General features: G+C 37.2%; 57 protein-coding genes and 1 other annotated feature (1 of these 58 running past the window's edge). Of the genes, 39 read left to right on the top strand and 18 right to left on the bottom strand.

The features are described from left to right. The 5 genes from K9B36_RS03970 to K9B36_RS03950 form a co-directional block, all read left to right on the top strand. Nucleotides 1-287 carry the final stretch of a peptide-binding protein gene (locus K9B36_RS03970; protein WP_223700695.1) on the top strand. The gene continues 1,396 nt to the left of window position 1, outside the view, so the window shows 287 of its 1,683 coding nt (coding positions 1,397-1,683); its start codon lies beyond the left edge, outside the window; the stop codon is at nt 285-287. A gap of 160 nt (nt 288-447) precedes the next feature. Then, nucleotides 448-1,398 (top strand): ABC transporter permease, encoded by a 951-nt coding sequence (locus K9B36_RS03965; RefSeq protein WP_223700694.1) that lies wholly within the window; start codon nt 448-450, stop codon nt 1,396-1,398. A gap of 14 nt (nt 1,399-1,412) precedes the next feature. Next, entirely contained in the window at nt 1,413-2,330 is a 918-nt protein-coding gene (gene opp4C / locus K9B36_RS03960; RefSeq protein ID WP_223700693.1) for an oligopeptide ABC transporter permease, read from the top strand. A gap of 209 nt (nt 2,331-2,539) precedes the next feature. After that, the gene (locus tag K9B36_RS03955) at nt 2,540-2,767 is read left to right on the top strand and encodes a hypothetical protein (protein ID WP_223700692.1); all 228 of its coding nucleotides are present in this window, start codon (nt 2,540-2,542) and stop codon (nt 2,765-2,767) included. 96 nt (nt 2,768-2,863) lie between these two features. After that, entirely contained in the window at nt 2,864-3,613 is a 750-nt protein-coding gene (locus tag K9B36_RS03950; protein ID WP_223700691.1) for a YjbA family protein, read from the top strand. Between the two features lie 69 nt (nt 3,614-3,682). On the opposite strand, the gene trpS is transcribed toward K9B36_RS03950, so the two are convergent. Beyond that, complete coding sequence (trpS, locus tag K9B36_RS03945) at nt 3,683-4,675, bottom strand: tryptophan--tRNA ligase (protein WP_223700690.1); 993 nt, start codon at nt 4,673-4,675, stop codon at nt 3,683-3,685. A 71-nt stretch (nt 4,676-4,746) separates the two neighbouring features. After that, nucleotides 4,747-4,985: a binding site (T-box leader), on the bottom strand. 40 nt (nt 4,986-5,025) lie between these two features. Beyond that, nucleotides 5,026-5,403 carry a DUF3899 domain-containing protein gene (locus K9B36_RS03940; RefSeq protein WP_223700689.1) on the bottom strand — a complete coding sequence of 126 codons (378 nt, stop codon included), beginning with the start codon at nt 5,401-5,403 and terminating at the stop codon, nt 5,026-5,028. A 330-nt stretch (nt 5,404-5,733) separates the two neighbouring features. On the opposite strand from K9B36_RS03940, the gene K9B36_RS03935 reads away from it, so the two are divergent. The 6 genes from K9B36_RS03935 to K9B36_RS03910 all read left to right on the top strand — a co-directional run bounded on the left by K9B36_RS03935 (nt 5,734) and on the right by K9B36_RS03910 (nt 13,019). Then, complete coding sequence (locus tag K9B36_RS03935) at nt 5,734-7,425, top strand: peptide ABC transporter substrate-binding protein (RefSeq protein WP_223700688.1); 1,692 nt, start codon at nt 5,734-5,736, stop codon at nt 7,423-7,425. Nucleotides 7,426-7,583: 158 nt separating this feature from the next. Beyond that, nucleotides 7,584-8,513 carry an oligopeptide ABC transporter permease gene (gene opp3b, locus K9B36_RS03930; protein ID WP_223700687.1) on the top strand — a complete coding sequence of 310 codons (930 nt, stop codon included), beginning with the start codon at nt 7,584-7,586 and terminating at the stop codon, nt 8,511-8,513. Continuing rightward, nucleotides 8,513-9,520, top strand: coding sequence for an oligopeptide ABC transporter permease (gene opp3C / locus K9B36_RS03925; RefSeq protein ID WP_223700686.1), 1,008 nt, complete (start codon nt 8,513-8,515; stop codon nt 9,518-9,520). Before opp3b ends, opp3C begins: the two co-directional genes overlap by 1 nt. Nucleotides 9,521-9,543: 23 nt before the next feature. Further along, nucleotides 9,544-10,611: an ABC transporter ATP-binding protein gene (locus tag K9B36_RS03920; RefSeq protein WP_223700685.1), complete on the top strand. Its 1,068-nt coding sequence runs from the start codon at nt 9,544-9,546 to the stop codon at nt 10,609-10,611. Between the two features lies 1 nt (nt 10,612). Then, entirely contained in the window at nt 10,613-11,560 is a 948-nt protein-coding gene (locus K9B36_RS03915) for an ABC transporter ATP-binding protein (protein ID WP_223700684.1), read from the top strand. A gap of 253 nt (nt 11,561-11,813) precedes the next feature. Further along, nucleotides 11,814-13,019: a putative glycoside hydrolase gene (locus K9B36_RS03910; RefSeq protein WP_223700683.1), complete on the top strand. Its 1,206-nt coding sequence runs from the start codon at nt 11,814-11,816 to the stop codon at nt 13,017-13,019. Nucleotides 13,020-13,247: 228 nt separating this feature from the next. Here K9B36_RS03910 and K9B36_RS03905 read toward each other — a convergent pair whose 3' ends face one another. Then, nucleotides 13,248-13,433 carry a hypothetical protein gene (locus tag K9B36_RS03905; protein WP_223700682.1) on the bottom strand — a complete coding sequence of 62 codons (186 nt, stop codon included), beginning with the start codon at nt 13,431-13,433 and terminating at the stop codon, nt 13,248-13,250. A gap of 153 nt (nt 13,434-13,586) precedes the next feature. Between K9B36_RS03905 and K9B36_RS03900 the strand changes: the two genes are divergently transcribed. Next, the gene (locus K9B36_RS03900; protein ID WP_223700681.1) at nt 13,587-14,165 is read left to right on the top strand and encodes a GNAT family N-acetyltransferase; all 579 of its coding nucleotides are present in this window, start codon (nt 13,587-13,589) and stop codon (nt 14,163-14,165) included. Nucleotides 14,166-14,213: 48 nt separating this feature from the next. Here the strand turns inward: K9B36_RS03900 and K9B36_RS03895 are convergent, their stop codons facing one another. From K9B36_RS03895 to K9B36_RS03885, 3 genes are read right to left on the bottom strand one after another with little or no spacing between them, the layout of a single operon-like run. After that, nucleotides 14,214-14,927 carry a GDSL-type esterase/lipase family protein gene (locus tag K9B36_RS03895; protein ID WP_223700680.1) on the bottom strand — a complete coding sequence of 238 codons (714 nt, stop codon included), beginning with the start codon at nt 14,925-14,927 and terminating at the stop codon, nt 14,214-14,216. Between the two features lie 30 nt (nt 14,928-14,957). Then, nucleotides 14,958-18,026, bottom strand: a complete 3,069-nt coding sequence (locus tag K9B36_RS03890) for an efflux RND transporter permease subunit (protein WP_223700679.1) — start codon at nt 18,024-18,026, stop codon at nt 14,958-14,960. A gap of 8 nt (nt 18,027-18,034) precedes the next feature. Continuing rightward, nucleotides 18,035-19,252 carry an efflux RND transporter periplasmic adaptor subunit gene (locus tag K9B36_RS03885; protein WP_223700678.1) on the bottom strand — a complete coding sequence of 406 codons (1,218 nt, stop codon included), beginning with the start codon at nt 19,250-19,252 and terminating at the stop codon, nt 18,035-18,037. 411 nt (nt 19,253-19,663) lie between these two features. Here K9B36_RS03885 and spxA point away from each other — a divergent pair, with 411 nt between their 5' ends. Then, entirely contained in the window at nt 19,664-20,062 is a 399-nt protein-coding gene (spxA, locus tag K9B36_RS03880; protein ID WP_223700677.1) for a transcriptional regulator SpxA, read from the top strand. Nucleotides 20,063-20,292: 230 nt separating this feature from the next. Here spxA and K9B36_RS03875 read toward each other — a convergent pair whose 3' ends face one another. After that, the gene (locus K9B36_RS03875; protein WP_317889853.1) at nt 20,293-20,952 is read right to left on the bottom strand and encodes a TerC family protein; all 660 of its coding nucleotides are present in this window, start codon (nt 20,950-20,952) and stop codon (nt 20,293-20,295) included. A gap of 401 nt (nt 20,953-21,353) precedes the next feature. Between K9B36_RS03875 and mecA the strand changes: the two genes are divergently transcribed. From mecA to pepF, 4 genes are all read left to right on the top strand, one after another. Continuing rightward, nucleotides 21,354-22,043 (top strand): adaptor protein MecA, encoded by a 690-nt coding sequence (mecA, locus tag K9B36_RS03870; RefSeq protein ID WP_223700991.1) that lies wholly within the window; start codon nt 21,354-21,356, stop codon nt 22,041-22,043. A gap of 69 nt (nt 22,044-22,112) precedes the next feature. Further along, complete coding sequence (gene cls, locus K9B36_RS03865; protein WP_223700676.1) at nt 22,113-23,624, top strand: cardiolipin synthase; 1,512 nt, start codon at nt 22,113-22,115, stop codon at nt 23,622-23,624. Nucleotides 23,625-24,018: 394 nt separating this feature from the next. Beyond that, complete coding sequence (locus K9B36_RS03860) at nt 24,019-25,191, top strand: competence protein CoiA (RefSeq protein ID WP_223700675.1); 1,173 nt, start codon at nt 24,019-24,021, stop codon at nt 25,189-25,191. Nucleotides 25,192-25,289: 98 nt separating this feature from the next. Beyond that, nucleotides 25,290-27,104: an oligoendopeptidase F gene (pepF, locus tag K9B36_RS03855; RefSeq protein WP_223700674.1), complete on the top strand. Its 1,815-nt coding sequence runs from the start codon at nt 25,290-25,292 to the stop codon at nt 27,102-27,104. 870 nt (nt 27,105-27,974) lie between these two features. Here pepF and K9B36_RS03850 read toward each other — a convergent pair. The 4 genes from K9B36_RS03850 to K9B36_RS03835 form a co-directional block, all read right to left on the bottom strand. After that, the gene (locus K9B36_RS03850) at nt 27,975-28,844 is read right to left on the bottom strand and encodes a ClpXP adapter SpxH family protein (RefSeq protein WP_223700673.1); all 870 of its coding nucleotides are present in this window, start codon (nt 28,842-28,844) and stop codon (nt 27,975-27,977) included. Beyond that, nucleotides 28,834-29,250: a globin domain-containing protein gene (locus tag K9B36_RS03845; RefSeq protein WP_223700672.1), complete on the bottom strand. Its 417-nt coding sequence runs from the start codon at nt 29,248-29,250 to the stop codon at nt 28,834-28,836. The genes K9B36_RS03850 and K9B36_RS03845 overlap by 11 nt, the downstream gene beginning before the upstream one ends. A 326-nt stretch (nt 29,251-29,576) precedes the next feature. Next, the gene (locus K9B36_RS03840) at nt 29,577-30,218 is read right to left on the bottom strand and encodes a lytic transglycosylase domain-containing protein (RefSeq protein WP_223700671.1); all 642 of its coding nucleotides are present in this window, start codon (nt 30,216-30,218) and stop codon (nt 29,577-29,579) included. Further along, nucleotides 30,218-30,826, bottom strand: a complete 609-nt coding sequence (locus K9B36_RS03835) for a CYTH domain-containing protein (protein ID WP_223700670.1) — start codon at nt 30,824-30,826, stop codon at nt 30,218-30,220. The genes K9B36_RS03840 and K9B36_RS03835 overlap by 1 nt, the downstream gene beginning before the upstream one ends. A 184-nt stretch (nt 30,827-31,010) precedes the next feature. On the opposite strand from K9B36_RS03835, the gene K9B36_RS03830 reads away from it, so the two are divergent. The 4 genes from K9B36_RS03830 (at nt 31,011) to K9B36_RS03815 (ending at nt 33,857) form a co-directional block, all read left to right on the top strand. Further along, nucleotides 31,011-31,379, top strand: coding sequence for a UPF0738 family protein (locus K9B36_RS03830; protein ID WP_223700669.1), 369 nt, complete (start codon nt 31,011-31,013; stop codon nt 31,377-31,379). 15 nt (nt 31,380-31,394) lie between these two features. Then, nucleotides 31,395-32,030: a GTP pyrophosphokinase gene (locus K9B36_RS03825; protein WP_223700668.1), complete on the top strand. Its 636-nt coding sequence runs from the start codon at nt 31,395-31,397 to the stop codon at nt 32,028-32,030. A gap of 112 nt (nt 32,031-32,142) precedes the next feature. Further along, the gene (locus K9B36_RS03820) at nt 32,143-32,940 is read left to right on the top strand and encodes an NAD kinase (protein WP_223700667.1); all 798 of its coding nucleotides are present in this window, start codon (nt 32,143-32,145) and stop codon (nt 32,938-32,940) included. Nucleotides 32,941-32,957: 17 nt separating this feature from the next. Further along, nucleotides 32,958-33,857: an RluA family pseudouridine synthase gene (locus tag K9B36_RS03815; RefSeq protein ID WP_399201258.1), complete on the top strand. Its 900-nt coding sequence runs from the start codon at nt 32,958-32,960 to the stop codon at nt 33,855-33,857. 79 nt (nt 33,858-33,936) lie between these two features. Here the strand turns inward: K9B36_RS03815 and prpE are convergent, their stop codons facing one another. Further along, nucleotides 33,937-34,677 (bottom strand): bis(5'-nucleosyl)-tetraphosphatase PrpE, encoded by a 741-nt coding sequence (gene prpE / locus K9B36_RS03810; protein WP_223700666.1) that lies wholly within the window; start codon nt 34,675-34,677, stop codon nt 33,937-33,939. 510 nt (nt 34,678-35,187) lie between these two features. On the opposite strand from prpE, the gene K9B36_RS03805 reads away from it, so the two are divergent. From K9B36_RS03805 to K9B36_RS03795, 3 genes are all read left to right on the top strand, one after another. Further along, complete coding sequence (locus tag K9B36_RS03805; RefSeq protein ID WP_223700665.1) at nt 35,188-37,251, top strand: cation:proton antiporter domain-containing protein; 2,064 nt, start codon at nt 35,188-35,190, stop codon at nt 37,249-37,251. 462 nt (nt 37,252-37,713) lie between these two features. Then, complete coding sequence (fabI, locus tag K9B36_RS03800; RefSeq protein ID WP_223700664.1) at nt 37,714-38,484, top strand: enoyl-ACP reductase FabI; 771 nt, start codon at nt 37,714-37,716, stop codon at nt 38,482-38,484. 309 nt (nt 38,485-38,793) lie between these two features. After that, nucleotides 38,794-40,203: an N-acetylmuramoyl-L-alanine amidase gene (locus K9B36_RS03795; protein ID WP_223700663.1), complete on the top strand. Its 1,410-nt coding sequence runs from the start codon at nt 38,794-38,796 to the stop codon at nt 40,201-40,203. A gap of 44 nt (nt 40,204-40,247) precedes the next feature. Here the strand turns inward: K9B36_RS03795 and K9B36_RS03790 are convergent, their stop codons facing one another. After that, on the bottom strand, nt 40,248-41,324 hold the full coding sequence (locus K9B36_RS03790) for a CotS family spore coat protein (RefSeq protein WP_223700662.1): 1,077 nt from the start codon (nt 41,322-41,324) through the stop codon (nt 40,248-40,250). A gap of 314 nt (nt 41,325-41,638) precedes the next feature. Here K9B36_RS03790 and K9B36_RS03785 point away from each other — a divergent pair, with 314 nt between their 5' ends. The 4 genes from K9B36_RS03785 (at nt 41,639) to K9B36_RS03770 (ending at nt 44,632) form a co-directional block, all read left to right on the top strand. After that, nucleotides 41,639-42,778 carry a glycosyltransferase family 4 protein gene (locus tag K9B36_RS03785; RefSeq protein WP_223700661.1) on the top strand — a complete coding sequence of 380 codons (1,140 nt, stop codon included), beginning with the start codon at nt 41,639-41,641 and terminating at the stop codon, nt 42,776-42,778. Between the two features lie 19 nt (nt 42,779-42,797). Next, nucleotides 42,798-43,859 (top strand): CotS family spore coat protein, encoded by a 1,062-nt coding sequence (locus tag K9B36_RS03780; protein ID WP_223700660.1) that lies wholly within the window; start codon nt 42,798-42,800, stop codon nt 43,857-43,859. Beyond that, the gene (locus K9B36_RS03775; protein ID WP_223700659.1) at nt 43,860-44,297 is read left to right on the top strand and encodes a hypothetical protein; all 438 of its coding nucleotides are present in this window, start codon (nt 43,860-43,862) and stop codon (nt 44,295-44,297) included. Between the two features lie 92 nt (nt 44,298-44,389). Beyond that, the gene (locus K9B36_RS03770) at nt 44,390-44,632 is read left to right on the top strand and encodes a hypothetical protein (protein ID WP_223700658.1); all 243 of its coding nucleotides are present in this window, start codon (nt 44,390-44,392) and stop codon (nt 44,630-44,632) included. A 27-nt stretch (nt 44,633-44,659) separates the two neighbouring features. Here the strand turns inward: K9B36_RS03770 and K9B36_RS03765 are convergent, their stop codons facing one another. Both K9B36_RS03765 and K9B36_RS03760 read right to left on the bottom strand, forming a co-directional pair. Further along, nucleotides 44,660-45,859 (bottom strand): glycosyltransferase family 4 protein, encoded by a 1,200-nt coding sequence (locus tag K9B36_RS03765; protein WP_223700657.1) that lies wholly within the window; start codon nt 45,857-45,859, stop codon nt 44,660-44,662. After that, the gene (locus tag K9B36_RS03760) at nt 45,856-46,812 is read right to left on the bottom strand and encodes an NAD-dependent epimerase/dehydratase family protein (protein WP_223700656.1); all 957 of its coding nucleotides are present in this window, start codon (nt 46,810-46,812) and stop codon (nt 45,856-45,858) included. Before K9B36_RS03760 ends, K9B36_RS03765 begins: the two co-directional genes overlap by 4 nt. A 281-nt stretch (nt 46,813-47,093) precedes the next feature. Here K9B36_RS03760 and K9B36_RS03755 point away from each other — a divergent pair, with 281 nt between their 5' ends. Continuing rightward, nucleotides 47,094-47,489, top strand: a complete 396-nt coding sequence (locus tag K9B36_RS03755; protein WP_223700655.1) for a CotO family spore coat protein — start codon at nt 47,094-47,096, stop codon at nt 47,487-47,489. A 546-nt stretch (nt 47,490-48,035) separates the two neighbouring features. Here the strand turns inward: K9B36_RS03755 and K9B36_RS03750 are convergent. From K9B36_RS03750 to K9B36_RS03740, 3 genes are all read right to left on the bottom strand, one after another. Beyond that, nucleotides 48,036-48,365: a hypothetical protein gene (locus K9B36_RS03750; protein WP_223700654.1), complete on the bottom strand. Its 330-nt coding sequence runs from the start codon at nt 48,363-48,365 to the stop codon at nt 48,036-48,038. A gap of 771 nt (nt 48,366-49,136) precedes the next feature. After that, nucleotides 49,137-49,907, bottom strand: coding sequence for a hypothetical protein (locus K9B36_RS03745; protein WP_223700653.1), 771 nt, complete (start codon nt 49,905-49,907; stop codon nt 49,137-49,139). 147 nt (nt 49,908-50,054) lie between these two features. Then, on the bottom strand, nt 50,055-50,792 hold the full coding sequence (locus K9B36_RS03740; protein ID WP_223700652.1) for a BMQ_0737 family morphogenetic spore coat protein: 738 nt from the start codon (nt 50,790-50,792) through the stop codon (nt 50,055-50,057). A gap of 181 nt (nt 50,793-50,973) precedes the next feature. Between K9B36_RS03740 and K9B36_RS03735 the strand changes: the two genes are divergently transcribed. The 10 genes from K9B36_RS03735 (at nt 50,974) to K9B36_RS03690 (ending at nt 57,608) form a co-directional block, all read left to right on the top strand. After that, on the top strand, nt 50,974-52,410 hold the full coding sequence (locus tag K9B36_RS03735; protein WP_223700651.1) for a hypothetical protein: 1,437 nt from the start codon (nt 50,974-50,976) through the stop codon (nt 52,408-52,410). A 268-nt stretch (nt 52,411-52,678) separates the two neighbouring features. Next, nucleotides 52,679-53,083: a DUF1360 domain-containing protein gene (locus K9B36_RS03730; RefSeq protein ID WP_223700650.1), complete on the top strand. Its 405-nt coding sequence runs from the start codon at nt 52,679-52,681 to the stop codon at nt 53,081-53,083. 98 nt (nt 53,084-53,181) lie between these two features. Further along, entirely contained in the window at nt 53,182-53,634 is a 453-nt protein-coding gene (locus K9B36_RS03725) for a YhcN/YlaJ family sporulation lipoprotein (RefSeq protein WP_223700649.1), read from the top strand. Nucleotides 53,635-53,650: 16 nt separating this feature from the next. Then, a complete protein-coding gene (spoVAC, locus tag K9B36_RS03720) occupies nt 53,651-54,127 on the top strand; it encodes a stage V sporulation protein AC (RefSeq protein WP_223700648.1) in 477 nt (158 codons plus the stop codon). After that, nucleotides 54,127-55,140, top strand: coding sequence for a stage V sporulation protein AD (gene spoVAD, locus K9B36_RS03715; RefSeq protein ID WP_223700647.1), 1,014 nt, complete (start codon nt 54,127-54,129; stop codon nt 55,138-55,140). The genes spoVAC and spoVAD overlap by 1 nt, the downstream gene beginning before the upstream one ends. Beyond that, on the top strand, nt 55,140-55,496 hold the full coding sequence (gene spoVAE, locus K9B36_RS03710; protein WP_223700646.1) for a stage V sporulation protein AE: 357 nt from the start codon (nt 55,140-55,142) through the stop codon (nt 55,494-55,496). The genes spoVAD and spoVAE overlap by 1 nt, the downstream gene beginning before the upstream one ends. A gap of 6 nt (nt 55,497-55,502) precedes the next feature. Beyond that, nucleotides 55,503-55,706, top strand: a complete 204-nt coding sequence (locus tag K9B36_RS03705) for a DUF1657 domain-containing protein (protein WP_223700645.1) — start codon at nt 55,503-55,505, stop codon at nt 55,704-55,706. Nucleotides 55,707-55,719: 13 nt separating this feature from the next. After that, nucleotides 55,720-56,580 (top strand): DUF421 domain-containing protein, encoded by an 861-nt coding sequence (locus K9B36_RS03700; protein WP_223700644.1) that lies wholly within the window; start codon nt 55,720-55,722, stop codon nt 56,578-56,580. A gap of 50 nt (nt 56,581-56,630) precedes the next feature. After that, nucleotides 56,631-56,849: a hypothetical protein gene (locus K9B36_RS03695; RefSeq protein WP_223700643.1), complete on the top strand. Its 219-nt coding sequence runs from the start codon at nt 56,631-56,633 to the stop codon at nt 56,847-56,849. Between the two features lie 621 nt (nt 56,850-57,470). After that, nucleotides 57,471-57,608 carry a YjcZ family sporulation protein gene (locus K9B36_RS03690; RefSeq protein WP_223700642.1) on the top strand — a complete coding sequence of 46 codons (138 nt, stop codon included), beginning with the start codon at nt 57,471-57,473 and terminating at the stop codon, nt 57,606-57,608. Nucleotides 57,609-57,671: the final 63 nt, after the last annotated feature.

The following is a 57,671-nucleotide window of genomic DNA, read 5'->3' as shown; positions in this document are numbered from 1 at the left end:
GTGGTATTTTCCACTCTAAAGAAATTGAAGAAGGTTTAAACTTCATTGGCTATTCTAACGAAAGAGCTGATGAGCTTATGGACTTAAACATGAGCACAATGGACCAAGAAGAGCGTAAAGGATATATTGTTGAAGTTAACAACATTATCGCTGAAGAGCAACCTTACACATTCTTGTACTATCCAAACGTACACCGTGCTATGCCTGCTAACTTAGAAGGATACACGTTCCATGCTAAATCTGACTTCTACAAAATCAACGAATGGTGGTTATCTGACGCAGAATAATATCTGTTGTTAGAGGATAGGAGGGGAGGGAGCAATCCCTTTCCTCTTTTCATGAAAATTGACAGTAATATTGGATGGTAAAGATTTACGCCCCAGTATTTATATAAAACATTCACGTTTAGACTCCGCTTAAAGTAAAGACAGAAAAGGAGAATCAGCTATGATCTCATATATCATCCGCCGTTCTTTAATGGCTATTCCCTTACTCATAGGAATTACGATACTATCCTTTGCTATTATTCAAATGGCACCAGGTGGACCGTCTTCTCTTATGATGGATCCTAATATCAGTCAAGAAGATTTAAAGAAATTTGAAGAGCGTTATGGTTTAAATGATCCAGTTCATGAACAATACATTAAATGGGTAGGAAACATGGTTCAGGGGGATTTTGGTACGTCTTTAATCCGCCGTGGTGTTCCCGTTAGCGAAATGATTATGAACCGCTTGCCCAATACGCTATTGCTAATGTTTGTCTCCACTATTCTGGCAGTTGTTATTGCAATACCATTTGGAGTAGTATCTGCAAGAAAACGTTATACATTAACAGATTATTCAGTAACAGTCACTTCTTTCCTTGGACTTGCTACACCGAACTTCTGGATTGGTCTGATCTTAATTATGGTTTTTGCTGTTCAACTAGGTTGGCTTCCAACAGGTGGCGTAGCTACATTAAATGCTGACTTTAGTATAATTGATCGAATACAGCATCTTATCTTGCCTGCATTTGTATTAGCTACTGCAGACATGGCTGGGTTAACCCGTTATACCCGATCAAGTATGATTGAAGTAATTGGACAAGATTATATGCGTACAGCTCGTGCTAAAGGAATCAAAGAGAAAAAGGTTGTATACAAGCATGGTTTGCGAAATGGTTTAATACCTGTAATAACAATCTTTGGTTTAATGCTTCCTTCCTTTATTGGAGGAGCAGCAATAACAGAGAAACTTTTTGCTTGGCCAGGAATTGGTTTGTTATTTGTTGATTCCGCCTTCCAACGTGATTATCCAGTCATTATGGCACTAACAGTAATTTCAGCGGTCTTAGTAGTTGTTGGTAATTTAATTGCTGACATTCTCTATGCAGTTTTTGACCCGAGAATCGAATACTAGAAGGGGGAACATCGATGCAAACTCAAACATCGCCTCAACCAAATAATAATAATTTATCGTTAGACCCCAATATTAAGAATAAACCGGATACTTTAACAAAAATTATGGTTCGAAAGTTTTTAAGAAATAAACTTGCAGTAATAGGAACCGTTATTTTAAGTATCATAGTTTTCGGAGCACTTTTTGCTCCATGGTTAACGCCTCATTCCTACAGTGATCAAAACCTGTTGAATAAATTACAGTCACCTGGTGGAGAACACTTGCTTGGTACGGACCGTTATGGTCGAGATGTTTTCTCTCGTCTTTTACACGGGGCACGTATTTCCTTATTAGTAGGATTTGCTTCTGTAATAGGATCCATTACAATCGGTACAATAGTTGGAGCAGTATCGGGATATTTTGGAGGAATTATTGATTCCATTTTAATGAGAATCGTGGATGTTATTATTTCTATCCCTTCATTATTCCTTCTTATTACACTTGTAACTATTTTTAGCCCAAGTGTAGATAAATTAATCTTAATTTTTGCATTAACTGGATGGACAGGTACAGCACGTCTGGTCCGTGGTGAATTTTTATCACTAAGAACGCGTGAATTTGTATTAGCTTCCAAGACAATTGGAACAAGAAGTTATAAGATAATATTTGCTCATATCTTGCCTAATGCACTTGGACCTATTATTGTTGCAGCAACATTGGGAGTTGGGACAGTTATTCTTGCTGAGTCTGCTTTAAGTTATTTAGGACTTGGAATTCAACCACCAACACCAAGTTGGGGTAACATGCTGCAAGATGCACAGAACTTTACTATCATGTTAAAACACTGGTGGTATCCATTGTTCCCAGGTTTAGCAATCTTATTTACAGTATTAAGCTTTAATTTTATAGGTGATGGTTTACGCGATGCACTTGATCCAAAAATGACCGAATAAAGAAAAGTCAAGATAATATCTTGACTTTTTTTTTTTTTGCCTTTTTAAAAATACTTTCTAATAGAAGGTGAGCAAAATTATGAATTAAATCGCCCAATTATCCATTACATTGTCATCATCTACTTTTTCTTTCATAAAGTAATAGTACAAGAATGGACAAGGAGTTCGGTGAATATGAAAAACGACATTCTCTTAATGAGTGATGGCTGATGATAAGGAGCTTTTTTTTCTTAACTGGATTTGGAATTGCTGTAGCCGGAGGGATTAGTACTATAGCTTATTTAAATATATTAGCAACTGGCACAAATTTACTGGAATTTATGCTCTTTATAATTTCCAGGCCTGAATGTTATCTTCTACCTTTAGGTATTATTATAGTTGCTATAAGTCTTTATTTACCTAAAACGGATAAACCTATATTTAGAAAAAAAGAGTAAATTGATAAAAATATCTGGGCAAAATGGAATAATATTGAACTTCACTGCCAATACTGTTGGATAAATAAAGAGTAGATGTGAAGTGAGGGGTTTGATATGTTATATCTTCATGACGTATGGGTAAATTGGTTTGAAGGAGAAGAAAACGGGTATAATATTTGCCATTTTCACGAGTGGAGAAAAGACGATAGTGTGGAATTACTAGACCAAGTTCCATTGCTGAAAGTAGAATCTGTTCTGTTCAACTACATTGAAAACGACCTCCAAGAGCTACCTCAATCTTTACTAGAAGAGATTTTTCAAAAAGGATACATTCGCAAAAACCATGAACGAATTCAGTTGGACTATTGTTTTGTTGTTTCTGACGGACAAGGTATATTAGCTGTTGATACTATTGGCTATAATATTCCAATCAGAAAAAGCAGACTTATTCCTAGGCAAGAACAATTGGTATATGACATGATCGAGAATTGTGATTGTTCGGTTTTTTCATTTTCACCATCCTTAAAGACAGAAAAGGACTATCATATATTATCTCCTTCTCCAGAGATAATGAATGGTTTAACGAGAAAAGAACGACAACTGAAGCAGTTGCTGTTCATGGCTCTTGACCAATTAAAGTCGACTTGTAATGTTGCAGAGGTTCGTTATTGGTATACAGAGTGGAATCCACTTCATTACAGGGAGATTCAAGAAATGTCTTTTGAAGAAGTATGGTCTCAATTATTTGAAGAAACAAGACATGGCTGGTCCTTAAAGCATCAGTATTTTTGTGAACATCTAGTAAAAGGCCAACCATTTTTTGAAAAACTTTGGGAGCTTGAACAGCATCCGAAGGTAAATTGAGAATTGTTTTCCTAGGGAATAAAAAAGAGGGGATTGAGCTAAAAAGCCAAATCCCCTCTTTTTTTGGTGCTATCTGTTTCTTTTTCTTCCTAAGCCCATTGCGTTTTCTATTTTCGCTAATGTTTTTCTGGCTACTTTATTGGCCTTTTCAGCACCTTCATCCAAAATTTGATCTAATCTTTCTGAATCGATTAGTTCGTAATATTTTGTTTGAATTGGTTCCAATGTATTTACTACTACATTGGCCAAGTCTCCCTTAAATTCTCCATACCCCTTGCCCTCATAATTAGCTTCAAGTTCAGCAATTGATATATTTCCTAGAATAGAATAAATGGATAAGAGATTAGAAACTCCTGGTTTATTTTCTTTATCAAACTTTACAATACCCTCTGAATCAGTAACAGCACTTTTTATTTTCTTTTCCAGTTGCTTAGGGGTATCCAATAAAGAAATAAATGATTTTTGATTTGGGTCCGATTTGCTCATCTTTTTGGTTGGCTCGGCCAAAGACATTATCCGAGCTCCAACCTCCGCAATTTTCACTTCAGGAACAGTGAGTATTTCACGGTACTTTTTATTAAATCTTTCAGCAAGATCTCTAGTTAATTCCAAATGTTGTTTTTGATCCTCTCCAACTGGTACTATATCCGTATTATACAGGAGAATATCAGCTGCCATAAGTGGTGGATAGGTTAATAGTCCAGCTGCAACGGAATCTTTTCCAGAGGATTTATCTTTAAATTGCGTCATCCTCTCCAGTTCTCCGATATATGCAATGCATTGCATCATCCAACCAAGCTGAGCGTGTGCAGGAACTTCTGATTGTATAAAAAGTGTTGCCTTTTCTGGATCTAAACCAATAGCAATATAAAGCGCAGCAAGTTTACGTATATTTTTCCTCAACTCGGTAGGGTCTTGCTGTACGGTAATTGCATGCTGATCGACAATGCAAAAATAACTATTGTAATCTTCTTGTAAATCAACAAACTGCCTCATTGCACCGATATAGTTCCCTAAAGTTACATTTCCGCTAGGTTGTATACCTGAAAAGATTGTTTTCATTAAAGTTCACTCCTCAATAAATGGTAAAAATTTGAAAATTAGAGGCACAAAAAAGCCCATTCACCCCTAAAAAAAGGGACGAATGGACCGTGGTACCACCCTTATTATTTCATGCAATAGTATGCAGAAATCACTACACCTTATAACGTAAGGAAACGTCTTCGCCTACTGCTTAATTAACAAGAATATAATTAAGCTTTTCAGCTTGATGCTCAAAAGTCCATTCCTAAACATTAGTTGTTTGTTTACACCAGCCACAAACTCTCTAATAACTAACCCGTTTAGTACTAATCTTTATCATCGCTATATTTTTAAAATTTCATTTATTATACCGTAAATTTAGTTAACTATCAACTATTATAATAGACCAATAAGGAAAAAAGCATACATAAAAACAGTAAAGAAGAACCTATTATCATTGGTGAGACATGTATTGGATCTAATAATTCTGAAGGGTCACGCATTTCATTTCTTATATCTTGTTCCAATTCTTTATCAGCTTGTCGTGAAGCGAAAACTTTTCTGAAACCATAGGTTATGCCATCAAAAAAACCGTTTTGTGTTACAAGTATTAACAAAGAGAAGGACAGTAAAGTTCCAGAAACGAAAAAGGATGTATTAATGAATACAAGCAATGAGAAATTATTATAATAAATAACTCCTACAATTATAGATAGAAATAAAAGAATAACAAAATAAATTAGACTATGTTTCGTTAGTTTTTTCATAAATCCTCCTGCGAAAATTTGAGTACTAAATTGTATTGTAAAGAAATGAATAAAAAATAACAAATTTATAAAGAATATAACAAGAAATAGAAAATACATTTTGTAAAATCCAAGAAACATTTGTAAAGTATTTGTAATATTAACCACTTTAATGTTACGAATATTATAGGTCTAAAGTACTATTTTTGTAATGCTAATCCCTGAATTATCAGTATTTTGTAAAATTGTTGTTAAATAAGTGTATACACAATGTTTAGAAAACTTGTATAATGAATATTGTCACCTAACAACACAGACAAATTTCGACAGAATTTTTAGGAGGTCAAGGAAATGAAAAAGTCAAAATTTTTAATGCTTTTAGCGCTTTCACTTGTACTTAGTGCATTTTTAGCTGCATGTGGCGGTGGAAACAATGCGCAAAACAACAATGGTCAAGGAGACGAACTTCCTGCAGGTGAGGGAGAAGCAACCGGACCACAAATACTTAATGTATTAGATTCTGCTGAAATTCCTACGATGGATACTGTTAAAGGAACAGATGCAGTTGCATTTAATGTAATGAACAACGTTTTTGAAGGTCTTTACAGACTTGGAGAAAATGATGAAGTTGTAGAAGGTGTTGCAACTGGACATGAAGTTAGTGAAGATGGGATGACTTATACTTTCACACTTCGTGAAGATGCTGTTTGGTCAAATGGAGATCCTGTAACAGCAGAGAACTTCGTTTATGGATGGCACCGTGCTGTTGATCCTGAAGTAGGATCAGAATATGGACCGTATATGATGAATGGTAAAATTCTTAATGCTACTCAAGTATCTGCTGGAGAACTACCTTTAGAAGAACTTGGTGTCAAAGCATTGGACGAACATACTCTTGAAATAACATTAGAGCAACCTGTTGCTTATTTCGAATCTTTAATGACATTCCCTACATTCTTCCCACAACATCAAGGTTTTGTGGAAGAACAGGGTGATCAATATGCTTTAGAATCCGATACGCTTATCTATAATGGACCATTTGTTTTAGACAACTGGGAGCATGAAGTAGGCTGGAAAATGAAAAAGAATCCAGATTACTGGGATGCAGAAACAGTACAATTGGATGAAGTTAACGTAAAAGTAGTAAAAGAAGTATCAACTGGGGTTAACCTTTATACAGCTAATGAAATTGACATTTCACCAGGTTTAACATCTGAGTTCGTTGAATTATACAAAGAAGATCCAAATGTAATCTCTTACTTAGAGCCAACAATTTTCTGGTTCAAAATGAACCAAACGAAGAATGAAGCTCTTGCAAATGTAAACATCCGTAAAGCTTTATCGATGGCTTTCAACAAAGAAAACTTAGCGAACATTGTTCTTAACAATGGTTCTGTACCAGCTAATTATGCTGTACCTGTAGAATTTGTTCAACACCCAGAAACTGGGGAAGACTTCCGTGCAGAACACGGCGCTTTCAATGAATTTGATGTAGAGAAAGCACAAGAATTCTGGGAAACAGGTCTTGAAGAGCTAGGAACTGATGCGGTGACTATTGAGATTCTTGGTGGAGATACAGAAACAGCTAAAAACATGCAAGAATACCTGCAAAATCAGTTCCAAACTAACTTACCTGGTTTAACTATCAATTTAAAAGAAGTACCATTTGCACAAAGACTTGATCTTGATTCAGAGATGGATTATGACATGCAATTAGGTGGTTGGGGTCCAGACTATCTTGATGCAATTTCTTTTGCTAACCTATGGATGACAGACGGCGGAAACAATAAAATGGGTTACTCTAACCCAGAATATGACAAGTTGTTGAATGATGTTATGACAACTTATGCTAATGATCCAGTTCAACGTTTCGAAGCTATGCAAGAAGCTGAGCGCATTCTTCTAGAAGAAGATGCTGCGATTGCTCCAATTTACCAACGTGGTACTACAAGATTATGGCAGCCATACGTACAAAACGTATATCGTCACAATTTCGGTCCAGACTTTAGCTATAAATGGGCATACATTTCTGAGAAAAACTAATTAATTTATTATATTGAAATAAAATAATTACTTTTCAAATTTATAAAAAGAGAGTATATTGATATATATACTCTCTTTTTCCCTTGTGTGGAAATTGTCGAATAATAGAGAAAATTAGAGACAGTTTATCTATTCAGAAATTTTTAGGAGGTGCAAAAATGACTAAGTACTTGTTGCAACGAATTTTATTTATGTTTATCACCTTATTTCTTATCGCTTCATTTACATTCTTCTTAATGAAACTTATGCCAGGTACTCCATTTACAATGCAGGAAAAAATGTCAGAGGCTCAAAGAGCTATTTTATATGCAAAGTACGGCTTAGACGATCCTGTTCCTGTTCAGTATGCAAAATACATGCTAAGTCTTGTGCAAGGAGACCTCGGAATTTCCTTCCAATACGACAATAGAAGTGTAACTGACTTGATTATGCAACGTATTGGTCCATCTGCTCAATTAGGTTTTCAAGCAATGCTAGTAGGTACAATATTTGGGATCTTATTAGGTGTCATTGCTGCACTTAATCAAAATACGTGGCTTGACTATGGGTCCACTATTTTAGCTATATTAGGTAAATCTATTCCTTCATTTGTTTTTGCAGCATTATTGCAATATTATATTGCTGTTAAACTTGGATGGTTCCAGGTAGCCTTCTGGAACGGTTGGGATTACACGGTCCTTCCTACGATTGCCTTATCTATGTTCCCGCTCGCAATTGCAGCGAGATTTATGAGAACAGAAATGATTGAAGTATTAGGATCGGATTACATCACTTTAGCTAGAGCAAAAGGGGCAACCTCTTTTGACATTGCATTTAAACACGCGTTAAGAAATGCATTAATACCAGTTGTGACCGTTTTAGGTCCACTAGCTGTTAGTTTAATGACTGGTACATTAGTAATTGAAAAAATATTTGCAGTTCCGGGACTAGGGGAGCAGTTTATCCGCTCTATTACAACAAATGATTATCCCGTAATTATGGGAACGACCCTATTCTTCGCTGCTTTATTTATTGTAATTGTACTAGTAGTTGATATTCTTTATGGAATTATTGACCCGCGTATACGTGTAGCAGGAGGTAAAAAATAATGAATAACAACTATGAAGAACTTCCTAAGGAACTATTTAAACCAGCCGCACAAGATCCAAATAAAAGTGAAAAAATTTCAAAACCTAGCCTAACGTATTGGCAAACTGGCTGGTTACGTCTGAAGAAAAATAAAGCAGCGATAGTTGGAATATTTATTTTATTAATTATTGCTTTCTTAGCTATCTTTGGACCATTTATGAACAGTCACGGTTTTAATGATCAGGACGTCTTAAGAGCTAATTTACCTGCCAAAGTACCAGGCATTGAGAACTTAGGGATTCTTGATGGAACGAGAAATGGTGTTGATGTTTATGAGCAACGTGAAGTTACAGACTACTTTTGGTTTGGTACAGATGGGTTAGGTCGTGACCTATGGACTCGTATTTGGGAAGGTACAAGGGTATCTTTATATATCGCTTTACTTGCAGCATTCATTGATATGGTCATTGGGGTTGCTTATGGTGGTATTTCTGCCTATTACGGCGGACGAGTTGATAATATTATGCAACGTATTATTGAAGTGTTAGTTGGAATACCTAACCTTGTAATCGTTATCTTAATGGTATTAGTTATGGACCCCGGAATTATAGCGATCACAATCGCTCTTACGATAACAGGCTGGGTCGGAATGGCACGTGTTGTAAGGGGACAAGTTTTAAAACTTAAAGGACAAGAGTTCGTATTAGCTTCTAGAACCTTAGGAGCCTCAGATAGAAAGATTATCACTAAGCATTTATTACCTAACGTTGTTGGTGTTGTTATTATTAACACGATGTTTACAATTCCAAGTGCTATATTCTTTGAAGCATTCTTAAGCTTTATTGGCTTAGGGTTACAAGCACCTATGGCATCTTTAGGAACATTAATTGAAGATGGTTATAAATCATTACAAATATTCCCACATATCATGATCTATCCAGCAATTATCATAAGTGCACTTATGATTGCTTTCAACCTTGTTGCAGATGGTATGCGTGATGCATTAGACCCTAAAATGAAGGACTAGTATAAAGGTAGGTGAAATGAATAATGGAAAAAATTCTTGAAGTAAAGAACTTGCACGTTTCTTTTGATACATTCGGTGGAGAAGTTAAAGCAATCAGAGGGGTTAACTTTGACTTAAAAAAGGGTGAAACCTTAGCGATTGTTGGTGAATCTGGTTCCGGTAAATCAGTTACCACTAAAACGATTATGCGTCTTTTGCCTAAGAACAACTCCAAAATAAAAAATGGAGAGATATTGTTTGAAGGAAAAGACCTTACCAAGCTCTCTGAAAGTGAAATGCAAAAAATTCGAGGAAAAGATATATCGATGATTTTCCAAGATCCTATGACTTCACTTAATCCAACTATGACTGTTGGGAAGCAGATTATGGAAGGAATTATCAAACATCAAAATGCCAGCAAAAGTGCTGCAAAGGCAAAAGCAATTGACCTATTAGATTTAGTAGGAATTCCGATGCCGGAAGAACGTTTTAAGCAATACCCTCATCAATTCTCTGGTGGTATGAGACAGAGGGTAGTCATTGCAATATCGTTGGCATGTAATCCAAAAGTGTTGATTGCTGATGAACCAACAACAGCACTAGACGTTACGATTCAAGCTCAAATCCTTGACCTTATGAAAGACTTACAACAAAAGATTGATACATCCATTATCTTTATTACCCATGATTTAGGTGTTGTGGCAAATGTAGCAGACCGAGTAGCTGTTATGTATGGTGGACAAATTATTGAGATGGGAACAGTAGATGAAATTTTCTACAATCCTCAACATCCGTATACATGGGGATTAATCAGTTCAATGCCTGATTTAGAATTAGGAGATGAAGCGGAATTATATGCTATTCCGGGTACTCCACCAGATTTGACTGATCCACCAATTGGGGATGCATTTGCAGTTCGAAATGAATTTGCAATGCAAATTGATATGGAAATGGAACCACCAATGTTCCAGATTTCTAAAACACATTTTGCGAAAACTTGGCTTTTGCATGAGAATGCTCCACAAGTTGAGCCGCCACTCGCAGTTCAAAGACGGAGACGTCACATGCCTAATAACTTCGATAAGCCTGTTATGATAAAGGACGGTGAATAACATGGCGACAAATGAAAAATTATTAGAAATTCGTAACCTTAAGCAATATTTTAACGAAGGAAAGCCGAATATGGTTCGTGCAGTGGACGGTTTGAACTTTGACATTTACCGTGGAGAAACTTTAGGTTTGGTTGGAGAATCTGGTTGTGGTAAATCGACAACAGGTCGTACGATTATTCGTTTATACGATGCAACCGACGGAGAAGTACTCTACGAAGGTGAAAATGTTCACGGCAAAAAATCAAAAAAAGAATTATTAAAGTTTAACCGTAAAATGCAGATGATTTTCCAAGATCCAAGTGCTTCTTTAAATCCAAGGATGACGGTAGCGGATGTTATTGCTGAAGGTATTGATATTCATGGACTCGCTAAAGATAAAAAGGAACGGATGCAAAAGGTATATGATCTTTTAGAAACAGTTGGTTTAAATAAAGATCATGCTGGCCGTTATCCTCATGAATTTAGTGGTGGCCAGCGTCAACGTATTGGTATTGCTCGAGCGTTGGCAGTAGACCCTGATTTTATCATTGCAGATGAACCGATATCAGCCTTAGACGTATCCATTCAAGCGCAAGTAGTAAATCTAATGAAAAAACTGCAAAAAGAAAAAGGATTAACATATCTGTTTATCGCTCATGATTTGTCCATGGTTAAATATATAAGCGACAGAATAGGTGTAATGTACTTTGGGAAAATAGTTGAGCTTGCGGATAGTAATGAGCTCTATAATAATCCGCTTCATCCGTACACAAAATCACTATTATCAGCTATTCCACAGCCAGATCCAGATTCTGAGCGGACACGGAAGCGTTTTGCCTATGACCCTAAAGCTCATGGTTATGGTGAAAATGAACTGATTGAATTAAGAGAAGTTAGACCTGGTCATTATGTTTTATGTTCCGAAAAAGAGTACGAGCAATATAAAGCAGAAGATAAAGGTAATGTATAGAGACACAAATTATAACCGATCTCAACAATTGAGGTCGGTTATTTTCTATATTCCGTCTAGCATTGTACATAGCAAAATAAATTCCATAATAAGATGAAGCAATATAGGAAAAACGTTAGATTATGAAGCTCCTAATGTCTTGAAAATTATTGGGATAAATTAGTTTGAAGAAATTTGTTGAAAAAGCCAAAAAGACGACGTTTTTCCTTTATAATAAAAGTAACTATAATACAGAGGAAATGGGGAAAAGTTTATGAAAAAATGGTTCGTAAGTTTTGCTGCGACAGTTACGTTAAGCTTTATGTGCTTTTCACCTGTTCAAGCAGAAGAAGAGAAACTTCAGGTAGCAAAGCATAGTGCTAAAAAAACAGAAGTAGAGACAAAAGAGCTGCCAATATCTGTTGCAAGATTTGCATTCGATTCGGGCTATGAGTTTGTTTATCCTGATGCGGTAAGAGGCATTTATGTCACATCACACTCTGCTGGTGGGGAAAGATTTGAAAGATTATTGAATTTGCTTGATACAACGGAGCTTAATTCAATGGTTATTGATATAAAAGACGATCATGGCTATTTAACGTATATTCCTGAGGAAGGCTCTCCATTTATGGATATTGCAAAACCATACATAGGTGATCCAGAGGCAATGATGAAAACGTTAGAAGAAAAAGAGGTTTACCCAATCGGGAGAATTGTTGTTTTTAAAGATTCTGTATTAGCAGAAAAAAGACCAGATCTTTCATTTACAGAAAACGGCCAAGTGTGGAAGAATGGAAGAGGAGAAGCATTTGTTAATCCTTTCCTAAAAGAAGTATGGGATTATAATGTAAATATTGCAATTGAAGCGGCAAAAATGGGCTTTCAAGAAATTCAATTTGATTACGTTCGTTACCCAGAAGGATTTGAAAAACGTGACACTACGCTTCAATACAGCTTCGGAGAGTATGAAAGTGACGATCCTGATAATGTAAAAAAACGTGTGGACTCGGTAACCGACTTTGTTGCTTACGCAAAGGAAAAGCTCGAACCTTATAATGTACAGGTTTCGGTAGACATATTTGGATATACGGCTACTTTACCTGAAGCACCGGGGATCGGACAAAATTTCACCCGAATTTCAGAGCATGTTGATGTGATTTCATCTATGATCTATCCAAGTCACTGGACTTCTTATTTTGGAGTCGCAAAGCCTGACCTAGAGCCATATAAAATTATTGCAGAATACGCTAAATTCGAAAATGCGAAGCTGGATGAACTTGAAGATCGACCTGTATCCAGACCATGGATTCAAGATTTTACCGCTAGCTGGCTAGGTTCCGGGAACTATATCCAGTATGGGAAGAAAGAGATAGAAGACCAAGTTCGTGCGTTAAATGAAAATGGAATTGATGAATTTCTTTTATGGAATGCTGGGAATAACTATACAGAAGGCGTGGACTTTACACCGCTTAATGATTAAACTAATTAAAAAGCAAAAGCTGCCTGACTTGTGTCAGGCAGCTTTTGCTTTTTAAAAGAGAAGGTAAACCTTCGGAGCGAAGTAAGTACATGAAAAGCAGGGAAGCCGAAAAATGATGTAGCAACAAGTATAAAGTAAGTACTCTTGCTGCTGCACCATAAGTAAATCCAACTCCATATAAACGACTAGACTAAACAAGGACCGGGCGGTTTTTGTCCGCCGGTTTTCTTATTTAACTTTACCTCCGACACTTTTCCATCCTGTTTGGACGCTTGCTGATTTATCGAAGCTTTCTGATCTTTTTTTACCTGCGAAGAGTTTTTCTCCAATTCCATTGGCTAGTACTCCCATAACTGCTGTTATTCCTATGATTAAAATAGAGACGAGTGTAAAATCTACAAAGTATTCTACCAACAATGACAACCCCTTGTCTTAAGCATATTAGTTCTATTTCTATTGTAAATTAGGAATGCGATAAAAGAAAGAGGGTATATTATCGATGAGATCTGTGTATATTTGTTATACTAGTAATAAGTGTAGAAATAGAAAGGGGAATAAGATAAAAAAATGAATTGGTATGAGAAATTAAAACAGTATTTTCCAGTAGAAGAAATGAAATCTAAGGAGCACATGGATATTCTTTTAAAAGAAAAAGGGAATATGTATCATAAGGATGAAGGGGAACATCATGTACTAATGTATGCTGAGTTTGATAACCTTATTTTCATTGACTATTTATTCGTTTCTAAGGATGCCAGAGGGCAAGGCTTAGGTCATAAACTTCTTGATAAATTAAAAGAAAAAAAGAAGCCTATTATTTTGGAAGTGGAACCTGTAGACTATGAGGATACAGATACTGAAAAAAGATTAAAATTCTATAAAAGAGAAGGCTTTGACCATGCGGCTTCCATCGGTTACACTAGAAGATCTTTGGCAACCAATGAAATAAATCAGATGGAAATATTGTACTGGTCACCAGATCAACAGGATGAAGAAGCAATATATGAAGGCATGAAGAAAACTTATGAGCAAATTCATACATATAAGGATAAAGAGCTATATGGCGAGTCCTATGACTCTGTTGAAAAAGTTCTAAGCTATGACGAAGAAGATAACGATAATAAAAACATTTTGTCCGAGCTTTAAAATAGACATTGAAAAAGGTGCACCCACTGTGGGAGCACCTTTTTCCTATTACTCATATGCATCTTTCATTAGCGTAACAATCTCTGTATAGCCCAAATCATTGGGGTGGATATCTTCCTCTAGAATATGCGTTAATTTGTCCTCTTTACCGATAAAAGCCTCATAAGGGCTAACAACGAGGGTAGAGGATGATGCCAACTCCTCTAGAATCTCATTATACTTCGGTGCATATTCACTCCCGTGCTGATGTAGTTCATGCCCTGAAGGATAGGGATTATAAAGACCAATCAAAAAGATTTTTGCTTCGGGATTAAGGTGACGTAATGTATCATAAAGTTCCCCGATGGTGTTCTTCAATATCCTCATACTTAAATTAAGTTCTTCTTCCTCTACTGTTGAATTGGCACGAATCGTTTGCAGAAAATCATTTCCACCTATTGAAACAGAAATGATATTTGCTGTTTTTAAACGGTTTCTTAAAGCTTCATCTGCTTGTAATAAAGCAAATAGTCCTGTTGATGTTAATCCAGGTATCCCGTAGTTCTCTACTTTGACAGTAGAGGTTAGTCTTAAATATTTTGTAAACTGTGGAACGAATCCGTGTAATCTTAAATAATTTTCTTCAGAAGAGCCAAGTCCCGCAGTAAGGGAATCTCCTAATGCAATGTAAGTAATATGCTTAGGAGATTCTGCTGTTACGGGGGGATAACTTATTAAGCTAACAAAAAGTACTAGCACTGCTATCCGAATCATTTTCTGCATAGTTTCATCCTCTCCAAAAGGTAAGTAAAATTATGCTTCTGCTTTTTCTAATTTTTTAATTTTTCTTTTTTCTTTAAATCTGTCAAATAATAAATATAATACTGGGATGAAAATTAAGGTAATTAATGTTGCAAAGCTTAATCCAAACACAATAACAATAGCCATTGGCTGCTGTAATTCCATTCCTTCTCCAAAACCTAAAGTTAGTGGTATTAATCCAAGAATCGTCGTCAGGGCTGTCATCAATATCGGACGGATACGTGTTGGGCCAGCTACTAATATTGCTTCTAAAGTCGATTTGCCATCCCTTTTTAAAAGATTCACATAATCCACAAAGACAATGGCGTTATTGACGACAATACCGGTCAATATTAGCATACCTACCAAGGAGCCAACTCCCAGTGGTTGGTTGGTAACTAATAGTCCAACTATAATACCTACCACTGTCAGTGGTACAGCGAACATGATAATAAATGGATAAAAATATGATTCGAATTGTCCAGCCATCACCATATATACCAGAACGATTGCTAATGCAAGCGCACCTCCGAGTTTAAAGAATGCATCATTCATTTGTTCATCCTGCCCACCAATAGTTATTTTATATTGGTTTGTAGGAATATACATGTTTTCTCTTAAGGTTTTTTCAATGTCCTCTACTACACTTCCAAGGTCTCTGTTAACGATATCTGCATTAACGGTAATTTCTCTGAGCCGGTCAGTCCTTGTTATCTGACTTGGCCCCTGCGCACGACTTACAGTTGCTACTGTTTGAAGTGGAATGGTTTCTCCACTTGGAGTATTAATGAGAAGGCTTTCGAGATTCTCAATAGAACTTGTATAAGTGTCTTCGATGGTTAATCTTATATCAAGCTCTTCACCTTCTCGAGCCATTGTAGAAGCTATGAGTCCTTTAGTTGCGCTTGATACCGCTGATGCTATTTGAGCGCTTCCGATACCAAACTGACTTGCCTTCACTCGGTCAATATCTACCATTATCTCAGGATTTCCTTCAGTATAGCTTGAGGTTGGCTCTCGGATTCCTTCCACCTCTGATAGTAAGTCTATCGTTTGATCAGCCATACTTTGCAAAGTTGTTAAATCAGGGCCGGTGATACTTAAACTAACTGGATTTTGAGAAAAGCCTGAATCACCAGAAGAAATTCTTATTTCTGCCCCCGGAATGTCTGCTAATCTTTTTCTGACTTCATCACCTATTTCAATATCCGATTTATTTCGCTCATTTAACGGGACAAGTAATAAGCTATAATTCGCTCTATTCGTTTGGGTACCTGCTGATACAGAGAAATTATCTGTACCTCCCACCGTAACGAAAGATAAATCAATTTCAGGAATATCTTTTAGTTTTTGGTCAATGTCCTCCATGATTCCATAAGTTGCATCTAAAGAGCTTCCTTCTGGAAGTTGTGCGGTAAGTGAAACAAAACTCTGATCTTGTTGAGGAAGAAATTCTCTTCCGATAAAAGGAGTACCAATTAAAGAAACAGCCAGTAAGAGTAACACAAGTGATACTGTTTTTTTAGGATGTTTTAAAGCTTTTTCCAATAGGCTGCGGTACCATAGTGTAAATCGACTAAAACGTTCTTCAAAGCGTGAACTTTTATTATTTACTTTTAAAAGCAAAGAAGAAAATAGTGGAACAATGATTAAGGCTGTAATTAATGAAGCAAAAAGGGAAAATGATACAACAAGAGCTAACGGTTTAAATAGCTGTGCTGCTAGTCCATCTACAAATACAATTGGTAAAAATACAATGACTGTAGTGAGTGTAGAAGCAATAATAGCGGGACCTACCTCACCCGTTCCCTTTATCGCTGCATCTTTTAATGAAAAACCTTTTTGCCTTAGTCGATAGATATTTTCTAGAATTACAATGGCGTTATCTACCATCATTCCGATCCCTAATGCAAGACCACCTAGTGTAAGTAAATTAAGTGTTTGACCGCTAAAGTACATAAAGATAAAAGTAGTGACGATCGAAATAGGAATGGAAAATAGAATGATTAAAGTACTTCTCATATTTCTTAAGAAAAAGTAGAGAACTAGAGCAGCAAGTAGACTTCCGAATATCATATTCGTTGTGACAGCACGTATTGATTGTTCTATAAACTGACTTTGGTCAAAAATCTGTTTTATCTCTACACCCTCTGGAAGTGTCTTTCTCATTTCTTCTAATTTTGCATTAATATCATTAGCAACTGTAACGGTATTGCTTCCCGATTGTTTTAAAATAGACATCCCAACAGCAGGTTCTCCATTAAGGTAGCTTAGCTGTGTGGTTGGTTGAAGGGTCTCTTTAACCTCTCCAAGCTGGTCTAGTGAGATGACCCCTTTGGTTGTAGGTACAGGGAGAGACTGAATATCGAATATACTTTCATATTCACCAGTGATTCTAATAGGAAGATTTTGATTTTGATCTGTTAATGCTCCGCCAGGAAGATTTAGATTCTCTGAGGCAATTATTTGCTGCAATTGGTCGATTGAGAGATCAAAGGAAGACAAGGTGTTGGGATCAAGTGTTATTCGAACTTCCTTTTCTGCTCCACCTTCAACTGAAATCGAAGCGATGCCATCAACACTATTCAGCTGAGGTTCAATTTCCGTTTCTGCCAATATTTTAGCTTTGGTCATCTCTCCAGAAGGGTCTGTAATTGCTAACTGAACGATGGGAAGGTCGCTTGGATTAAAGCGTAACACCCTTGGCATGTTGGCGCCAGGAGGAAGAAAATCCCGTACTGAATCGATTCTTTCTCTCATATCCAGGGAAGCAAAATCCATATTTGTTCCCCAGGTAAAGGATACTAGAACGAGGGAACCGCCTGTTCTGGAAATGGAAGTGATAGATTCTACATTAGGCAATGTTCCCATTGCATTTTCTAAAGGAGAGGAAATGAGATTTTCAATTTCCTCTGGTCCGGCACCCTCGTAAGTGGTTGTAACGGCTACAATTGGAAACGTTAATTCAGGAAATAAGTCAACGGTCATGCTCCGCATGCTGACAGCACCTAAAATAAGCATGAGAACAATGACCATTGACATTGCAATAGGTCGTAAAACTGAAAGCTTAGCTATTTTCATTATTTAGTTCACTCACTTTGTTCAGAGATATCTGCACCGTCTTTTAGTCGTTCTTTTCCGCTTACGGCTATTTTTTGCCCCTTAGATAACCCTTCTACAATCTGAATCATCTCTTGGTCGCGAAAACCTAATGTTACATCTTGGCGCATGGCCTTTCCCTCATCAATTACGTATACAAAAGCACTTGTATCTTCATATAAGACCGCTTCAACGGGAATAACTGTTTGCGCCTCTAAATTATCTACTGCTACATAAGCAGTAGCGCGCATACCACCTTTAATAGTTAACTCTGAATTGCTCACAGGAATAATAACTGAGAACATATTTGTTTGCTGATTTACAGTAGGTGAAACAGTTTCAATCGTAGAGTCAAAAGTACCTGATATTCCTTCAAAAGAGATAGTAGCGGCTTGTCCAGATTTCAAGTTACTTACTTGATAACTATTCACTTGAAACGTCGCTGCGATATTATCCAATTGAATAATGGTACCAATCGGAACATTAGGAGAGGCGATACCATCTTCTACTACGTTTAATTCGGAAACTATCCCGTCAATTGGACTAGTAATACTAGTAGCATCGGCTACCTGCTCCGCTTGCTTTAAGCTTTGGCGAGCTTGATTTAACTGAACTTCTATTTCCATTGTGTTAAAAGAGGGAATTTGTTGAAGTTGACTGGCAGCTGAAGAAAGTTGTGCTTGCTTTAACATAACTTCCATCGTACTTTGTAATAAATCCAACGATGTAACAGCTCCTGAGTCCATTCCTTCTAAAAGAGCTTGAGATTTTTCTAAAGATTGGTTTAACTCCCCCTGTAATTGGGGTATATCAGCTAAAGAGGTTTGATTTTCGGTTACCTGTTGCATTTCTTTCATCTTCGAGAGGGCGTTTTCCAACTCAGATACCGCATTTTGAGCTTGGTTAACTTGTTCGTTTGCAGCCCCTGCATCTAATGTAACAAGTAAATCACCCTTATTCACTGGATCACCAACTTTAACATGAACCTGAGTTACAGTAAGGGGGGAGGCAGTGAGGAGCGGTACTTGGGTTTCCGGTACTGCAAGACCAATTAGTTCAATGGTGTTGCTGATATTCTTTTCTGTAACATTTACAACGGAAACAGGAATTTTATTTATTTCTGTGTTTTGACTGGTAATCTCTTTTTCACTGCAGGCAGTAGTAAAGAGCAGCAAAAATAAAGCAGTAATCAACCATGTTTTTTTCAATATATTCACCTCATACTTATCATGTCTAAATATAAAGCTATCATGTATTAAGACCCCTTACAAATACTAACTATCTACCTGATACAGAAACAAGATAATTGTTACTATTTTGTGAACAGAACAAATACGTGTGGATTGAAAGCAAATTAAATGAAACTAAAGTAAGACTTTAACCGTCTTATAATATAGGGAAATTTAATCATGATAATTATTGAATTTATGTAATACGAACATGTTGTGACAACTTGTCTAACTTTTAAAATACTGTACCTTTTTAAGGTAGAATCGTGTATAATAAATAATAGAGATTCCTTTATTAGAGTAATTTCAAATTGAGAGCGATTCACAATTAGAATCTTACAGCATGTTCTTTTTTCATATAAATATAAGTAAAAAGGAGAGGGACAGTTCATGGTAACCTTATATACATCACCAAGTTGTACTTCTTGTCGTAAAGCAAAAAATTGGTTAGAAGAGCATGACATTCCATATACAGAAAGAAACATCTTTTCAGAGTCTTTATCTATCGATGAGATCAAAGAAATTCTTCGTATGACAGAAGATGGGACAGACGAGATAATTTCCACTCGTTCTAAAATCTTTCAAAAATTGAATATAAATGTTGAGGCAATGCCGCTTCAAGAGTTATATTCAGTAATAAAAGAGCACCCAGGCCTACTCAGAAGACCGATTATTATTGATGAAAAGCGATTGCAAGTAGGGTACAACGAAGATGAGATCCGCCGATTCCTTCCAAGAAAAGTAAGAACTTTTCAGTTGCGTGAAGCTCAACGCTTAGTTAACGGTTAATATATATTTCAGTAAGCCTCTGTTAAAGGCTTTTATAACGATGATTGGATCAAAAGGTGCAGACTCCAACGGGGGATGATAGAGGTAGGCGTGGAGACCACGTATGCATAGCCGAGGAGGCTCCAGCACCGCCCCGTGGAACGCGTAGCCATTTGCGGAAATCAAAAGCGGCGTTTAACACAGCCTTCAATAAAAAAGCTTCTACATATTTTATGTAGAAGCTTTTTTCACTAAAGACTATAAATCTTCCTCTTCCTGATGTAAGAAAAAAGTAAAACGAAGATAACGACTAGGAAAGGAAAAGCTTCCAGCAAAAATTCCCCGTTAATTATCATTCTTATACTTGGCTCTTGAATCATCATTTTTCCGGCAGTGTAGCTAAGAATTCCTGCCCCAAAATAAATAATTAGAGGATATTTATCCATTATACGTAATATAATTCTACTTCCCCATATTATAATAGGGATGGAGAACAGTAATCCAATGACAACTAATAAAAATTGGCCATGAGCAGCACCAGCGACAGCCATCACGTTATCAATCCCCATAATAATATCCGCAAGCACGATTGTTTTTATGGCTGCACCTACCGAAGTGCTTCCTTTTATCATCGTTGTTTCTGATTGATTCTTGACTAGGTTAATCGCAATGTAGACTAACAGGACACCACCAACAAATTGTAAAAATGGTATAGCAAGTAGATAGACAGCACCAATTGTTATTAATATCCTAAACATAATGGCCAATAATGTCCCTGTTATAATCGCTTTATTCCGATACTTTTCTGGAAGGTTTCTACAGGCTAATGCGATAACAATTGCATTATCTCCACCTAAAACGATATCAATACCTATTATGATTAGAATGGAAGTAACCAGCTCTAGATCCACAAAATCGCCCCTTCTTGTCCCATTACTTTTATAAATATAGTGAAACAAGTACTATTTTATGACTGTTTTTTGGTAAGGCTGATTTTGTATTGATTGTTGCTTTACTATTTCCGCATAGGCATTTGAACGATTTTTTAAAATATGAGCTTTTTTATTTCCATTATTGCTTTATTTATCATAAAATAAGAGTACAAGGTATTACATCACTGCATAGGATATATGTTTACAGGCTATGCATAATGGATAAATTGTTACAATAGGCAGTACAAAAATTGTGGAGGGTCCCTTCCAAGGAATCACGGAGGAAAATGAGAAGCGGACATCAAAGAGAATAGCTTATCTAATAAATATTCCAGAGAGCGCGCTGATCATTTTACCTAATCAGAAGGGAGTTATGTATGATGGAAATTGAACGCATTAATGATCATACGGTTAAGTTTTATATTTCCTATGGTGATATAGAAGAAAGAGGCTTTGATCGTGAAGAAATTTGGTACAATCGCGAGAGAAGTGAAGAATTATTTTGGGAAATGATGGACGAAGCACATGATGAAGAAGATTTCATGGTGGAAGGTCCATTATGGATTCAGGTCCAAGCGCTTGATAAAGGACTTGAGGTTATCGTGACAAGAGCACAAATCTCGAAGGATGGGAAGAACTTTGAGGTTCCTGTTTCTGACGATAAGAGAATTGATATTCCTGTTGATGAGCGTATTGAATCCCTTCTCGATCAGCACTTTAATCCTCCTAAAACAGAAAATAAAAAAGAAGAAAAACCTGAAGAAGAAATAGATTTGCTACAATTCATGGTACGCTTCAAGGATTTGGAATATATTATTTCAGTAAGTCACCGCTTGAAGGACCTTGAACACCTAAGTAATAATCTTTATTTCTTTGAAGGGAACTATTATTTATACGTCGATTTTGCCAGTGAGCATTATTCCGATGAAGAAATAGATAATGTTCTTAGTGTGCTCCTTGAATACGGGGAGGAATCGGCAATGAGCATCCACCGTCTCCAGGAATATGCTTCAGAAGTAGTCAAGGATGACGCGATGAAGGAAATGACAAAACACTTTCCACTTAGATAAAAGGACCGATTTCACTTGTTGAAATCGGTTTTTTTTCCAATTTGAATTGATACATAGGGGGAGTAGTATGTGAAAAATACAGTTCGTGTATCTGTATTTATTTTAGCGGTTGGTGCTGTATTATTCACCACGCAAGGATTGTGGGAGGGATGGTTTTTAGGATCCATTTCCCTGCTTTTTACTTTATCTGTTGTGTTCATCGCTCTTTTAATTTCTTTAGAAAATCGTCATCCGACCAGAACTCTTACCTGGCTGGTAGTACTGGGGAGTTTTCCTGTCCTCGGCTTCTTTTTCTATCTGCTTTTTGGCCGAAATATTCGTAAAAGAAGACTTTTCCAACGTAAAGCATTGCTTGATAAAGAGGCTGTTAAAGAAATTGAAGGGGAAAGAATCTATTTACCGGAAGACATGGCCTTACTTGGTGATAACAAACAAGGAATTTTTCGTTTGTCTCAAAATATTGGTAAAAGTCCTATTTCCTTTCAAACGGAAACAGAAGTATTAACGAATGGGGATAGTACGTTTACAAAGATATTGCAAGAAATAAATAAGGCGGAACATCATATTCATTTAGAGTATTACATTGTCCGAGATGATGAAATTGGAAACCAGATTAAAGATCTTTTAATTGAAAAAGCGAAAAGTGGAGTCACTGTGCGCTTTCTTTTTGATGCAGTTGGAAGTCTCAATTTAAAGAGAGCATACCTTAAGGATTTAAGGGTAGCAGGTGTTGAGATAGAATCTTTTTCTCCAGTGACCTTTCCTGTTTTTAATAATAAAGTTAACTTCAGAAATCATAGAAAGATAATTGTTATTGATGGTACAGTAGGCTTTGTGGGAGGCCTAAATATCGGTGATGAATACCTAGGGCGAGATGAATATTTTGGGTTCTGGCGTGATACTCATCTTTTAGTAAGAGGGGAAGCTGTCCGTACACTTCAACTCATATTTTTACAGGATTGGTATTATGCAACTGATCAGTCACTTCTTAAAAAAGAGTATTTTTCGCCACGTTTAACAGAACAAAAAAAGCATGGTGGAGTACAAATGATTGCAGGCGGTCCTGATCAGGAGTGGGAAGTTATAAAAAGCTTATATTTCAAGATGATTACATCTGCAAGAAAATCAATATGGATTGCCTCTCCCTATTTTGTTCCGGACGATGATATATTCACAGCCTTAAAGGTCGCTGCACTTAGTGGGATAGATGTGCGAATAATAGTTCCCCATAGACCAGACAAACGAATTGTTTATTACGCTTCACGGTCCTATTTCCCGGAAATGATGGATGCAGGAGTACAAATTTACGAATATGAAAAAGGATTTTTGCATAGCAAAGTAGTTATAGTAGATGACGAAATCGCTTCAATTGGTACAGCTAATATGGATATGAGAAGCTTTCATCTAAACTTTGAAGTAAATGCATTTTTGTATAATACAGAGAGCGTTTTATCACTTGTGGAGGATTTTGAAAAAGATCTGTTGGATAGCAAGCCGATTGTAAAGGGGATTTTTGCCAAAAGACCACTTTTTCAAAAGGTGGTGGAATCTATTTCAAGATTAGCATCCCCACTTTTATAAAGTGGTTCTGATATAAAAGCGCCGCAAAGAGGAGCTTCCGAGGCACCACATGGATGCGCGCACCAAATCCTGAAAGCTGGAGTGATCTGAGAATACCGAGATTATGGGTATTCTTTTTTAATTTTAGGTATTTTCCTTGTATCGTGCAGTAGCATTATTTTCTGTGGCAGTAAGAAATTCAATTGTTGAACATTAAAGATTTAAGTAGAATTTCCTGTGAAAGGTAAAGGAATTTTAAAGGATTTTGTCAGTCTTTGCCGAATATATTTGTGAGCAAGGCAAAAAGCAAAGGCTCTGTTTGACACCGCTAATGATTTTCGCAAAAAACGAAGTGATTGCAATGGTGTAGTATATGCATTATTTTAACAGAGCAAAAGAGAAAGGGAGCGGTGCGATGTTTGTTGCTAAAAGAGTAGATGGAACTTTCATTACCTTACTTGATTATGAAAACGGAGAACAGTTAGAAAGAGATATTATAGGAGGGGAATTTCAATGTCCGGCATGTGGTTCTGAAGTTAGACTAAAAAACGGAGCCATACGAAGGCTGCACTTTGCTCATATCCAAACTGAGTGCAAAGCCTCAACAGAAGCAGAAACATTATACCATTTAGATGGCAAGGCGAAGTTATTTCAGCTTCTGCAACATTACGGAAAAGCACAGTTAGAAACATTTATCACTCAAACAAAACAGCGAGCGGATATCTTTCTGAGTATGGAAGAAAAAAAATACGCATTTGAATTTCAGTGTTCATCACTGCCAATACCAACCCTCGAGCAAAGAACAGATCTTTACAAATCGCAGTTCATCACTCCCATATGGGTAATTGGCAAAGAAAAGCTAGGACCTTTAAGTAACCAAATGAAGCTTTCACCATTTCAGTGGTCTTTTGTTCAAAATCATTCGTCAGGAAGTGCCCCTTACTTATTAAGCTTTTGTCCCCAACAATCCAAATTTTTTTATTTGTTTCCCAGATTTAGTTTTAATAGCCTCGATACTACTATCAGTTACCAAGTAAGCACAGAATGGGAACTAACTCCGACCCCTTCTTTCAATCAAATACAGATAAACAGCAAAACTAAATGGCTTTATGATAAAAAGATGTGGAGATATAAGTATTGCTTATATAAAAGCAATCAACCCTTACGACACTTTTGCTATAGTAAAATGAAGATTCCTCTCTCACTAGTTCCAGCAGAGATTGGTATTCCGGTACCTTCCTCTTATTGGTTTCAATCTCCTGTTATTCAGTGGCAAGCCTGGCTTTATTTTGACTCCATCTACCACACTCCAGTAGATTCTATCATCCATCTTCCTTCAGTAATACACCGATTCAACCAAAGAATAAAAAAATCGACTATTAGAGTGAAGCAGTTGCCTCTAGTGGAATATGGGAATTATGAAGAAGCCATAGTGGAATATCTCCATCTATTGGTTTCACTTAATGTTCTTAAAAAAGAGAATGAAACTATATTTAGAAAGAGGAAAAAAGAGCTTCCTTATATTCATCTTGAAGAAGCACTAGGTCAAGACACGCTTATTATGGAGAAAGTTTTGGCTAGAAGATAAATAAATAAGAACAATAATGAATAGAAAAGAGGGAATAATAAGGTTGTGTCGAATAGAGTAAAGATGCATGTTTTTTATTAAGTTAAGGGGGTAAAATCATGGCAGAACAAACAGCCGTTAAAAAATTACAAGAACGTAAAGATATCTCAGTGGAGGATACTTGGAGATTAGAAGATATTTTTTCAAGTGATGAAGCATGGGAAAAAGAATTTCAAGACGTAAAAGGTATGATTGAAAAAATCGGTGACTTTGAAGGAAAGCTTTCTCAGTCGGCTGATAATCTATATGAAGCACTTCAATACCAGGATGCCATATCCAGTCGTCTAGGGAAGCTATATACATATGCTCATATGCGTTACGATCAAGATACAACTAATAGCTTCTACCAAGGACTAAATGATAGAGCAACCAATCTTTATACACAAGTGGCGAGTGCTTTGTCTTTTGTGGTACCTGAAATCTTAACAATGAAGGAAGAAGAGATTGCAAGGTTTCTGCAAGAAAAAGAAGAGCTTGCTTTATATGAACATTCTCTAGATGAGATTAATCGTCAGCGTCCGCATATTTTATCAGCAAAAGAAGAAGCCTTACTTGCACAAGCATCCGAGGTGCTTGCATCATCTTCGAATACATTCGGAATGTTAAACAATGCAGATTTAACGTTTCCATCTGTAAAGGATGAAAATGGAGAAGAAGTGGAAATCACGCATGGCAGATATATTCGATTCCTTGAGAGTGGAATTCAGGAAGTCCGTAAAAATGCTTTTAAAGCAGTATATGAAACATACGGAAGCTACAAAAATACATTTGCAAGTACACTGGGGGGAACAATAAAAAAAGATAATTTCCAAGCAAAAGTGCGAAATTACGACTCTGCTCGTCAAGCTGCACTAAGCAATAACAATATCCCTGAAACAGTGTATGAGAACCTTGTGAATACCGTTAACAAAAACCTGCATTTACTTCATCGATATGTTGCATTACGTAAAAAGGTTTTAGGTGTGGAAGAGTTGCATATGTATGATCTCTATACGCCCTTAATTAAAGATGTAAACATGAAGGTTTCCTATGAGGAAGCGAAGGATTATTTACTAAAAGGACTTACGCCTTTAGGAGAAGATTACTTAACTATCGTAAAAGAGGGCTTTGATAACCGATGGGTGGATGTTCAAGAGAACAAAGGGAAACGTTCTGGAGCATATTCTTCTGGTACTTATGGAACAAACCCGTATATCCTGATGAATTGGCAGGATAATGTAAATAATTTATTTACCCTTGCTCATGAATTTGGTCATTCTGTTCATAGTTACCATACAAGAAACTCCCAGCCTTATCCTTATGGAAACTATTCCATCTTTGTAGCAGAAGTTGCATCTACATGTAACGAAGCGTTATTAAACGATTATTTACTTAAAACAATTGATGATGACAAGAAGCGTTTGTATTTACTAAATCATTTCTTAGAAGGATTCCGTGGAACAGTATTCCGTCAGACCATGTTTGCTGAATTTGAGCATAAGATTCATGAACTTGCTCAAAATGGAGAAGCGTTAACATCAGATTTATTATCCGAAACTTATTATGAGTTGAACAAAAAATATTTCGGTGAAGACATTCAAATCGATGAAGAAATAGGCTTAGAGTGGGCAAGAATTCCTCATTTCTATTACAATTATTATGTGTATCAATATGCAACAGGTTATAGTGCAGCAACTGCTCTTAGTAAACAAATTTTAGAAGAAGGTCAGCCTGCTGTAGACCGTTACCTTGAATTCCTGAAAGCAGGAAGCTCTGACTATCCAATAGAGGTACTGAAAAAAGCTGGTGTAGACATGACAGCATCGACTCCTATTGAAGAAGCTTGCAAAGTTTTTGAAGAAAAATTAAATGAAATGGAAGAATTGCTTTCATAGGTATCATGAAACGAGGCAGGGCTAAAAGTTTAGTCTGAGGAAAACCCGAACTATCATTTTGAATTCTAGAATTCAAATTAGTCCGGGTTTTTTGTTTTGTTCAAATGCAAATTTAGTTTGTAGTTAGTTCCAGCTGTTGATTGGAGGGCAAGACGGAGACGCCTGCTTAGAAGAGTAGCGTAAGTGAGACCCCGCAGGCATAGCCGAGGAGGCTCAGGGGCTACCCGCGGAAAGCGGAGTCTTGCACGGAAATCAATAGCGGTTTGAAGCCAAAACTGAAATTGTTAGTCTTTAAGTAGTGATTTATTAGTTTTGTCCCAACCTCTTTTTTTGTCAGCTATTATCTTACCAAAGAAATTAAAATGGAAGATAGAAGCTTCTTTTAAAATATCATTTTCTAAAACCTCGAAATCGACGCTTATTATTCATCATAATTATAAATACGAAAACAGAGAGAAATAAAAGAGGGGAAGTAAGATACACAGGGTAAACTTTCATAAGACCTAGAATATTTATAAAAACGCAAAATGCTATAAATAGTAAGGATAAGGCAAAGGGAATTCTATTCATCAAAAAACTCCTTTCAGACTACTCGGACTACTCCTTTTTACTATGTTATGTAGGATAACTAAAATCATTTCCTGAAATTTTACTAGCTATTACTTTTGTGACAATGTTGTGAAATACATGGCAAACCACTTGTCAAAAGTCGACAAAATCTGATATATTTATCAACGTGAAACGATTCACATACAAACATTACCCCTTTGTTTGACCGTGATAATTTCTCCCATCCCCTTTGTTGTCTTTATGACAATAAGAAAGCCTTGGTCTAGGACCAAGGCTTTTCTGTATCTTTATTAATTGTAATTATGCCAGATATCTCCAGAAGGTTCCGTATTTCACTGGAACTTGTTCCACTTTTTGAGCGAGTTGGAGTTTTTTTAACTCTCTTTCTACTTCTGCAATCGGAAGATTATAGACGACCGAAATTTCCTTCGTTGCCACAAATTGAAATTGATGAAGAAAATCTTCTAAAGGCGGAAGCATCGTTGGAAAGGGATATTCGCCAAGCATATCTTGCAGGATCTGGACATAAACATCGTACGAATGATACCCCGTTATTTTTATTCCTTCTTCTTCAATGTTTTCGTTAAAGAAAACAAGGGTAGGAATTTCCGTAACGTCCATCTCATTGGTGATTTTTAAATCACACTGTAGTGCTTTTGATGCGCATTCCCCATTCATATCATTGATGAATTCCTCTTTATCTAATCCCACTGAATCCGCACAGTCTATTAATACCGAGAGTTCAGAGATGTTTTGCTTTTCAAGGAATAAAACCTCTTGAAGCTTTCGCAAAAATTTAATACCTGACTTTTTTCCTTGGAGCTCTGCTGCTTTAATAGCAATAGAGGCAGCAAGAGGAGTGGCTATTGGGTTTTCAAGCCACAAAGAACCATCACAGGACATTCCGGTGCGATTAGCTGTTCTTTCCCAAACCTGTGCTAAGGATGCGGCATGATGCTTTTTAGCTAAATTAAGCGAAGTAAGACGGCCGCTTAGAACATGCTTGATTGTAAAATATTGTCCATATTGCATTTGCAGTTTCTTCAATATCGGCTCTAATGCCCAACATTCAGGACAAAGGGGATCAATAAAAAAGTAAACTTCAATGGGCTTGTTAGTTGTATGTCGAATATTATTCAAATAAAATAGTTGTTTTTCATTACAGGTCACATGAATCTTCCTTTTCTTCAGGTTTGTCTGGAGTATTAACCATATGATGAGCCGTTAGTACTAAACGCTGAAAAAATTCTTTTCGATATGAACCCTCAAGTCCAATTTCATCCATTGCCTCTTCCATACAAGCGAGCCAAGCGTTTGCACGCTTAGGGGTTATCTCAAAAGGCATATGCCTCGCACGTAACATTGGATGACCATGCTCACTTGTATAAAGAGCAGGTCCCCCTAAATATTGTGTAAGAAATTGTTTTTGCTTTCTTGCTGTTTCCGTAAAATTATCTGGAAAAATGGGAGCTAAATCTGGATGCCGGCTAACTCGTGCATAAAATGCGTCCACAAGTTCATGAATAACCTGTTCTCCGCCAATAAGTTCAAAAGGTGATTGTATGTTATTCATCATTCCATTAACTCCTTATAAATATCAAAGTAAAGATAAAATTGTATTATATGTATAGTTTAGCAATGTGTTTATTATATCTCAAACAATTCGATTCACACCTTACAATATATAGGAGGTAGAATTGCTTTTAAGTGGCAAGTTGCATCTTAGAGAAAGCGCTGATCCATGATTTATCGGTAGTACAGGAAGAGAGGGCGCTTAGATGAAGTTTATATATTGGATAAAAGTGGTATTTGGGGCCAGACCCCAAATTGTAGAATAAGGAAGTTTAACAAAAAAAGAGCATTTAAAAAGAGCGGCGCTGGTGGGCGCTCACTCTTTTGGGATTAACTTATCAAGCTCTGGGTGACTTTTCTTACGTAGTTGGTTGTTTCTTTAAAGGGCGGGATGCCGTTGTATTTATCGACGTTACCCGGTCCGGCATTGTAAGCTGCTAATGCTAACGAAATATTCCCATCGTAACGGGCAAGCATTTGGCTGATATATTTTGTCCCACCCATTATGTTTTGTTTAGGATCGGTAGCATCTGTAACACCAAGCCCTTTCGCAGTAAGTGGCATAAGCTGCATTAGCCCAACAGCGCCTGCATGACTTTTTGCGTTAGGGTTAAAATTGGACTCATGCTTAATAATAGATTTTATTAATACAGGGTCCACACCATACCTTGATGACGCTTCTTGGATAATATCTTCATAATCCGAACGGTAGGCAACAGTTGCATTTGATTTTGCACTTGGTACCTCTGGGATATAGGAAGACATACCTGAGAGTTGAGCCATGTTTAAAGGATGTGACATCGAAAAAGGACTGTTTTTATTTGAACTAGGTTGTGGCTGATGTTCCACAAGCCCCTCAAAAAGTTGGGTAAAAGATTGATAGCTATTCAATGGCATGCTAGCGTGTTTATTATATTGCATAGATTGCAGAGCCTGAATTTGCATCATAGAACGAAACTGATCAACTTTCATTATTCGCCTTCCTTTTCATTAAGTCTACAAATTTTCCTGTCATAGAAGCGAGCAATTTTATTTTTGGTTTCACGGATAGGAATATTATTTTCTTTTAAAAGATTCAAAAAATGTTTTTCCCCTTCCTCATAGTTGCTGACTTCATATTCCAATTCAAAATCACTTGTTTCTAAATAATGACTCTCATCAAGCACCAGTAATCCATTTTGGTAGGAGAATTCTACTCGGTTTGTTTGTAGCGATCCAAAATACGTAACTGAGGTAGGATCAATTTGAAATTCTTTTTCCAGTATATCAGCTATTAACCCGTTTGGAATACCTTGTGCTTCGTGGCACATTATTCTTTTTTCTTCTTTTGAAATCTTTTGGTGGGTTTCAAGAAGCCCTTTGGCGGCAGGCTGTTTTAGAGTAAGTGTGAACTCATCTCCTTTTTGACGAATACGCAATGCACAGCGTTTTTCTTTTAAAGAAAAAGATGGTGTATCAAAATAAAGGTTTTCTTGACTGAAGAAATCTTCAGAATTTACGTTAAAGTGGGAACAAAGAGCAGTGAACTCTTCAAATGTCAGGAGATTCTTAAATTCAATTTCAATTTCTTGATTGTTCATATATTTACCTCTCATCATTGGTATACTTCTATTATTACTTGCTTTTATTTAGATAGCAACGATAAACTATTATTCCTAGAAGAATCAAAAATATTAAAAATAGGTAAAAGTGATGTTTCCATTTAGATGATAACTAAAGATTATGATAAAATATTAATAGGATTTAGGTTGGAAGGAGATTATTATGCAAAAACGAATTGAAATTAACCAAACATCATGGAATGAACACCAACTATTACTTCAAGCAGATCCTGTTTCGTTTTCCTTAGAGCAAGTAACAGCGAGCAGCCAAATGTTAGTGGATTCGGATAATTTAGCTTTTATCTACAAATTAGAGACACCTAGTGAATTTATTTATGTAAGCATTAAGGATACATATTGGGAAGATTTAAATAAAGCCATGGAAGAGAAGAAGGCAGTTGTGCTGCTTATTGAAAACATTGCTTTGCTCTTAACAAACGTAGAAGAAGAGCTTGGTTATCTTATTGAAAATATTAGAGACAATGCGAACTACGGGGAAGAGATGGAGAGACGAGTAAACGAGATTTTTTAAGGGGTTTGACCAAATATGATTCAACATTGGGATATGTTTTTAGCACCATATTATCAAGCAATTGATGAAATGAAAGTTAAATTAAAGGGTATGCGTGGCCAGTTTATGATGCAGTCAGAACATTCTCCAATTGAATTTGTTACAGGTAGAGTGAAGCCGATCGCAAGTATTTTGGACAAGGCAACTCGAAAGGGTATTTCTTTAGAGAAACTTGAGGATGAAATGCAAGACATTGCTGGAGTTCGAATGATGTGCCAGTTTGTGGATGATATCCATAAGGTTGTCGAGTTATTACGGGCTCGAAATGATTTTGAAATAGTAGAAGAAAGAGACTATATTTCTGCAGAAAAGCGTAGCGGTTATCGATCCTACCATGTGGTGATTCGGTATCCTGTTCAAACCATTGATGGAGAAAAGAAAATCCTTGTGGAACTGCAAATTCGTACGTTAGCGATGAATTTTTGGGCGACCATTGAACATTCTCTTAACTATAAGTACAGTGGTCAATTCCCACAAGATATTAAAGAGCGGCTTGTTCGCGCAGCGGAAGCGGCTTATCTACTTGACGAGGAAATGTCTCAAATTCGCGGGGAAATTCAAGAAGCGCAAGCGATTTTTTCACGAAAAAAAGAGAATAAGGAAAAAGAATAAGTTCAAAAGGGTTAAAAATTCAATCTCCGTAGGCATGTACCTTGCTTTTCGGGAGGTAAAAGAAGTCCTTGCACTTTACTTATTATCATATTAAACACACAGGGGTGGAAGTATGAAGTTTGCAATAACCTCTAAAGGGGATGCAAAATCCAATACGCTGATGCATAAGATGCGAACGTATTTGCAGGATTTTGAATTAGTTTATGATGAAGATCAACCAGATATCGTCGTATCGGTTGGCGGGGATGGCACACTATTATATGCGTTTCACCGTTATCGGAGTCGTCTGGACAAAACAGCATTTATAGGTGTCCACACAGGTCATTTAGGCTTTTATGCAGATTGGGTTCCTGAAGAAATTGAAAAGCTTGTTATTGCTATTGCCAAAACTCCTTATCAAATAATCGAATATCCATTATTAGAGGTAATCATCCGTTATAATGACGGCGGGCGAGAAGCAAGATATTTAGCTTTAAATGAGTGCACTGTAAAAAGTGTCGAAGGAACGTTAGTAATGGATGTAGAAATTAAAGGCCAGCTTTTTGAAACATTCCGGGGCGATGGTCTTTGCATGTCAACTCCTTCAGGCAGTACAGCCTACAACAAGGCCCTAGGTGGAGCTATATTACACCCGTCCTTACCTGCGATTCAACTGGCAGAAATGGCATCTATCAACAATCGAGTGTTCCGTACAATAGGTTCCCCACTCGTTTTGCCTGATCACCATACCTGCTTATTAAAGCCTGTCAATGACGTGGATTATCAGATTACTGTTGATCATTTGACACTTTTGCATAAGGATGTTAAATCCATTCAATACAGAGTAGCTAAGGAGAAAATCAGATTCGCACGTTTTCGTCCATTTCCTTTTTGGAAAAGAGTCAGTGATTCCTTTATTACAGATAAATAAGAGAAAGAGGAGCAACCGTGAGTGTGTTTTCTTTAAGCTACACAATAACAGAAAAAGATGCTGGAAGATTATTGCGTGATTATTTAAGAGAAAAACAAATATCAAAAAATGCGCTCATAGAAATTAAACATTATGGTGGAAACTTGTTTGTTAATGAAAAAGAGGTTACAGTCCGCTATGAATTAAAAAGTGGGGATTATGTCAGAGTTCTGTTTCCAAAAGAATCTCCAAGTGAAGGTCTCCATCCTGTAGATATCCCTCTTGATATACAATATGAGGATGATTATGTTCTTGTTTTGAACAAGCCTCCTTTACTGGCTTCCATTCCTTCTAGAGAGCATCGTGGAGGAACCGTGGCCAATGCTCTTATGCATTACTATCAAACGAAAGGCTATGAAGCAACCATTCATATTGTAACAAGGCTGGATCGGGATACTTCAGGGTTGATGCTTATTGCAAAACACAAACATGCCCATCATCTATTTGCCTTGCAGCAGCGAGATCATGGGATAAAAAGAAAGTATGAAGCAATTTCACATGGTCTTCTAGAAACTAGTAGCGGCTGTATTAATGCGCCAATTGGCAGAAAAGAAACGAGTATAATTGAACGGGAAGTAAGAGAAGATGGACAGAGAGCAGTTACACAATATGATGTTCTAGGCAGGTATGAGGGCTATTCCCATGTTTTACTTGAATTAGAAACAGGGAGAACTCATCAGATTCGAGTTCATATGGCGTATATTGGTCATCCATTGGCTGGAGATACCTTGTATGGAGGAGAAAAGCTTGATATAAAAAGACAAGCACTTCATAGCTGTGAGCTTACCTTTTTCCACCCGATAGAGAAAAAAGAATACCGGTTTCACTCAGAGCTTCCTTATGATATGAGGACCGTACTTGAAAAACAAAAACACTAAATTTGCGTTTATAACAGGGCGGGTGCGGGAGTCTCCTCTGCTTCGCTTTAGGATCTCCCTTCTACCGCTGTTATACTATTTAATCCCACAATTCTCGAAATTTTTCTTTTACAAAAGGCATACTGGATGGCACAGAAACAGGCTGCATTTCTGGGTACCTTAAGGCGGTCAGTTTTCCTCCGAATACAGCGCCTGTGTCAATGTTTGCTGTTCTATTAACAAATCTCACTTCTTTAACCGGGGTATGTCCATACACAATCCAGGGCTTTCCATCATATTGTTGGGCCCAGTCTCTTCTAACAGGCATTCCGTTTTCATGAAATTCTCCAGTGATATCTCCATATAATACAAATGTTTTGACCTTCTTACTTTGCTGCCCTATATATTCTCTTTTGATTCCTGCATGAGCAATAATAAGTTTTTGGTTATCAAGTACCTGATAGAGCGGGGCGTTTTCATATAGCGTTATATAAGAGCTTTTAATTTTTTGTTGCTCTTTTACAGAAAGCATTTCAAATTCAGCAACCGTTGTTTCTAGACCATGAGTGTGCTGTACTTTATTTCCAAGCATAAAACGATAGAGCTTGTTGCAGTGGTTGCCAGGTACATAATAAGCCATACGGTTTAGAACAAGGCCACTGACAGCCTCCACTACCTTTAATGAAGCAGGACCTCGGTCTGTCAAATCTCCTACAAAGGCAAGTTTCCTTCCTTCTGGATGTTCATAAGTTTTCGTTCCTTTTCTATAACCAAGTTCCGTTAGTAATGCCATAAATTCATCATAACAGCCATGAATGTCGCCTATTATATCTATTTTCATGCTATCCTTCACCTTTCCATATGTATTTTCTTCATTACCTAACACATCCAATTATATGAGTGAACCGTGAAGATAGGGTGAATACTAGAATTGGAGCGAGAATCATTTTTTCTAAAGGCTGTGTTATACGCCGCTATTGATTTCCGCAAAAGGCTACGCGTTCCACGGGGCGGTGCTGGAGCCTCCTCGGCAAGCCTGCGGGGTCGCAAGTATTCCGCTATCTCCCGTTGGAGTCTCCGCCTTTTACTCCAATCATCGCTAGAATAGCGTTATTATCAACACTCAACTTTAACAGAGCCTTTCTAAAAACCTTATAAATCAATACGTCTCAAGCTGTTGGTTGGAATGATAGTTGTGAAGAACCTGAACTTCCTGAGAAAAGCTAAGACTAGCGCTGACAACCTTTATTAATTTTATGTTAATCTTCTATATTCTAATCTGAAATAATGATATAATTTTTGCTTATTAAACCTCTTGCATGAAGAAAAAAATATGATTGGAGAAGATAAGATGTTTGAACTACCAATCAAAGAGCCTGTATTAATATTCACATTAGCCATGATTACTTTTTTCATCTTCCCTTACTTAATGAAATTGTTGAGAATACCTGGTTTAATTGGACCAATTCTTGCAGGAGTTCTCATCGGACCTAATGGCCTCGCGCTTTTAGAGCGCAGTTCTACAATTGAATTACTAGGAACGGTAGGACTTTTGTTTATTATGTTTATTGCAGGGCTTGAAATGGATTTAGATGGATTCAAAAAGTATCGTAATCGCAGCATTGTCTTTGGAATGCTTTCCTTTTGGATTCCGCTATCTGTAGGAACAGGAATAAGCCTTTTCCTAGGGTATAGTCTGGCAGCTTCGATTTTAATCGGGTCCATTCTAGGATCTCATACTCTTCTAGGATACCCGATTGCAAGTAGATTAGGTATCGGGAAAAATAAAGCCATAACAACAGCAGTGGGTGGAAGTATTTTAACGGATACATTTGCTTTATTGGTACTGGCTGTCATAACGGGAGCGGCAGCTGGCCAGTTGGATTTTTATTTTGGAGTAAAATTAACTATTTCCTTAATAGTATTTGTTGCCATCATCTTTTTAGGAACGCCTTTTATCTCGAGATGGTTTTTCCGAAATGTGACAACAGAGGGACCTATTGAGTTTATTTTTGTGATGGTAATGTTGTTTACTGCTGGTTCGCTTGCTCTATTTGCGGGACTACAGCCCATTATAGGTGCCTTTTTAGTAGGTTTGGCATTAAATCGATTTATATTTGAACAGGGTCCACTCATGAATCGAATTCGTTTTACTGCGAACGCCATATTCATCCCATTTTTCTTGCTATCAGTGGGTATGTTAATGGATTTACGGGTATTGATTGGGAATCCAAAAGCATGGATTTTAACTGTATCCATTGTAATCGGACTATTAATAAGTAAATACATAGCGGCGCTGTTTACTAGTCAGTTTTATCACTATTCCAAAGAGGAGAGATTAGTTATTTTTGGTTTAACTACTCCCCAAGCTGCTGCGACTTTAGCAGCAACTTTGGTTGGATTTAATGTCGGATTGCTTGATCAGGCTACTGTTAATGGAGTAATTATCATGATTCTGTTTACTTGTATCATTGGTCCATACTTGGTAGAAAAATACGGGCGCAGACTGGCATTATTGGAAGATCAAAAACCAGTGAAAAAAGGCGATGCACCGGAACGAATCCTTATACCTATTGCGAATCCAAACACAATGGAATCTTTATTGGATCTTGCTTTTGTTATACGGCAGTCAACCTCCCTAGAACAGCCTTTGTATGCTTTAAGTGTTGTACAAAGGGATATGTGGGCTTCAGAAGACGATGTAGCAAAGGCGGAAAAAATGCTAGGTCAGGCAGTAACCTATACTAGTGGTGCCGATATTCCGATAAGGGTTACAACAAGGGTAGATCGCAACATTGCTATCGGTATTAATCGAGCCATTGCCGAAGAAAGAATTACCACGCTTGTAGCTGGATGGAATGGCGAGCGAACAGCTCCACAGAAGATCTTTGGCGGGGTAATTGATCAGGTGCTAGATCAAACGAATGTGTCCGTTTTAATTTCTAAGCTTGGTCATCCTTTAAACACAACAAAGCGTATTATTCTTATACTGCCAAATGGAATTGACCATAAACCAGGCTATTGGGAAGCCCTTGCAACAATCAAGCTAATAGCAAGTAATTTGGGCTCGACCATTCATTGCTATGCAATTAAAGGCTTTCCAGATACCTATAAGGCGCATATGCGAGAAATAAAACCGAATCCACCAACAGAAGTCGAGTGGGTGGAAGGTTGGGGCTCATTATATGAGAATAAACTACCGATACTAATGGAAGATGATCTGGTTGTTGTCATAAGCGCCCGTAAAGGTACAACTGCATGGCACCCACAACTAGAAAGAATTCCGCGGAAACTTGCAAAAATAAAACCTGAAAGCTTTATCATATTCTATCCAGCGGAAGTCCAGGGAGACCTCAGGGGAACAAGAGGCACTGAGTTACCGAAAGAAGTTTTATTGGAGCGGGATTATGATTAAAACTAAAAGAGTCCTTGAGCCTTCGAATATCTAGCAATCAATAGAGGTTGGGACAAAACTGAAATAACTCTTACAAAAGACGAACAATTTTAGTAACGGCTCTAAAAGACTTTATTGATTTCCGTGCAAGACTTCGCTTTCCGCGGGTGACCCGTGAGCCTCCTCGGCTTCGCCTGCGGGGTCTCAAATTGGCCAATTCTCCCGCAGGAGTCTTCGTCTTGCACTCCAATCAACCGCTTGAGTAACCTTAAAGCTAAACGTATATTTGAAGATTTTAAAAAACCCGAACTAATTTGATCTTAAAACTCAATTAGTTGGGGTTTTTCTTAGGCTAAACACTTTTGTCCCAGCCACTTTTTTACCTGGAGAAAATAATATAAGAAGAAAAGTGCGCAAGTGGACTGGTTTATGCTATAATTGTGACTAGGTACTAATAACTTATATAAATAGGAGGATATAAAAATGACTTTATCCTTAATTGGTCGTACATATGTAGTAATGGGTGTTGCAAATAAACGAAGTATTGCATGGGGAATTGCACGTTCACTTCATGATGCCGGTGCTCGTTTAGTATTTACTTATGCTGGAGAAAGATTAGAAAAAAGCGTTCGTGATCTTGCAGATTCTCTTGATAGAGATGATTCTCTTGTTCTTCCTTGTGATGTAACGAAGGACGAAGAAGTACACACATGCTTTCAGCAAATTAAAGAACAGGTAGGCGCTATTCATGGAGTGGCACATTGTATCGCTTTTGCAAACAAGGAAGAGCTGCAGGGTGATTATATGAACACTACACGTGAAGGATTTCTGCTTGCTCACAACATCAGTTCCTATTCGTTGACAGCTGTGGCAAAGGAAGCAAAAGAGTTGATGACAGAGGGTGGAAGTATTGTGACTTTAACCTATCTTGGTGGAGAAAAAGTAGTAGCGAACTATAATGTGATGGGTGTTGCGAAAGCAAGCTTAGATGCCAGTGTGAAGTATTTAGCGAATGACCTAGGTAAGATAGGTATTCGTGTAAATTCTATTTCCGCAGGACCAATCCGAACTTTGTCTGCTAAAGGTGTAAGTGATTTTAACTCCATTTTAAAGGAAATCGAAGAAAAAGCACCGTTACGCCGTGTGACAACACAAGAAGAAGTTGGCGATGCTGCTCTTTTCTTATTCAGTGATTTAGCACGGGGAATTACTGGTGAAAACTTACATGTAGATTCTGGGTATCATATTCTTTAAGAGGTAATGAGAAAAAACCACTCGAGACACTTTGTCTTGGGTGGTTTTTTAAAAGGTAAGAATATAAAAGCTTCTTAAAGTTTGATTAGTGTCTAGCTCCAGCGCCTACCCCCTTTATGTAAACAGAAAGAGGAGTGCGTAAGGGCGAGCGAGATTCACCTGAGAACCAACTTGAATGTGATGACCACTTCGAGCAAAATCTTCTTTACAACACAATAAATGGACAACTTATTAATTGTTATTCCTCTCATTTACCTATACTAGACGTTGAAATCTAGCATATGGTATAGAAAGGAGGGAAAACAGCTTATGAAATTACTAGTTTTAGATCCTGGTCATGGAGGTCAGGATCCTGGTGCAGTTTACCAGACAATGAGAGAAAAAGCTTTAAATTTAGAAATGGCAAGGAGAGTTCGTGAATTTTTAGAAAAAAATTATGAGGTCCGAATTGTCATGACGAGGGAAGGGGATACAACCGTTTCGCTCGAGGCGAGGACGAATCTAGCAAATTCGCTAAAATCAGATTATTACATCTCCATCCACTATAATGCTGGAGGTGGAACAGGGTTTGAAAGTTATCGTTTTAATGGAGCAGTTTCTAATCAAACAAATGCTTATCAGCAAACTATTCACAAGGAAGTCGCAAGTATCATCTCAGGAAAATATAAAAGAAGAGATAGAGGAACAAAGTCTGCTAATTTCCATGTTTTAAGAGAAACAAACATGCCTGCCGTGTTATTGGAAGTATTGTTCATCGATAATGAAGGAGACAGATCTCTGATTCTAAACGAAACTTTTAAAAAGGAGGTATCAATATCTATTGCAAACGGAATTGCCAAAGCACTATCCCTGCCCAGAAAAACTAATAATACTATTTTTAAAGTAATTGCTGGGTCCTTTAAGAATCGTGAAAATGCGATTGCAAGAGTAGAACGTTTACAAAAAAATAATATCGAGGCATTCATAGCTCAAGCGACCCTAAATGGTGCTCCTTACTTTCGAGTGCAAACGGGTGCGTTTAGCGAGAGAGAAAATTCAGAACAAATGGTTCAAACATTAACCAGGTTAGGAATTGAGGCATTTATAATAGCAGAAGAAAATGAATCTACTTCACCTCCACCACCCAGTCCGACTCCGAAACCTATGCCTCCAGCACCACCACCTCAACATGGATTTTCCATTTTAGGGTCTTCCGTCATTTATGCAAAGGAAATGGATACTTTTGTTCAAACAATCCATCCGAATGCTCCTGCACTTGGTGAACTCTACGAAAGAATTGGAAGGGATTATGGGATTCGAGGTGATGTTGCTTTTGCGCAAGCCATTCATGAAACGAATTACTTCCGCTTTACTGGTATCGTAAAACCTGAGCAAAATAACTATGCCGGAATCGGAGCAACAGGGGGAGATGTGACAGGGGCATCTTTTGCAACACCTGAAGAAGGGGTACTCGCGCATATACAACATTTATACGCATATGCCTCTCGTGATCCACTTCCAGACAAATACCCTAAAGTAGATCCCCGTTTTGATCTTGTAACAAGAGGTAGTGCTCCCGGTTGGAAGGATCTAAATGGGAGATGGGCTGTTCCAGGTTCCCAATATGGCCAGCTTATTTTAAAGATTTATGAAAAAAATTTAGAGGAATCGATTACCGTTAATCAAATGGAATTAGAAACGATGCGAGAGGTATTGGGACAAGTACGTAATGCTAATTAATAAAAAAGCCGAGTTCCTATAAATTACTAGGAGCTCGGCTTTTTTTAAAGAATCAATGGATTCAAGGCACTGGATTTAATACGTTCATATTCAAATGCTTCGATCAATTCGGTTTCAAGTAGAGGTGTTTTACGTACATATCTTTCTCGTATAACATCATATAACTCATAGGGAAAGAGCATATCAATAAACATGATTTCCTTTTGTTTTTCCGTTAGAGGCGAGACAGATTCGTAGGCGTTAATCATGACGTTAAACTGGTCTTCATTCCAGACTCCGGTTGTATCAAGTAAGGGAATAATCATTTTACGAAGGTCGCGAATAGGTAAGTCAAAAGAAACCGTATCTAGGTCAATAACCCATATTTGGCCGTCGTTTCCAAGAAGTGAGTTTCCAGTACCGTAATCTTGATGACAAAGGTTCGGTCTGGCTTTGAGCTGAGAGACCCACGATAAATAATCTGAGTTTAATAACCTCGCAAGTGTTTCTCTTCCTTCATGAATAAAGGAATCTATTTCTGCTAGATAAAGCTGAGAAAATGGATCCTCTGGCATGGTTTTCGCCATGATTTTCCACGTCTCCATCTGTTGACATCGCTTTATATAGTGATTTGGCCAACGACCAAGTTTGGTGAATATCGGAATTCCATCGGGTGGCTGATAACCAATAGAAGCGGTGTGAAATTCGGCTAAACCTTTCATAATAAATTCAAGGTCCTCTTGAACGGTCAATTCAAAAGGCCGTCCTTCAATCCACTCATAAACGACAAACAAAAAAGGTCCATGCTTCGTATAAAGCACTCCATGTTTATTAGGAATAATCCCTGGTACTCTTGAACCTTTTAAAGCTAAATAGTTCTGTGCATTAATTGAAAACAAGGCTTTTTTCTCTGGTCTGTGTATTCTTTTTAAGCAAATCGGCCCTGTGTTCGTCTGTATTTTCCAAACTAAGGCCATTTGACCTCCTTGTACTACCTCTATTTGGTTCACTGTGACATCCCAGTTTTTCAGAATAGTCTCTGCAAGGGATATAAGTTTTTGTTCTTCTTCTGGTGATAATACATATGCTTCCGATTCCTCATGTTGATCTAGGCTTCGATCTTCTAACAAACGTCCCACCATCCTCTGTAAGGTGCCAATTTTAAAACAGCAACCTCTAAGATTGAATTCACTCACAATTTGCAAGTGTCACTTTCTTTAAGGTATGGCTCTTCAAATGAAAGTGCTATAGACAGGTGTCACTTTTTTTAAAATGGTCTGTGTCTATCCTTCTATTTCAAGATTAAGGAAACATTCTACCTTTCATGCTGTAGCCTATCGTTCCATAAGGGTGTATGCCCTTTTTGAAGAAAGAAAATAAGGATAAGCTTCATTAAAGGTGGCTCATCCATACCATACATATAAACTACCATTTAAAGGTGAGATGGAGGTAAAATATGAAAATTGCTTATATTGCAACAGAAAAGCTTCCGGTACCAGCGATACGAGGTGGTGCGATACAAATATATATAGACTCTGTTGCAGCAATCATTAGTTCAAAGCATGATGTAACAATTCTTTCTATACAGCATGAAGAATTAGAGCAAGATGAGAAAAGAGGAAGTGTCCGATTTGTTCGTTTTGATGAAAAAGAGTATCTGCCTTCGATACTTTCTCATTTAAATCAGGAGACTTATGATGTGATTCACTTATGTAACCGTCCTTCTTGGGTTTCTTCAGTAAAGAAGGCTACTCCACAAAGCAAAATTGTGTTAAGTGTCCATAATGAGATGTTTACTTATGAAAAATTAAGTGACGAGGAAGGAAAAGAATGTCTTAATTTAGTTTCAAAGGTAGTTACAGTAAGTGATTTTATTGGAAAAACTATTACTGACAGGTTTCCTTTTGCCAAATCAAAGGTGCGAACGGTTTATTCAGGGGTAGATTTGGATACTTTCCAACCTTGTTGGACTAGAGAAGGAATACAAGCGAGAAAGATGGTTCGGGATGAACTAAATCTTTCTAATAAGAAGGTTATTCTTTTTGTAGGCAGACTGAGCAAAGTAAAGGGGCCACATATTCTTTTGCAAGCACTTCCTTCTATTATGGAGGAGCATCCGGATGTCATGATGGTATTTATCGGATCAAAGTGGTTTGGTGACGATAATGTTAACAATTATGTAAAGCACTTGTATACACTAGGCGCTATGTATCCAGAAAATGTTACATTTATTAAGTTTGTTAAGCCTGCGGATATCCCGAAATTATTTGCGATGTCAGATGTTTTTGTTTGTTCTTCTCAATGGCAGGAACCGCTTGCGCGAGTACATTATGAAGCAATGGCAGCAGGGTTGCCGATCGTGACAAGTAATCGTGGTGGAAATCCAGAGGTGATTGATGAAGGGAAAAATGGCCATGTTGTCTCGCAATTCGAGGATCCAGAGAGTTATGCACAGATTCTAAATTCTTTGTTACATGATTCAGGTAAGCGGGAGCAGCTTGGAAGATATGGTCGACGCAAGGTAGAAAAAGATTTTAGTTGGAAAAATGTTGAGCATAACTTGTTATCCGTTTATGAAGAAGCTGCAAATAACTAAGGAAGAAAGGTGATGACTTGTGGAAGAGCATCAAGAGGTGGAACAGCATCACTTACGGCAAGTACTGGAGTTTTACCCTTTTGAAATTACTGATGTAAAACTTCTTTCAAGCAGAAGCGGCAGAACTACTTGGGAAGTGGTTACTTCCGAGGGGAAGAAAATTCTAAAGCAGGCAAGCATGAAACCTGAACGAATGCTTTTTATTGCAGGAGCACATCAGCATTTATTTAATAAAGGACTTGCGATTACACAGATTCATGAAACGAAAAATGGAGGAATTTGTATCGGAGCAGATTCTTTTGGATATGTTCTGTATGACAAAGTGGAAGGAAATGAAGTAATTTACTATAACAAGGAGCAAATGCTAAAAGCAATGGAGTTTGCTGGCCAATTCTATCAAGCTTCGAAAGGATATATACCTTCTGAGGAAAGTAAAACACGTGGAAGAATAGGAAAATGGCATAAATTGTTTCGATGGAAGCTTCAAGAGCTAGAAGGAAATAAAACCATTGCGCAATCCTATCCAACTGATGCCTTTTCCATTCTTTTTCTTGAGCATGTGGATGAAATGATCTTGCGTGCAAAGGATGCATTAAATGGACTGGATGAGCCAGTATTTCAAAGTATTTCGAAAGAGGTTAGCAGTTTAAAAGGTTTCTGCCAGCAAGATTTTACGCTTGCCAGGTTTACGGAAGTAGACGGAGCGCCCTTTATGAAGGAGTTACATTCTATTACGTATGATCTGCCAACAAGGGACTTGCGCATCATTTTAAATAAAATGATGAAAAAGTTTTCAGTTTGGGATGAAAATCTAGTATTTGATCTATTACGAGCCTACCACACTACAAATCCACTTTCCGAAGAGTATTATAGAATTTTGTCTATCGACTTATTATTTCCTCATCTATTCTGTGCGATAGGTCATAAATACTTTCTTGCTCAGAAACGTTCCTGGTCTGATGAAAAATATCTTTGGGCCTTGCAAAATATTATCGCTTTGGAACAATCCAAGGGAGACTTTCTAAAGCACTATTCTTCCTTATATGGAGAAATTATTTCTTCACAAAGGGAGGGTAATTAGATGACAGAAAAACCAAAAATACCAAAGCTGGAGTTGGAGAAATTCACCTTCTCTCCCCCAGGACCAATGGGGTGGAATATGGCTGAGTATGAGCAGTTGTTGGAAAAATCCGAGGAGCTTGTACTTAATGAATCAACCATTAATGCTCACTTACAATCGTTACAGGGAGTTCAATTAGTGGAATTTTCGTTAAGTGGAGAATTAAAATCTGAACAAACAGGATTGAATGCACAACTCCCTTTGGAAGTGGAAGAGGAAGTAGAAGTGGAAGCGGAACAAGTATCAGAAATTGTGATGGAGGAAACTGTTGCAGAGGAAGATCAGGAGGAAGATACAAAGGAGCCAGTTCCTAAGAATAGGATAACTATTATCATTAAAGAGCCCTCCTTAAAAACCCCATGGATCTCTCCAGTGCTTTCTTTTTCAAAGAAACAATAAATAATTCTGTAGATCCTTTCATCAAACACGGATCCTCTAGCATAAGTTGATATGTGTAACTAAATTTATTTGTGAAACAGGAGTGATAAATCATGGCAAATGAAGTAAGAAAAGCGAAGCTGAAAATGGATTTTGAGAATGGATTCACGTTATCCCCAGAATTAAGTGCGGAAGAAGCTTTAAAGGCTGTATTGCAGGCACTTAAAAATGGAGAAGTGTCAGAAGTGAAAATAGCGGTAGAATACAATGACGGATCAGAGACTGAATATGAAGAAGAAGAAGAAGAAGAAGAGGAAGACGAAGACGAGGAAGAGGACGACGAGGAAGAAGAATAGCACAATAAAAAAAGTACCAGGTTCCTTTTATGAGGGATCCTGGTACTTTTCTTTTGATTCCGTTTCCATATGTGGAATGGCAGGTGAAATTGCATAGGAAATATTATCATATAGACTGCCAAAGCGATTTGCTACATGTTGATAGGTGAAATTCATTTCAATAAATTGCCGCCCCTTATGGCACATCCAACCGCTTAACTCTGGTTCCGTCAGTATATAGTCAATGGCTTTGGTAAAGGCCAGATGGTTCGTATAGTCTTCAATAATTAGTCCATTAAACTTATCGAGTATCACCTCCGCATTGCCACCTCTATTTGTTGTAATGACCGGGATCCCTGCCGCCATTGCCTCATAATGTACTCTAGCCAAAGGTTCATTCCATTGGGAACTACAGACAAAAACATCGCCTGCAAGAAAAGCCTCATGGATATAATGAGCAGGGATATACTGCGTAAAAATAATTTTATCCTTAAAAGAAAGAGCTTGCTTGTAGAGTGAATAGACGTATTTGTTCATTCCATTGTCACTAAACCATTTTCCTCCGACAACAAGTAAAACGATATTATCATGCTTTTTCAATAATTGCTCCATTGCCTCAATGAGAAGATGCGGTCCTTTAGATTTACTCAATCGCCCGACAAATAAAACAACCTTTTTCTCTTCTAACTGATATCTTCTACGGAAGTTTTCGCGTATTTGCTTTCCTTCCTTACTATGTCGTAAAGGGTAGGAAGATAAATCTACTCCGGAATACACTACTCTAATTTTTGCTTCCGCTTCTGGAAACCTTTCCACTACTGTATTTTTAATGAAATTGCTTACAGTCGTTATTGCACTTACCGTATCGACAACCTTTTGCCCATCTTCATCTGACAGCTTTCTATGTGCAAACATTTCATTATGAAGACTAAGGACGAATTTACTTTCAGGAGAAGCAGCTTTATAAAGAAGAACATTTTTCGGGCGATTGCAAATGTGAATAACATCAAATTGATGTTGTGTTAGTTCCTTGGCTACATGATGACGATATTCACTTCGCGGAAAGCGGATATATTGTACCTCATTCACCATTTCCCGGTCAGGTAGCTCTGGATCAGTAACCGAGAATATCGTGAGCTCGTATCTTTTTCTAAGAAAAGGGGTTATACCATCAATCATCATTTGTATTGCCCCACCTTTTATGGCAGGAGCAGGGAGTTTCTCAGTACAAATAATGGCAAGCTTCATGACTGGTTCTCTTCATAGAGCTTTTGAATAAACTGCCACTCTTTTTCAAGCCCTTTTTTTAAGGAAGTGGCAGGAGAATAGTGAAGAAGTTTTTCTGCTTTTGTGATGTCAGCCCATGTGTGCTTCGGATCTCCCTTCACATTTCCTGTAAATGAGAGTAGTGCTTTTTTATTGGTGATTTCTTCTAAAATAGAGATAACATCAAGAATTGAAGAACGTTCTTTCCCTCCAATATTAATGGTCTCCCCGATCACATTTTCTGCAGTCAGCACCGCTTTAGTGGCTGTGACACAATCATCGATAAAGGTAAAATCTCTTGTTTGTAAGCCGTCTCCAAATACACTAATCGGCTGATCGGTTAGAAGCTGCTTCATAAAACGGTGAAAGGCCATGTCAGGTCGTTGTCTCGGTCCATACACCGTAAAATAACGCAAAATAACAAGAGGAAGATTAAAGCTTTTTTCGTATACGCGACATAAATGCTCTCCAGCGAGTTTCGTTATCCCATAAGGGGAGAGAGGGAGAGTGATTGCATTTTCGCTCACCTTGCCATGTTTTTCACCATAAACAGAAGAGGTGGAAATATAAATGAAACGGTCAATCTTTTTATCTTTAGCCGCTTCTAGAAGCTTTTGTGTAACGAGTATGTTGTGGTACATATAAGGAGCAAATTCCTTCCCCCAACTCTCCCTTACCCCAGGAATGGCAGAAAGATGGTATATGGCATCGATATTGGATAGTAGTTGATCAATATCCGTTTTCAATAGGTTAGAATCGATAAAGGAAAACCTGGGAAGCTTTTTTAAATCTTGAATATTACCCCTTTTAAATGATGGAGGTGTCGGGCCAATAAAGGTATCCACTCCAAAAACCTGATAGGTAGGATCTTCTAATAATCTTTCACAAAGATGTGAGCCAATAAATCCAGCAGCGCCTGTTACAAGTATTTTCATAAGAGTCTAACCCCTTTAACAGTGGTGATGCATCTAAAAAAGCCGGCTCCAAGGATGTATAGTTTCAAAGTGAAAACTCCCTCCATGACGTTAGCAATTATTTATTATTCTATTAATGGACAGGAGCGGGGTGTGACGGAAATCAAGCCCAATTATAGAGAAGACGAAATAAAAGCATTCTAATTCAAAAGGTAACTCACTTTAAATATTCTTATAGGCAAAGTGGACAATTATCATGCATACATTTAAGAAAGAAACAATCAGAGCTGGAGGTGCTCCATATGGAAAGAAAGTTAGAAAACAGTAATCAAAAGCCACTTCTCTATATTCAAAGTATTTCAAATGTCAATAAAGTTGTTCCAATGCAGAGTAAATTCCAGAGTAATCTTACGATAAGCACTAAGGTCAAATTGGATGTAGAGGAAGGCACCCAAGAAAAAAAAACATCAAAAATCCCGTTTTACTTGCTATCCTTAGAAGAGAAAATAACCACCTTGGTAGAACAGGCAGAAGGTATTCCTAAGAAAATTTGTAAAATAGTTACACCTGAAAGAGATTATGTAGGAAAAGTGGTTGGCTACCAAAATGAAATTCTAGAGATAACTATGCCTGAATTAACGGAATCTATTTTTTTACCAATTAAGCAGATAAAAGAATTACATGTAATTGGAATATAATTAGAGGAAACACAACTTTATTCCTTTTCGTACAAACTCTTCTATGTTTTATTGAATAACTTGATAGTAGAGCGACAGGAAAGGAGTGATGATAAGAATGATAAAAACTTGGAGAGTTATGGGTGAGAATAAGCTTGTGGCAGAAAATATACTTGCTAAAGCCAAGAAGAAGCGGAAGAAGAAGAGAGAGTGGAGGTGTAAATTTTAGTTTACCATTTAAGTACCCTACCTAAAAACAAGGGGTACTTATATTTATTTCATAGATCTTAACAAATTAGAAAGAACTTATAAATATCTGATTAGAAAAAATAGACTCTAAATTATTAGTGAAGTAAAAGAGCCATCACGTGTCCAAAGTACCAAATTGGAACTATTTGAGCAACACAACACTCTTTTAATCCAACATCTTTCTAAATAAAAATGTAAAAGTAAAAAACCGAAAGTAGAAATTCAAGATTGTTAATTGAGTAAGTTAATAAAGTCTCTGTAACAAAGATTTAAAAAGCTGTCGAAGTTTCGACAGCTTTCAAAACTGAGCTACTTTAATTATGCTCCAGCTACCGGTGTAGCTGCTGTTGCAACTACCGGTGAAATAAACGCGATATCTTTACAGCAAACATACACAAGAGCCCCAGCAGGAAATTCAGCATCAAGGTCAGTGTCTGTAGAGACTAGTGTGATAATTCCGGATTTCTCATCAATACATGCAATTCTAAATGTTCCCGGTAATGTAGCAGCTACAGAGCCTATTACAACCTCTTGACCTAATAAATACTTAGGAAACTTCCCACAAAAACAATCTTGCTTATGATCATCGTGCTTATGATCATCCTTCTTACTACCGCAACATGACTTATACTCATAGTATAAACTCATAGTATTGCCTCCCTCTAAAATTTAGTTTTAGGATTTTTCATCCTACTTTAATGTATTCTAGTAAGACTATTTGGGGAGGGCGAATCTCGTAGTGTAAATGCCTTTTTTTGGAATATAATAGAATCTAGTAGTTCTGCCTATGAGAAATGGTTGTTTATCCTAATTAAACTGAGACATCTTCATTACTTCTTCATTTGAATAGATTAATTATACAATTAAGACAATTTAAATTGTTTCAAATATCAAAGTGGAAGCTGCATTCCCAAGCTATAGTTTTATTTGAGTACTCATTAAAAATTGTTTCATTACTTGGATTCTTGCTCTTCTTTCCATCCCTTTTAGAAGAAAATTCATTCTTCGGGAACAGGAAAAAATAAACGCCAAGCTTAGCTTCGAATCTAGTTCCCTATCTAAAAAGCTATTATACTTATTAGAATACGTGAGGGGCTTCCGATGGGAACAGCTAGAAAGATTATTTACCAAACCCTACCAATGTTGATTCCTGGTCCTTTAGGCATTACTATCCCTATCCCAGTGCTACACATTACGATAATTTGTGTAAAGTATTATGTAGAGATAAGGGTAAACTTTTTTTATGTATTAAAATTAGCTGCAGGTGAGGGCACTGTCCTAGTGGGACCTCGTACATTCTCTGGTACATACTACAATTAAACTTTTCCTCTAAGATTTTGCCCCATTATTAATAGGTTTGGGGCTTTTTCCTTAATATACTAACTGAACAATTAAATTAAGCATGCAAATCAGCTCTCATCATAAGTTTACCGTTATTTTATTATTACTTTCTTTAACTTCGTTCTCACAGTAAACAAATCCCTCTACTGTCATTTTCCCTTTAACCGTCTCCTTATCAACCAATATTTCAACCCCTTTAAACGTTAAAGTTTCCTGGACTCCCACCTTAGGTTTTTGGACGGATCGAATCCAATACTCTCCCTCATTTCTAATTTTTGCTTGCCAATCCTCTGTTGCATAAACCCAATCAGCCGCATGGCGATCTTCATCTGTGTGTTGAATAAGTTTTGGATTAGTTATTTTTCCTGATAAAAATATTTTGTTGACCGGCTTAACTTTTAAACAAATTATGAAATCAGATTGTTCTCTTTCACCTGTATTCACTACTGTAAAATCAAAGAATATGGTGACAGTGGTATCTTCCTCTGAATGCAAGAGAATGGAGTAGTTAAAGAAACTATAGAAATGAGTTAATCGTTCCATTTTTTCATTTCTTGATAATAGCGGTTCCTGGGGAAGCTCCTGCATATCTTTTCCTAAAAGCTTTTCTTCCTCCAATTCCACTTCGAGTTGCAAAATTTTCTTTCTCAACTTTTCCATCTCTTTGATATAATGGTCTGTCTTTTCAATTTGTAACTCTCGAATTTTTGACTGAAGATATTTGTTTCGCATCTTTTCTTTTTCTATATGTAATTCTAACTCCGCAATTCTATTTTTATATTTCGAAACCTCTGCCCGGTAATGGATGACTTGCTGCTGGGTAAATATTAGTTCTTGTTGATTAGTCATGTTAAACACTCCTTATCCTCGTTTTGTACTATTCTATGTATGGATCGTAAAAGTAATATGGGAAAAAGTGCAAAATGTTATAAATTAAATCAGCCAACCTCATTCAGTGTGACCCGAACAAGGCTGGCTGTTTCTGACTTACAATATTTATCTCGGTTTTTTTGTATGCGCCGGAAAGATCTCTGGGCACTGTGGCGGGAATTCTTTAGTTGGGCAAATTAAGCCTTCGATAATCTCTTCACGTGGTCTGCAAATTTTAGCATCGATTTCAAATTTCACATCTGCTTCCATTTGAATGTCTAAGCATAAAGTAAGAGATACGTCTAATTGTGAAAACTCTGGTGTTGCGACAAGGTTAGAATCACACTCAAAGAATGTCACATGGCAGTCAAGCTCTGTTCCTTCTGGTGCACATAGTAAGAATGTTTGGATGGTATGGAACGGTATTGGGGCAGAACAAAATACTACATGCCCGGCAGAATTTACAAGGTGTACAGTAACATAACCTTTAATTAAAACCTTTACTCTCTGAAGTACTATTTCTGTTCCATCAGGTAGTGTCACATCCACATCAGGACGGTCACTTGGATTAGTGATTTCTTTGCAGGTTAATCCTTTGTGATGACGGTGGTGGTGATAAGCTAATGTATTAATTTTATGACCGTGCTCATCAGATAAGAAACACTCGACCGATAATCCTCCAACCTTGGCATCACACAATAAATCTGCAATATTCGCTTTGTCATCATGGTCATGGTCACCAGCGAATAGACCATCCAAATCTGAGTTACATATAGCTGGTAATGCTACATCTATTTGACGTGAAACCCAATCGTAAACTTTACGAGCCTTTATACAGACTCTTTCAGTTTCTTTATGACTCACTAAAAACTCCTCCTATTCATTAATTACCCATTTGGGGTACGGGACTAATGTATAGTATGAATTTGGTGGGTAAGTGTGCTGAGATTTGAGCCCGAATTTTATTTTCTACCCAAAAAAGTAATATTTCTTTGGAAGTAAGAATTACATGTAAAAGGAGCGTTTATAAGGAGGGCATCTATAGATGAAAAGTTTTAAGAACGATAACGTTATAATTCTTCAACAAAAAGTTATTCATTTAGGGTCAGAAGTGAAGCGGCTTCAATCGGAATTAGAAAAATCCAAGAACAGAGAGTATTTAAAAAAGCTGGAATCCCAATACCATCAGTGGGAAGAAGAGAGAGGTCAATGGAAGGAAGAGAAAGTTCAATGGCAGGAAAAGCTAACCATTTTAGAAGAGGTTAATAAACAATTAGAAGATAAATGGATAGAAGAACAAAAAAACTACAAGTCGGAGTTAGATAAGAAGAAAAAGTTAATTACCCAATTCCAAGAAGAGATAACTAATTACTCCTCTTCAATACAAAAATTGGAAAAAGAGAACGGTAGTACTGTGGAGTTGGAAGCTTTAAGAAGAAAACTTGAGCAAGAGAACTTAGGGCTTCACAAAGAAATAGAAAATCAAGCTAAGGTTATTTCAGAATTGAAGAACTTTATATATCAATCTCAGGAAAAGCTGACCAAATTAGAAGAGATTAATAAACAATTAGAAGGTAAATGGAAAGAAGAGCAAAAAAACTACGAGACGGAGTTAGAAAAGAAGGAAAACTTAGAGAAAGAAATCACGCAATTACAAGAGGAGATTATTAACAATACCTCCACTATACAAAAATTGAAAACAGAGAACGGTAATATAGTGGAGCTTGAAGCTATAAGAATAAAACTTGAGCAAGAGAACATAAAACTTAAAAAAGATACGGAAGAACAAGCAAAGATTATCTCGGAATTGAAAAATTTCATTCACCAATCTAATCAAAAATTAGAAGAAGCAGAACAAGAGTGGGAAAGAATGAATGAGGTAGTTGAAAACTTAAAGTTGGAAAACATACAACAGCATAATGAAGCTATTAATTCGGTCAATGGAGTCAAAGAAAAGCTTGAGAAGGAAAATAACCAACTGAGAAAAGAGTTGAGTATCCAACGGGCTATTACTTCTGATCTTGAAGAACACCTAATACAATCAAATCGAAAAGTTAGCTCTGCTTCAAAAGAGTACGAAGAAGCGAGAGCGATAATTTCTAGTCTAAAACAAGAGATCGAAAAAAATCAAGTTGAGAAAAATCAACTTCAAGCTGTAATGGAAGTCAGTGAAAAGCTTGAGCAAGAAAACATAAAATACCACCAAGAAATCAAAAATTACTTGGAACAATTACAAAGGCTAGAAGAAGAACTAAAGGGAGTATACGAGGAGAATGCAGTACTTCATGATGATATCGCTAAACTTCATGAATGTGTCGGTAGTTTAGAAAAAAAAGCAGAGAAATTTTACTCTGAGAAAACCACCATTTCGAAATGGAATGAGAAGAATGAGTCACTACCTTTAAGCGAGACGAAAGAAAACCAAACCGAAACGCCAAAAATTCAAAGTTGGTTCTATAATAATGTCAAAAAAGAAACATGAGAAACACGAAAATATACTCTATAGTTAAAATGCGGAAAACATCTTGGACATATTTGCATACGATAATACTAACCAAGCATTATTAACAATATGACCCAAGATGGAGGTTTTAATAAAATGAGTTATTATGATAACTCACAGCCACCTAAGGAGGAATCTCCAATGAAGGTATATACCTCTTCCAATTCAACTCATGTTAAAAGAAAAAAGAAATCTAAAGGCTGTGGCTGTGGAAAGAAAAGAATTATAACTGAAAATTAAACATTTAATGGTAAAAATCCTCTTCCATTCATATCATGAAGAATGGAAGGGGGTTTTTATATTCGAGCATTGGTATTGGTTTATTCTACTGGGGCTGGCCAGTTTCAGGCTAACAAGGTTAATAGTAAGTGATAAAATTACTTATTTCCTAAGACGTCCTTTTGTAGAAGAAGTGGAAGAAGTTGATGAGAATGGCGAAATGGAAAGCTATCTTATTATAAAAGGAAAAGGAATTCGTGCTTGGATAGGAGAACTAATAAGTTGTCATTGGTGTACAGGGGTATGGGTGACCACAGGTCTTTTTTTCTTATATAAATTCTATCCTTTCCTAGGAGAATCGGTATTAGTTATTTTTGCGGCAGCGGGAGTAGCGGGCATTGTGGAGAGTTTTGTAAATAGAAGTAATATGTGAAAGCAGCCTCATTAAGAGAGCTGCTTTATTAGTTATACATAAAATCCCCTAAAGGTAGAATATTAACAGTAGGATATTAATTTAGGGGTGATGTACGTATGAAATTTTTGAGGGTTATAATTACAGTCTTTTTTTTGATTGGGTTGCTTAGTGGGTGTGGCGGTGGAGAGGTACAAGATAGGGTGGAGGATGCGGTCACTCAAACTACTGCAAAGACAAAAGAGAAAACTGAAAAGGAACAAAGAGCAGAAGAAATAACCAAAAACATTAAAGAAGTGAAAGGCGCAATTGCTTATGATTCCAAGGATGAGTTATTAGTCGCTTTCCATGTTAATCAATTTCAGAAGTTCTTCACCGAAAAAGTAGAAAAAAAGGTCAAAAAAGCATTAGAGAAAGAATTTCCAGATGAAAAAGTGGTCGTCTCACATGATCTTAAAATTAGGTGGGAAATTGAACGTCTGCGAAGAGATATAAAAGAAAAGAATCTAAAAGAAAAAGAAATCGACAAAAGAATAAAAAAAATTGATGATTTACGAAAAGAAAAAGCATAATGAGGTGTTTTCATCTATGAGTAAAAATAGTAAGCAGCCAACACCGGAACAGAAAGCATATCAGCAATATGAGCAACAAAAAGAACTAAAAAGACCGGTTGTGAAAAATTGCATCATAGCTTTTTTAGTTGGTGGCATTTTTTGTACTGTTGGACAAGCTATCCAGCTTTGCTATATCTACTTTTTTAATTTCACAGAAGTTACAGCAGGTAATCCCACAGTAGCGACAATGATTTTTCTTGCTATGCTCTTAACAGGGTTTGGAGTGTATGACAGAATTGCTCAATTTGCTGGTGCGGGAAGTGCCGTTCCGGTAACTGGTTTTGGTAATGCTGTTATTTCAGCTTGTATTGAGCACAGGACAGAAGGGTTTGTACTTGGGGTAGGTTCTAATATGTTTAAATTGGCAGGGTCCGTTATTTTATTTGGAGTTTTTTCTGCCTTTTTAGTAGCACTAATTAAAACGATTATTATACAGTTAGGGGTCTTATAATGCTTAAAGGAAAACAGTCTTGGGTTTTTGCCAATAAACCAGTTATTCTTTCAAGTGCTGCAGTTGGCGGGCCATTTGAAGCAAATGGATTACTCTCAGATGATTTTGATTTGTTACATAAAGACTTGTGGTTTGAACAAGATAGCTATGAAAAGGCTCATAAACTTCTTTTAGAAGAAGCATGTAACAAGGCAGTAGAAAAGGCGAATGTGGAAGCGACAAATGTACAGTTTCTGCTGGCCGGTGATCTGATCAATCAAATGACACCATCTAATTTTGCCGCTGAGACACTTGGGATCCCTTATTTAGGTGTATTTGGAGCCTGTTCTACTTCCATGGAAGGGTTAGCACTTGCTAGCTTTATTGTGAATTATGGAGGAGCACAATACTGTCTTACGGGAGCCTCGAGCCATAATGCTGCAGTGGAAAAGCAGTTCCGTTATCCTACGGAATATGGAGGTCAAAAACCTCCAACTGCTCAATGGACTGTGACAGGAGCAGGAGTAGGCTTGATTAGTAATGTGGGGGTAGGGCCACATGTTACGTCTGCTACGATCGGTAAGGTTATTAACATGGGATTAAAGGACCCTTTTAACATGGGAGGAGCAATGGCCCCAGCCGCTGTGGATACCATGAAAGCTCATTTTAATGATTTAAGCAGAGATCCATCTTACTATGACCTGATTGTTACAGGTGATCTTGGGGAAATAGGAAGGCAGGTATCGCTTGATATGTTGGTAGAACAAGGATTTGCTATACAAGATCAACAGTACAAGGATTGTGGATTATTAATTTATAAAAAAGACCAGCCTGTTTTAGCAGGAGGCAGCGGTGCAGGTTGCTCGGCTACTGTCCTATATGGTCATCTCTTAAATGAAATGAGAAAAGGAAAACTGAAGAGAATTCTTGTAGTTGCAACAGGAGCCCTTCTTTCACCTTTATCCTTTCAGCAAAAAGAATCAATACCTTGTATCGCCCACGCCGTATCCATTGAGATGGGAGGAGATTCCTAATGTTTATATCCTTTTTTTGGGCGTTTGTGGTTGGAGGATTGATTTGCGTTATTGGGCAGATTATGTTCGATGTATTTAAAATGACTCCCGCACATACCTTAAGTTCTTTTGTAGTAGTAGGAGCTATCCTGGGGGGGTTTGGGTTATATGATCCTTTCATTTCATTTGCAGGTGCAGGTGCTACAATTCCGATAGTCAGTTTTGGTAACTCTCTTGTCAATGGAGCTTTAGAAGAAGCAACCCAACATGGCCTTGTTGGTGTACTTACAGGGATGTTCGAGGTAACCAGTTCAGGTATCTCAGCGGCAATTGTTTTCGGTTTTATTGGGGCACTACTATTTAAACCGAAAGGATAGATTTATATGAATGATGAAAAGTTGTTGTTAACCTATAATCTCGCTTCCTTAAAAATGATCCGCAGCCATTTACATGTCTATGCAATGGAAGCGGAGGACGAGGTTTCAAAGCAAAGTTATCATGAATCCATGATGAAAATTGATGAAATTGTTTATCAAATTAATCGAGCAATAAAAAATGAAAACCAACATTCAAGAGGTATGTGCTAAAGGAGCTGTCATTATGCCGCAATGGATTGAAATGGCTATCCGCTCTTTTACCATCATTATCGGACTTTTTATCATTACAAAGCTCCTTGGGAAAAAGCAGTTGTCCAAGCTATCTTTTTTTGAATATATTGTAGGCATTACTGTTGGTGACATTGCAGGTACCTTGTCAATTGATCCAAGTTTAGAAATTAAAAGTGGTGTTACAAGCATTTTAATTTGGGCTCTGTTTCCATTAGTTATTTCGCAAATTTCTCTTAAGTCTAAAAAGTTTAGGGATTTTTTTGAGGGGAATGCAACTGTTTTTGTAGAGAATGGTAAAATATTGGAGCGGAATCTTCAAAAAGAAAAATACTCTATTGATGAATTTATGGAACAGTTACGGAAAAAAAACATCTTTCATATCGATTCCATTGAATTTGCCACTTTGGAAGCCAATGGAGACTTTAGTGTGATGCTTAAAAAGGGTTACCAGCCACTAACATATAGCGATCTTTTTTCCAATGTCCCTCATAATCAAGTGCCACAGACGGTGATAATGGATGGAGACATATTGGATGAATCACTAGGTAAACTTGGTTTGAATAGAGGCTGGTTAAAAGCCGAGTTAGAGAAGCAACAAGTGTTACAAGAAAGTGTTTTCCTGGCACAAGTTGATTCGGACGGAAAATTAATTATGGATTTATATGATGACAAGATAACTCCTGTAGAAATGAAAGAAAAAGAACTTATCCTACTTACTTTAGAAAAATGTGTGGCGGACTTTGCTTATCTACAAGTGATCGCACCATATGAAGATCAGAAGCAATTTTTTAAAAAGATTGAAGTTACCTTGAATACCATTAAAGGAAATTTGCTTCCATTATTAAAAGATTAACGTCACTAAGCTTATGTTTTCATCATACGGTAGGGTTAGAGGTGAATAATGTGAGTGAATATGACTTTGGTGAAGAACATTTAAAATTTATGTTTGAGCGGTGGAGAATTAAAGCAAAGTTAGCGGAAACAGAGAAGCAAGGAGAGAAGAATATAACAAGTGCTGAAGAATTGATTCAACAAGCAGACTGGCTTGAATCTCGATTAAATAGGTACATGGGCAATTTGGAGAATTGGATGGAAGGATCTAAGGAAAAACTTAAAGAATAAAAATATTGTCATTTATAAAGAAGCAGATGAAAGATAGGTAAAATCCTATCTTTTCATGTGCTTTTTCTATTTTAAGGTACGTGCTGACCACTCCCGGCAGAAAGGAACCACCTGATAGGGAGATTAACAGGGAGTAAAACAAAACCCCACAGTTTCAACTTTACCACCCTCCGGTGAGCCTTTTCCTTTGTTCGGGGGTCTCATTGTGCTGGATTGAGACCCTTAGGTGCTGGTTTTTCTTCAGTCGATGGTCTCAATGTGCCGGATTGAGACCATCGGGTGCTGACTTTTTTACGGTCGATGGTCTCAATGTGCTGGATTGAGACCCTCGTGTGCCGCTTTTCCAACGATCGATGGTCTCAATGTGCTGGAATGAGACCCTCGGATGCCGCTTTTCCATCATTCGATGGTCTCATTACCCTCAATTGAACCCCTAGGTTGCCACTTTTCCATCCATCGATGGTGTCATCCCCCGCATTAAGAGTCTAGGTGCACTTTCTCCTTCGTTTCGTAGTTTTCTTACAAAAATATATAAAAGACCAACCATTGTTCTTTTGCCCATACCATTTAAAAAATAAGACATATAGTAATAAGGAATCTTCATTAAGGAGGTGCAAGATTATGGGTTACTATGGTGGCTATCCTTATGGTGTAGGTGGAGCAGGTTATGGCTGTGGAGGTAATACCGGCGGTACGTTTGTACTAATCGTCGTTCTATTCATTCTGTTAATTATTGTTGGAGCTTCAAAATTCCATTAATAAAAAGAAATAAATAGAAAAGTACGGTTTTAGCCGTACTTTTCTGTTTCCTTTTATTCGTTA

Source organism: Sutcliffiella deserti, from assembly GCF_020037475.1.
Classification (GTDB): domain Bacteria; phylum Bacillota; class Bacilli; order Bacillales; family Bacillaceae_I; genus Sutcliffiella_A; species Sutcliffiella_A deserti.
Note: the sequence above shows the minus strand (reverse complement) of the source record. Positions and strands in the feature narration are given on the sequence as shown.

Excerpts from the sequence above, each read along its gene's own strand:
- K9B36_RS03910 (WP_223700683.1), top strand. The coding sequence starts at position 11,814 with ATGAAAAAATGGTTCGTAAGTTTTGCTGCGACAGTTACGTTAAGCTTT.
- K9B36_RS03955 (WP_223700692.1), top strand. The coding sequence starts at position 2,540 with ATGATAAGGAGCTTTTTTTTCTTAACTGGATTTGGAATTGCTGTAGCC.
- spxA (WP_223700677.1), top strand. The coding sequence starts at position 19,664 with ATGGTAACCTTATATACATCACCAAGTTGTACTTCTTGTCGTAAAGCA.
- K9B36_RS03785 (WP_223700661.1), top strand. The coding sequence starts at position 41,639 with ATGAAAATTGCTTATATTGCAACAGAAAAGCTTCCGGTACCAGCGATA.
- opp4C (WP_223700693.1), top strand. The coding sequence starts at position 1,413 with ATGCAAACTCAAACATCGCCTCAACCAAATAATAATAATTTATCGTTA.
- K9B36_RS03950 (WP_223700691.1), top strand. The coding sequence starts at position 2,864 with ATGTTATATCTTCATGACGTATGGGTAAATTGGTTTGAAGGAGAAGAA.
- fabI (WP_223700664.1), top strand. The coding sequence starts at position 37,714 with ATGACTTTATCCTTAATTGGTCGTACATATGTAGTAATGGGTGTTGCA.
- K9B36_RS03705 (WP_223700645.1), top strand. The coding sequence starts at position 55,503 with ATGAATGATGAAAAGTTGTTGTTAACCTATAATCTCGCTTCCTTAAAA.
- mecA (WP_223700991.1), top strand. The coding sequence starts at position 21,354 with ATGGAAATTGAACGCATTAATGATCATACGGTTAAGTTTTATATTTCC.
- K9B36_RS03965 (WP_223700694.1), top strand. The coding sequence starts at position 448 with ATGATCTCATATATCATCCGCCGTTCTTTAATGGCTATTCCCTTACTC.
- K9B36_RS03890 (WP_223700679.1), bottom strand. The coding sequence starts at position 18,026 with ATGAAAATAGCTAAGCTTTCAGTTTTACGACCTATTGCAATGTCAATG.
- K9B36_RS03820 (WP_223700667.1), top strand. The coding sequence starts at position 32,143 with ATGAAGTTTGCAATAACCTCTAAAGGGGATGCAAAATCCAATACGCTG.
- K9B36_RS03825 (WP_223700668.1), top strand. The coding sequence starts at position 31,395 with ATGATTCAACATTGGGATATGTTTTTAGCACCATATTATCAAGCAATT.
- K9B36_RS03735 (WP_223700651.1), top strand. The coding sequence starts at position 50,974 with ATGAAAAGTTTTAAGAACGATAACGTTATAATTCTTCAACAAAAAGTT.
- K9B36_RS03730 (WP_223700650.1), top strand. The coding sequence starts at position 52,679 with ATGGTAAAAATCCTCTTCCATTCATATCATGAAGAATGGAAGGGGGTT.
- pepF (WP_223700674.1), top strand. The coding sequence starts at position 25,290 with ATGGCAGAACAAACAGCCGTTAAAAAATTACAAGAACGTAAAGATATC.
- K9B36_RS03750 (WP_223700654.1), bottom strand. The coding sequence starts at position 48,365 with ATGAGTTTATACTATGAGTATAAGTCATGTTGCGGTAGTAAGAAGGAT.
- K9B36_RS03840 (WP_223700671.1), bottom strand. The coding sequence starts at position 30,218 with ATGAAAGTTGATCAGTTTCGTTCTATGATGCAAATTCAGGCTCTGCAA.
- K9B36_RS03860 (WP_223700675.1), top strand. The coding sequence starts at position 24,019 with ATGTTTGTTGCTAAAAGAGTAGATGGAACTTTCATTACCTTACTTGAT.
- K9B36_RS03725 (WP_223700649.1), top strand. The coding sequence starts at position 53,182 with ATGAAATTTTTGAGGGTTATAATTACAGTCTTTTTTTTGATTGGGTTG.
- opp3C (WP_223700686.1), top strand. The coding sequence starts at position 8,513 with ATGAATAACAACTATGAAGAACTTCCTAAGGAACTATTTAAACCAGCC.
- K9B36_RS03920 (WP_223700685.1), top strand. The coding sequence starts at position 9,544 with ATGGAAAAAATTCTTGAAGTAAAGAACTTGCACGTTTCTTTTGATACA.
- spoVAD (WP_223700647.1), top strand. The coding sequence starts at position 54,127 with ATGCTTAAAGGAAAACAGTCTTGGGTTTTTGCCAATAAACCAGTTATT.
- K9B36_RS03830 (WP_223700669.1), top strand. The coding sequence starts at position 31,011 with ATGCAAAAACGAATTGAAATTAACCAAACATCATGGAATGAACACCAA.
- K9B36_RS03805 (WP_223700665.1), top strand. The coding sequence starts at position 35,188 with ATGTTTGAACTACCAATCAAAGAGCCTGTATTAATATTCACATTAGCC.
- K9B36_RS03795 (WP_223700663.1), top strand. The coding sequence starts at position 38,794 with ATGAAATTACTAGTTTTAGATCCTGGTCATGGAGGTCAGGATCCTGGT.
- K9B36_RS03835 (WP_223700670.1), bottom strand. The coding sequence starts at position 30,826 with ATGAACAATCAAGAAATTGAAATTGAATTTAAGAATCTCCTGACATTT.
- K9B36_RS03770 (WP_223700658.1), top strand. The coding sequence starts at position 44,390 with ATGGCAAATGAAGTAAGAAAAGCGAAGCTGAAAATGGATTTTGAGAAT.
- K9B36_RS03915 (WP_223700684.1), top strand. The coding sequence starts at position 10,613 with ATGGCGACAAATGAAAAATTATTAGAAATTCGTAACCTTAAGCAATAT.
- K9B36_RS03775 (WP_223700659.1), top strand. The coding sequence starts at position 43,860 with ATGACAGAAAAACCAAAAATACCAAAGCTGGAGTTGGAGAAATTCACC.
- K9B36_RS03700 (WP_223700644.1), top strand. The coding sequence starts at position 55,720 with ATGCCGCAATGGATTGAAATGGCTATCCGCTCTTTTACCATCATTATC.
- K9B36_RS03940 (WP_223700689.1), bottom strand. The coding sequence starts at position 5,403 with ATGAAAAAACTAACGAAACATAGTCTAATTTATTTTGTTATTCTTTTA.
- K9B36_RS03765 (WP_223700657.1), bottom strand. The coding sequence starts at position 45,859 with ATGAAGCTTGCCATTATTTGTACTGAGAAACTCCCTGCTCCTGCCATA.
- K9B36_RS03690 (WP_223700642.1), top strand. The coding sequence starts at position 57,471 with ATGGGTTACTATGGTGGCTATCCTTATGGTGTAGGTGGAGCAGGTTAT.
- K9B36_RS03760 (WP_223700656.1), bottom strand. The coding sequence starts at position 46,812 with ATGAAAATACTTGTAACAGGCGCTGCTGGATTTATTGGCTCACATCTT.
- opp3b (WP_223700687.1), top strand. The coding sequence starts at position 7,584 with ATGACTAAGTACTTGTTGCAACGAATTTTATTTATGTTTATCACCTTA.
- K9B36_RS03895 (WP_223700680.1), bottom strand. The coding sequence starts at position 14,927 with ATGCAGAAAATGATTCGGATAGCAGTGCTAGTACTTTTTGTTAGCTTA.
- K9B36_RS03900 (WP_223700681.1), top strand. The coding sequence starts at position 13,587 with ATGAATTGGTATGAGAAATTAAAACAGTATTTTCCAGTAGAAGAAATG.
- K9B36_RS03790 (WP_223700662.1), bottom strand. The coding sequence starts at position 41,324 with ATGGTGGGACGTTTGTTAGAAGATCGAAGCCTAGATCAACATGAGGAA.
- K9B36_RS03745 (WP_223700653.1), bottom strand. The coding sequence starts at position 49,907 with ATGACTAATCAACAAGAACTAATATTTACCCAGCAGCAAGTCATCCAT.
- K9B36_RS03935 (WP_223700688.1), top strand. The coding sequence starts at position 5,734 with ATGAAAAAGTCAAAATTTTTAATGCTTTTAGCGCTTTCACTTGTACTT.
- trpS (WP_223700690.1), bottom strand. The coding sequence starts at position 4,675 with ATGAAAACAATCTTTTCAGGTATACAACCTAGCGGAAATGTAACTTTA.
- spoVAE (WP_223700646.1), top strand. The coding sequence starts at position 55,140 with ATGTTTATATCCTTTTTTTGGGCGTTTGTGGTTGGAGGATTGATTTGC.
- K9B36_RS03845 (WP_223700672.1), bottom strand. The coding sequence starts at position 29,250 with ATGATGAATAACATACAATCACCTTTTGAACTTATTGGCGGAGAACAG.
- spoVAC (WP_223700648.1), top strand. The coding sequence starts at position 53,651 with ATGAGTAAAAATAGTAAGCAGCCAACACCGGAACAGAAAGCATATCAG.
- K9B36_RS03755 (WP_223700655.1), top strand. The coding sequence starts at position 47,094 with ATGGAAAGAAAGTTAGAAAACAGTAATCAAAAGCCACTTCTCTATATT.
- prpE (WP_223700666.1), bottom strand. The coding sequence starts at position 34,677 with ATGAAAATAGATATAATAGGCGACATTCATGGCTGTTATGATGAATTT.